The following is a 54,666-nucleotide window of genomic DNA, read 5'->3' as shown; positions in this document are numbered from 1 at the left end:
TCCTTTACCACCGTTTCCGCGGGCACCCCGATCGTACGTATTCACGACATGTCTGAGCTGCGGATCGAGGTCGACGTGCCTGAAATTCTGTTTCAACGCTCGGGCCAGCAGGAAGACATCACCATCACCGCGAAATTCCCGGTGAGCGACGAGGTCTTCCCGCTGCAAATCCGCGAGTTTGATGCTGAATCTTCAAGCGTCGGTCAAACCTTCCGCATCCAATTTGGCCTGACACCGCCTGAAGGGCTGCAAATTCTGCCTGGTTCGTCGGCTACTGTGACCGTTCGGGTCAAGGACCAGAAACGGGGAATCTTTGTTCCGCCTACAGCCATTGTAGCCGATGTCGAAGGGGCGCTGGGCGTAATGGTGTTTTCTCCGACTGGGGCTGACCAAGGGACACTGCGCCGCGTCCCCGTTACCATCGAGCCCACGGAAACCGGTGATGTCAACGTACTGGACGGCCTAAGTGACGGGGAAGAAATCGTTGTCGCCGGCGGCGACGTTTTGATTGACGGTCAGGTGGTGCGCCGCTTTACCGGTCTTGCCAACTAAGGGGCGGATTGATGAACATCGCACGCGCATCCATTGATCGCCCTATCTATACATGGCTGGTCATCCTGATCGCCTTGTTCGGCGGTATCTGGGGATTTCTGTCGCTTGGCCGTCTGGAAGATCCAGCCTTCACAATCAAAAACGCCGTCATCGCAACCCAGTATCCGGGGGCAACGGCTGAACAAGTGGCGCTGGAGGTTTCAGAGCCACTGGAATCCGCTATCCAGCAGATGGGCGAGGTCAAGACAATCACATCAGTGAACCAGCCCGGTTTTTCGCTGATCGAGGTCGAGATTAACTCAGCCTATGATGGGACCGAGCTGCCGGAGATCTGGACCAAATTGCGCGCCAAGGTCCGTGACGCCTCACGGGAACTGCCATCCGGGGTGGGTGATCCGCTGGTCAATGACGGGTTTGGCGATGTGTTTGGCTTGTTTTATGCGGTCACGGCCGAGGGCTTCTCGGACGCTGAAAAACATGAGCTTTCCACATTTCTTCGGCGCGAACTACTGACGGTTGACGGTGTCGCGGATGTCGAGGTGATGGGCCTGCCGCAAGAGGCGATCTTTATCGAACCCGACCTGTCTATTTCGGTGAACCAGAACGTGCCTCTGCAGGCACTTACCGACGCGATTACAAATGCGGACTCGGTAAACTCGTCGGGGTCATTGCGATCAGAAGATGGCCGGACCGCGATATTAACCGCCGAAGGATCCGATACGGTTTCCGCCATTGCTGGCCTTTCTGTTGGATCGCAGGGCCAGGTTATCAACCTGTTCGATATGTCGAATGTACATCGTGGTCGCCTAACCGATCCTAATGTCATCATCCGGTTCAACGGGACCGAAGCTTTCACTCTGGGTATCGCTGGGCTTTCGACTGATAATATCGTTGAGGTCGGCAAGCGTGCTGACGCGAAATTTGCCGAGTTGGATTCTCAGATCCCCTATGGTGTCGAGATCCTGCCGATTTACCAGCAGCACGTCGTTGTTGAGCAGGCATCGAACGACTTTCTGGTGAACCTCGCGCTGTCGGTCTCTATTGTTGTTGCGGTTTTGGCCCTGTTCATGGGTTGGCGCGCGGCTGTGGTTGTGGGAACAACTCTGTTGCTGACCGTGGTTGGCACGTTGTTGTTCATGGCATTGTTCTCGATCGAGATGGAACGAATTTCGTTGGGCGCTTTGATCATCGCGATGGGTATGTTGGTGGACAACGCCATTGTGGTGGCCGAAGGAATGCAGATTGCAATGCTGCGCGGCAAGAATTCGCGTGATGCGGCGGATGAGGCTGCGGCCAAAACGCAAATTCCGCTGTTGGGAGCAACGGTGATTGGCATCATGGCTTTTGCCGGGATTGGTCTTAGCCCTGATGCGACGGGCGAGTTCTTGTTTTCGCTATTTGCTGTTATCGGGATATCGCTGCTGCTGAGCTGGACCCTGGCGCTGACGGTGACTCCGATGCTTGGGCACTATTTCTTCAAGCAGGGCAAAGAAGGTGAAATTGATGCCTATGGCGGGATCATGTTCCGTGTTTATGGCGCGATCCTAAACTGGGCGCTGCGGTTCCGTTGGATGGTGATTGCAATGCTGGTGGGCATTACCGTGGTCTGTTTCGCAGGATTTGGTTTGGTCAAACAACAGTTCTTTCCAGACTCGAATACACCGCTGTTTTTCGTGCATTACAACCTGCCGCAGGGCACACCCATTGCGCGCACCGCCGAGGATATGGCTGTTTTCGAAAACTGGCTGGCGGATCGGGACGATGTGGTATCTGTCACGACATTTGTTGGGCAAGGAGCAACTCGTTTTTTGTTGACCTACTCTTCGGAAAAACCGAACCCCAGCTACGGTCACATGATCATCCGGACGGAAACATTGGATGACATTCCGGCTTTGCGGGCGGATCTCGAGGCGTTTGGCTCGGCGCAGTTCCCCGAAGGCAAGTTCCGCACCAAGCGGCTGGTCTTTGGTCCTGGCGGCGGTGATCCAATTCAGGCCCGTTTCTCGGGAAGCGATCCGGCGGTGCTTCGGCAACTTGCGAATGAGGCTGTGCAGACGATGCGCGCGGCCTCGCCCAATGCGCTGAACGTCTATCACGACTGGCGCGAACAAGGGCTGGCTGTCCAGCCAATTTATGCGACCGAACGGGCGCAGACCGCAGGGGTGTCGCGCGAAGATATCGCGGCGACTCTGCAATTCTCGACCGATGGGATCACTGGTGGTGTGTTCCGCGAACGCGACCGCCTGATTCCGATCATCTTGCGCCGCCCAGTGGACGGGGATTATTCGATCGTGGATCAGGTTGTATTCTCGGACCAGTCGCAGAAATTCGTGCCGATCGAGCAGATGGTCGACAGGTTCGAATATAAGGCACTCAATACGCTGGTTCACCGCCGGGATCGTGTGCTGACCATTACGGTAGGGGCCGACATCCCGCCGGATTTGACAGCTGCGCAGGTTCATTCCGAAGTCCGCACAGCCATCGAAAGCATGGAGCTGCCAGCGGGCTATCGACTGGAATGGGGTGGAGAGTTCGAGAATGCTGGCGATGCAAATAAAAGCCTGGGTCGTCAGTTGCCGTTGAGCCTGTTGATCATGGTTCTGATTTCGGTGCTGATATTCAACGCCATTCGTCAGCCGATCATTATCTGGCTGTTGGTACCGATGTCGGTAAACGGAGTGGTGATCGGTCTGCTGGGCACGGGTCTGCCGTTCACATTTACGGCGCTACTGGGACTGCTTAGCCTATCGGGGATGCTGATCAAGAATGGCATCGTTTTGGTCGAAGAGATCGACTTGGTACGTGCAACCGGTCAGGGGCTGCGTGAATCGATCATCGAGGCTTCGGTCTCGCGTTTGCGCCCGGTGATGCTGGCCGCAATCACGACGATTTTGGGTATGGCTCCGTTGTTGACGGATGCGTTCTTCAGGTCGATGGCGGTGACTATCATGGGAGGTCTGGCCTTTGCCACGGTCCTTACCATGGTGGCGGCCCCCGTGTTTTACATGGTATTCTTCCTGCCGGAGGAACGGCGCAAGAAACCACCGCAGCCGGTTGTCTAAATGAAAAACCCCCGGTCATGGACCGGGGGTTTTGCTTTATTCTGGTGTAGTGGGGGAAGGTCAGCCTTGCAGGGACCTGACCTCGACATCACCTTCGGCCTGCGCCTTTATCGCCAACGCGGCAGCGTGGCTGGCGGCGGCGGTGGTGAAATATGGGATCTTGTCATAAAGCGCGATGGACCGGATGGCCTTGCTGTCCTCGACCGCCTGTGCACCTTCGGTGGTATTCATCACCAACTGTACCTGACCATCTTTAAGCATGTCAGCCACGTCAGGACGGCCCTCATAGACCTTGTTGACCAGATCACAGGCAATACCGTGCTCGGCCAGCCAGCTTTGCGTTCCGCGGGTGGCGACAAGGGCAAAGCCCTGCGCGGCCAGAACCTGTGCAGCCTCAAGCATGGCAGGCGTCTTGTCGGCATCCTTGATCGAAATAAACGCACGTCCCGAGGATGGCAGCACCATTCCCGCACCCATCTGTGCTTTGAGGAAGGCGCGGGGGAAGTCGCGGTCCCAGCCCATGACTTCTCCGGTCGAGCGCATCTCAGGCCCCAGAATAGTGTCGACGCCGGGGAACCGGGCGAAGGGCAGCACCGCCTCTTTCACCGAGAACCACGGCATATCCGGGTCTGCCAGTGTCATCTGGTCGGCGATCTTGGTGTCGTCCACGGTCTTGTAAGCCGGGCGCAACGGGAAATCCGCCAGCTTCTCGCCCGCCATCACACGCGCGGCGATGGAGGCAATGGCGCTGTCCGTGGCTTTGGCCACGAATGGGACGGTGCGTGAGGCGCGCGGGTTGACTTCGATCAGGTAGATATCATCATCCTTGATCGCGAACTGAATGTTCATCAGGCCGACAACGTTCAGCGCCTTGGCCAGCTTGAAGGTCTGTTCCTTGATCCGGCCAATCACCTCTTTCGACAGCGAGTAGGGCGGCAGCGAACAGGCGCTATCGCCCGAATGCACGCCAGCCTCTTCGATATGCTGCATGATGCCTGCGACATGTACGTCCGTGCCGTCGCACAGGGCGTCGACATCCAGTTCAACCGCGCCCGCCAGATAGCTGTCTAGCAGCACAGGGCTGTCGCCCGAGACCACCACGGCCTCGTTGATATAGCGCCGCAGCTGGTCCATATCGCGCACGATTTCCATCGCGCGGCCACCCAGAACATAGGAGGGACGGATCACCAGCGGAAAGCCGATATCCTCGGCGATTTTCAGCGCCTGCTCGTCGGTCGATGCGATGCCGTTATTGGGCTGTTTCAGGTCCAGTTCATTGACCAGCGCCTGAAACCTTTCGCGGTCTTCGGCGAGGTCGATGGCGTCGGGTGTAGTGCCGAGGATCGGAATGCCTTCTTCTTCCAGCGCGTTGGCCAGTTTTAGCGGGGTCTGACCACCGAACTGAACGATAACACCGTGCAGCGTGCCGTTTTCCTGTTCTTTCGTCAGGATTTCCATCACGTGTTCAAAAGTTAGCGGTTCGAAATACAACCGGTCTGAAGTGTCATAGTCGGTCGAAACCGTTTCGGGGTTACAGTTGATCATGATGGTCTCATAGCCCGCATCGGTCAGTGCGAAGCAGGCGTGACAACAGCAATAGTCGAATTCGATCCCCTGACCGATCCGGTTGGGTCCGCCGCCCAGGATAACAACCTTCTTGCGGTCACTCGGGCGCGCCTCGCACTCAACATCACCCATCATAGGGGCTTCGTAGGTCGAGTACATATAGGGCGTCTGCGCCTCAAACTCGGCAGCGCAAGTGTCGATGCGCTTGAATACTGCGTTAACACCCAGATTGCGGCGGGCGCGGCGTACATTGCCTTCGTCACGGCCTGTCAGGTTGCCCAGGCGCGCATCGGTAAAGCCAAGCATTTTCAGCCTGCGGATGCCTTCTTCGGTCACCGGCAGGCCGTCTTTGCGCAACTGACGCTCGGCCTCGATGATCTCGCGGATGCGGGCCAGGAACCAAGGGTCAAATTTGGTGACCCCAAATATCTCATCATCGGTCAATCCGTGACGCATGGCCTGCGCGATGGTGCGCAGACGGTCGGGGGTTTGCTTGCTGATCGCTTTGATCACCGCGACTTTGTCACTGACCTCGTCCCAGACACCAACGTTCAGGCCGGGGATTTCTACTTCATCAAAGCCAGTCAGGCCGGATTCCATCGAAGCCAGCGCCTTTTGCATCGATTCGTGGATCGTGCGGCCAATGGACATGGCCTCACCCACCGATTTCATCGCCGTGGTCAGGTAAGGTTCAGAGCCGGGGAACTTTTCGAACGCAAATTTCGGAATTTTTGTCACGACATAGTCGATGGTTGGCTCGAAGGAGGCGGGCGTGACCTTGGTGATGTCATTGTCCAGCTCGTCCAGCGTATAGCCAACAGCCAGCTTGGCCGCGATCTTCGCAATCGGGAACCCGGTCGCCTTGGACGCCAGCGCGGACGAACGCGACACGCGGGGGTTCATCTCGATCACGACCATTCGGCCGTCTTCGGGGTTGATCGCCCATTGTACGTTCGAACCGCCAGTCTCGACCCCAATCTCGCGCAGAACGGCGATGGAGCCGTTGCGCATGATCTGGTATTCTTTGTCGGTCAGTGTCAGGGCAGGGGCCACAGTGATCGAGTCGCCGGTATGCACACCCATCGGGTCGATATTCTCAATGGAACAGACGATGATGGCGTTGTCGGCCGTGTCGCGTACCACCTCCATCTCATACTCTTTCCAACCCAGCAGGCTCTCATCGACGAGGATTTGGTTTACCGGCGAGGCATCCATGCCCGAGCGGCAGAAGTGAATATAATCCTCGCGGTTATAAGCCACACCGCCGCCGGTGCCGCCCATGGTAAAGGCGGGGCGAATGATGGCAGGCAGGCCGATGTCTTCCAGATCGCCCAAGGCAATCTGGACGCCAGCATCAAGATCGGTGGAGCCGTCGTCGCGCTTGGGGGCGGTAACGATGGTGGCCTTGGGGTTTTCGATGCCCAGCCGATCCATCGCTTCGCGGAATAGTTTGCGGTCTTCGGCCATTTCGATGGCGTCGCGGGTCGCACCGATCATCTCGACACCGAACTCGTCCAGTACGCCCATCTCTTCCAGTGCAAGTGAGGTGTTCAGTCCGGTCTGCCCACCCATTGTGGGCAACAAGGCGTCGGGGCGTTCTTTCTCGATGATCTTGGCGACAACTTCGGGCGTGATCGGCTCGATATAAGTGGCATCGGCCAGACCGGGATCGGTCATGATTGTAGCTGGGTTTGAGTTTACCAGAATGACCCGGTATCCTTCTTCGCGCAGGGCTTTACAGGCCTGTGCGCCTGAATAGTCGAATTCGCAGGCCTGACCGATGACAATGGGGCCCGCCCCGATGATCATGATCGACTGGATGTCGGTTCTTCTCGGCATAGCCTGTTTCCTTCGGTTAACTGCGAGTCAGGGCACCGCCCGCGTGCCCAAATTGTTCTGCGTTATAGGGACCGCGCCAAAAGGTTCAAGAGGTATCGGAAACAGGGGCGAAATTGCCGCTTTCCCCTCTTTCCCTTACCGCCGTATTGTCTATACCGCGCAGCACGACAAATGAGGATGCACGTGCGTATTCGTTTTGATCAGGGGCCGGCCGGATCGGGAACTTATTTCGAACGGCCAGACCGGGTGATCCGCGCAGACAAAGCGGAAGACGTGCCACAGGCTTTGGCGGCGCTGGATGAGGCACGCGCGGATGGGGCCTGGCTGGCCGGTTATGCAAGCTATGAGCTTGGATATGCGTTGGAACCCCGCCTGTTGGACCGGATGCCTACTGACCGCCGCCTGCCACTGCTGTGTTTCGGTGCCTATGATGCGCCAGGCCAGTGCGATCTGCCCGCACCCCTAGGCGGTGTCGCCGAATTCACACCGCGCTGGGACGAGGCAAGATATGCAAGCGCCTTTCAGCTGGTCCACGATGCGATCGGGGCAGGGGATATCTATCAGGCCAACCTGACGTTCCCCATTGACCTGACATTGCAAGGGGATAGCGCCGCGCTTTATGCGGCGTTGGCTGTGGGCCAGCCGGTCGGTCACGGAGCGCTGGTTCAGCAGGATGATTTGCCCGATTTGCTCAGCCGCTCGCCAGAGTTGTTCTTTCGCACCGGTGCAGATCGGACGATCGAAACCCGCCCGATGAAGGGCACACAACCCCGCAGCGAAGACATGGCCGAGGACGCGCGCCGCCGCGATTTCTTGTCGAGAGACGAGAAGAACCGCGCTGAAAACCTCATGATCGTTGACCTTCTGCGCAATGACATCAGCCGGGTTGCGCTGCCGGGGTCCGTAAAGGTACCCGAGCTATTCAAGGTCGAAACATATGCAACCGTGCATCAGATGATCTCGCTGGTGCAGGCACAGCTGCATCTTGGGGCAGAACTTTCCGATATCCTAAACGCGTTGTTTCCCTGCGGCTCGATCACAGGCGCGCCCAAAATTCGCGCGATGGAGATTTTGACCGATCTCGAACCCTGGCCACGCGATATCTATTGTGGTGCTATCGGTTGGGCCGCGCCAGACGGGCGATCCGAGTTCAACGTGGCTATTCGCACGCTGATGGTCGAGGGCAACAAGGCCACGCTGAATGTGGGTGGGGGCGTTGTCTGGGACAGCACAGCCCCATCCGAATATGAGGAAGCGCTATGGAAGGCACGTTTCGCCCACCAGCTGACCCTGACTTCCGTCTGATCGAAACGCTGGCATTCCGGCCAGAGAGCGGGTTTGTGCGTGTTGGAAAACACCTGGCCCGGATGGAACGTTCGGCACGGGCATTGGGGCTTCCTTTTGATGCAGGGCGCGCGATTGCAACGCTCGACCAAGTTGCGGGTTCAAACTCGTTGCGCTGTCGATTGACGATGGACATCAGTGGCGGGTTTGGCGTGACAACTGGTGCACTGGCGGATAACCCGTCCGTCTGGCGGGTCGCAGTTCCCAATACGAGGCTTGCCGCCTCTGATATCTGGTTGCAGCACAAGACGACGCAGCGCGATGTTTATGACCGGGCCCGGGCGGCACTGCCCGAGGGCGTAGATGAGTGGCTGTTTCTGAATGAGCGTGACGAAGTGTGCGAGGGCACCATCACTAACATCTTTCTAGACATGCCCGATGGTCGTTGCCTGACGCCGCCTTTGTCCTCCGGCTTGCTTCCAGGAATTTTGCGCGAAGAATTGCTGGAAAATAATAAAGTCAGCGAGGCGGTGCTGACCATGACCGACCTGCAAAGCGCGGAAAGCTTCTGGATGGGCAATTCCTTGCGAGGCCTGATCTGGGCGGAACTGGCGGTACTGTGAACAGGCAAACCGATTGGACTGAAGCCGCAGCACCTTCCCGTTGGTTGCGACTGGAATTCGGTTTGTTCTTCGTCGCCATACCTGTGCTGATCGCCGTACTTTTCCGACCCAACTGGATGTTTCCATCGCTGTTTACCTTTACGGCCATCGGGATCGTGTTGTTGCATTTCACGCACGGATTTGCCTGGGCGGAATTGAGATATAACTGGCGCAACTGGTCCTGGCCGGAAGTCGCCGGCTTTGCTGTGGGAATGACCCTGTTTTGTGTTGCGCTAGTACGACTGACCCGTCCCGAAGCTGCCTTTTTCCTGTTGCACAACCAACCCGAGCTGCTGGCGATGATTTGGGTGTTTTACCCATTCGTTTCCGCCCTGCCGCAAGAGCTGCTGTTCCGGTCGCTGTTCTTTCGTCGCTACCACGCAATCCTGCCCAATGGACGCACAGCTTATCTGCTGAATGCATCGCTCTTCTCGCTTGCGCATTTGATGTATTGGAGCTGGATCGTAGCTCTGATGACATTTGCCGGAGGGTTGCTGTTTACCTGGGCCTATCGCAAACGCGGATCGTTTTTCTATGCGGTTCTGCTGCATGCCATCGCGGGGAACATCATCTTTGCGGTGGGTCTGGGCATCTATTTCTACTCAGGCAACGTGCAAAGGCCGTTTTGACGGTGCGACTTGCCTTGACTTTCCCAGTCTGACGCGGTGTATCGGCCCGACCAATTCTGCGCCCGAAGGGATATGATCCATGCACGCCTATCGCAGCCACACCTGCGCCGCTCTGACCGCCGCCAATGTCGGTGAAACCGTTCGCCTGTCTGGCTGGGTGCATCGGGTCCGAGATCACGGCGGCGTTCTATTCATCGACCTTCGCGATCATTTCGGCGTCACACAGATCTTGTGCGACGGCGACAGCGCGGCATTCGCCGAACTGGAAAAAGTCCGCTCGGAATGGTGTATCCGTATCGATGGCACAGTCAAAGCGCGCGCCGCCGATCTGGTGAACGCGAAATTGCCCACGGGCGAGATCGAAGTTTACGTGCGCGAGTTGGAAGTACTGGGCGCCGCTGACGAGCTGCCGCTGATGGTGTTCGGCGATCAGGAATACCCTGAGGAAACGCGCCTGCGCTATCGCTATCTGGACCTGCGCCGCGAAGTGATGCAGCAGAATATGACCTTGCGCTCGGACGTTGTTGCTTCGATGCGCCGCCGGATGTGGGATCAGGGCTTCCGCGAGTATCAGACGCCAATCATCACGGCGTCTTCGCCCGAAGGCGCGCGCGATTTCCTCGTTCCGTCACGTCTTCACCCGGGTAAGTTTTATGCCCTACCGCAGGCTCCTCAACAGTTCAAACAGCTGATCATGGTGTCGGGCTTTGACAAGTATTTCCAGATTGCGCCCTGTTTCCGCGACGAAGATCCGCGTGCCGACCGCTCCCCCACCGATTTCTACCAGCTTGACCTTGAGATGTCGTTTGTTGAGCAGCAGGACGTATTCGACACGATTCAGCCCGTTCTGACCGGCGTGTTTGAAGAGTTCGGCGGCGGCCGTAAAGTCGATCAGGACTGGCCGCAGATTTCCTACAAGGACGCGGCACTGTGGTATGGCAGCGATAAGCCCGACCTGCGGAATCCTATTAAAATGCAAGTGGTCTCCGACCACTTCCGCGGGTCTGGGTTCGCGATTTTCGCGAAGCTGTTGGAGCAGGATGGCACCCAAATCCGCGCTATCCCTGCGCCGACGGGTGGCAGCCGCAAGTTCTGCGACCGCATGAACGCCTTTGCCCAGAAAGAGGGTCTGCCCGGTATGGGCTATATCTTCTGGCGCGATCAGGGCGAAGGGATGGAGGCCGCCGGTCCACTGGCCAAAAACATTGGCCCTGAACGGACCGAGGCGATCCGCCAGCAGTTGGGTCTGGGCGTCGGAGACGCGGCGTTCTTCCTGGGTGGCAAACCGAAAGCCTTTGAAAAGGTGGCCGGCAGGGCGCGCGATGTGATCGGTGATGAACTGAACCTGACCGAGAAAGACCGCTTTGCCTTTGCCTGGATCGTCGATTTCCCGATCTATGAGCAAGACGAAGAAACCGGTGCGATCGACTTTGAACACAACCCCTTCTCGATGCCGCAGGGCGGGATGGAGGCGCTGAACGGCAATCCTCTGGACGTGCGCGGTTATCAATATGACTTGGCCTGTAACGGATACGAGCTGGTCTCGGGCGCGATCCGGAACCACAAGCCCGAGATCATGCTGAAGGCCTTTGAGCTGGCTGGCTATGGCGCGGATGAGGTGAAATCCCGCTTTGGCGCGCTGTTCAACGCCTTCCACTATGGCGCCCCGCCGCACGGTGGCTGTGCAGCTGGTATCGACCGGATCGTGATGCTTTTGGCCGATGAAGCCAATATCCGCGAGGTCATGATGTTCCCGATGAACCAGCGCGCCGAGGATCTGATGATGCAGGCACCGTCCGACCCGGCCTCGGACCAGCTGATGGAGTTGGGCCTGCGGATTATCCCTCAGGACTGATAGAAAACCCGCCACAGTCGCCTGTGGCGGTTTTTTTTTCTGTTTTCAACCCATTCCCAATTCGCTGTTAGCGGGTTTACAGGAAATGGTCCTTTTTCCTCTCGCGGCTGTTCCGAATGTCACGCGCGCTGACGCGTGTCTGTCTGTATGCCCACAGACAAAGGAGCGATGCGGTAATTAGATATGCGGTTGTCACTTCAGATAGCCTCGCGCTGTTCCAGACGGGCCTGCACTATTCCCGCAACCTGGGCTGTCAGAGCGGTGATGGGCATACCTGCGGCGAGTGAGGCTGCCAACTGCTGGGCGGCTTCGGCCAGAACCGTATCTTCCGCATCACGGGCAACTCCGCGCAGGAATTGGGCAGCATAGTCCAGTGACCGATGGTCATTCGGTCCGGCCAGAACATCGGCAATATGTGCCATGTCGTCCTGATAGGCCATAGGATCGGGGCATATCACCTCATCCCGAACGGCGTGGAGCGTGCAGGGGCGGCGGTCTTCAGGTAGGCAATTCAGAATAGACGATTGGAAATAGGACAGTGAGTTAAGCGGTTTGGCAAGAAACCCGTCCGCACCAACCTCTGTCGCAAGGGTTTTTGAATTGTCGTCGCCTGACATGCCCAGAATCGCTCCGATCCGGGGCGTAGTCATGGCCAGCTCGGCAATCAGATCAGCGCCAGAGCCATCGGGTAGTCCCATATCCACCAAGATCACCGAAGGTCGATAGATCTGAAGATGGCGCCGGGCGGACTTCAGGCAATCGGCCCGCCTGATCCGCGCCCCCGAATGCAAACACATTAACCGGATAGCGTCGCAGGCATAGCGGCTGTCCTCAACAACCAAAATGGTTTGTCCCAGCAGCGGCCGCGTGGCCGTTGGCTGTGCGGGTGCGGTGAAGGGGCTCGAATCGTCCATGGCAGAACTCCTATTCAGCAGATGCTTCACGCTAGGAACTTCTGGCTAACACGGGGTTAACGGCAATTTGGCGCACTTGTCCTTTGCCTGATCTGTCCCCATAACCGCTGCAACGCAGAAGGTAGGAGAGTTCCATGATTGGCCGCTTAAACCACGTTGCCATTGCCGTCCCTGATCTTGTGGCGGCGTCTGAACAGTACCGCAGCGCTTTAGGTGCCAAGGTTGGCGCGCCGCAGGATGAACCTGATCACGGCGTTACTGTGGTGTTCATTGAATTGCCCAACACCAAGATCGAGTTGCTTTATCCTCTGGGCGATGACAGCCCGATCAACGGTTTTCTAGAGAAGAACCCCGCCGGCGGAATCCATCATGTCTGCTATGAGGTGGAAGATATCATTGCCGCGCGTGATCACCTGAAAGAAACCGGCGCCCGGGTGCTGGGTAGCGGTGAACCCAAGATCGGCGCGCACGGGAAACCGGTTCTTTTCCTGCATCCCAAAGATTTCAACGGCTGTCTGGTCGAGTTGGAACAAGTATAAACACCGGAGGTGTACACATGACGATCACTGCAGGACTGGTTCTGTTTGCCGTCATCTGGTTCATGACGCTTCTGGTGATTCTGCCGATCCGCATCAAGACCCAGGGTGATTTGGGCGAGGTCGTTCCCGGCACCCATTCAGGGGCCCCGGAAGTGCATCACATGAAGAAAAAGTTATGGATCACCACCGGGGTGTCGGTCGTGCTCTGGGTTATCATTGCAGGGATCATTATTTCGGGCGTGATTTCGGTACGGGATTTCGATTGGCTAAATCAAATGGAACCGCGAAACTAAGCTTCAGGGCGTTGGCCCTGACAGCTTATGAAAGATATGCGTGAATGTAGCAGCTCCAATAATCGGGATCACAAGGTTCACCAGCGGAATAGACAGTGGGATGGCCATCAACGTGCCCGCAAGCCAAATTGTTGACGAATGTTGTGCTCGCAGTTTTCGCGCGCCCTCACGCCCGATACGGCGCATGGCTGCCAGCGTAAAATACTCACGCCCCAGCAGAAATCCGTTCATCGCCCAAAAGATAAACGGGGCCAGTGGCGTGAAGATCGCATAAAGGATCAGCGCCAGAAGGTTGGCCAGGATCAACACGCCCATAAAGCCAAGCGCGTCAGTGATCGCATCGCCTATCGGGATGCGTGGAACCGTGGGCAGGCTCGGATAATGCCTGTCCTCTACAGCTTGCGCGACATCGTCCAGAAACACAGACGTGATGGCTGAGGCGACGGGAATCATCAGAAACACTGGCAGGATCAGCACCAGGAAAATGCCGGAATAGCTGAGGACGTCATTCAGCCAGGGAACTGCACCAATGAATGGCAGCGATATCTCGTCCCCTGACAGCCGGTTGATCAGCCAAATTGCACCGGCGCAGGCTGCGATCAGCATAAGAATGGTCAGACCAATGCCCCGAAGCAGGACCCCGCGGAATTTCGGGTCTCCGATCTGGCCAAGCGCTGAAAAAAAGGCGTTGAGGATGATCATTCTGTGACCCATTCGGTCAGGGCATCAACATCCGGGCGAGGGCGGTCGGGAGGGGTCGAGCCCTCGGTCGCGATATGGATCAATCCGGCAACACTCTCGTTATCCCGCAATCCAAACGCCTTGCGACAGAATTCTGGATCGTGGGTTTGCCAGCCAGACAACCAATTCGCGCCCCATCCTGCGGTCAAAGCAGCGTTCAGCAAAGCAAGGCAAACAGCCCCAGCTGAATAGGTCTGCTCGATGGCTGGAATCTTTTCCGAAGGCTTCTGAACCTCGATCACAGCGACGGCGAGATGGCCTAAATCAAACTGTCCGCGCGCTTTTTCAATGTCTTGAGGGGATTTGCCAAGCGCCTCACCGCATTCCTGCGTCAGCCCCGACAGGCGCCCCATTGCGCCTTTTTCAAGCACGATGAACCGCCAAGGTTCCAGTTTTCCGTGATCCGGGCTGCGGGCTGCTGCGGTCAGCAGGGGCATCAGCTGCACACGGTCGGGGGCCGGTTCAATCAACGTTTTGGCTGGGCGCGACCGACGGGTCTGCAGGAACTCAAAAGCGGCCGGATTCTTCAAGGACATATGTTAACTTCCTTTACATAGGCTGTCTGTATCTGGTTGAACGTCTGGCGAGTTTCAAGTGCAATCGGCTGGACCAGTTGGATCAATTTCATTCCCCGCCCAACCGTGCAAGGGTCTTTGTTAACAGAAGGTGCCAATGGGAAAACCGAAACTAAGAAATCTTCCAGACCTGAGCGACCGTGTAGCACCGAATGCTGAGATTGCGGTCAGGGTTACCCCGAAAGCCGCAGCAGACAGGATTTTGGTTCAGGACGGAACGATCAGAATATATATCACTGCACCGCCCGAAAACGGCAGGGCAAATGAAGCCACACGGGAGATTCTGGCGGTGGCGCTGGGGGTTGCTCCGTCCGCACTCATCCTGAAGCGCGGCCAGACATCGCGCGAGAAAGTCTTTGTGTGTCAGGCCTGACCGGGGGTTTCGCGAATTTGGTAAACACCTTCGGGCAGATCCAGTGCCGCAGCCAGATCACGAACCTGTTCGGGCGAAAGCGTAATCTTCTGAACCTGGTCAGTGCGCGGATCCAGTTGTTCCAGCGTTACGCATTCTGCAAAATTGTTAATAACCACATCCTCGTTCAGAGGCTTCTCGCCTTCGTCCACCAGGGTTATGACCGTCGAGTCGAATTCATGCTCAATCGAAAACATGTTTCCAGCTTGCCGGGCGGAACATTGCAATGCAACCCGTTCTTGGGAAATCGTCCGGTGGCGAACCGCCTTGTGTCGGGCTATGTTCGACGAAAAGGCATGACCGGACCAAAGGAAATAGTATGCGTCGCCTGATCTTGATGATATTTGGTCTGGTTCTGTCGGCCTGTGACACCGGTTCGTTACGCGTTCAGCCGGTAGAGGAATGGCAACAACCTTCAACTGATTTTCAGGTCGATGTGCTGACCTTTCGCGAAATCAGTCAAAGGGTCGGGGATGTGGCGCGCGCAGAGTGCAAGCGGCGCAGTAATGTCAGCAACTGCGATTTTTCGATCGTGGTTGATCTGAACCCTCGCGCACCAGCAAATGCTTTTCAAACCTTGGATGACGACAATCAACCAGTCATAATCTTCACCCGTGCGATGATTCAATCGGTGGAAAACGCCGATGAACTGGCCTTTGTGATGGGGCATGAATCTGCTCATCACATCCTGCGCCATATTCCCCGCCAGTCCGAAAACTCACGAGAAAGTGCCGCGATTTTTGGCGAGCTTGCACGCATAGCGGGGGCAAATGACGCCGATCTTGAACAGGCGCAGAAGCTGGGCGCGCAGGTGGGTGCCCAGATATATGTCAAGGACTTTGAACTGGAAGCGGACCGGTTGGGAACGATCATCACGCACCGGGCAGGTTATAATCCCTTGTTAGGAGCCCGCTATTTTGCCCGAATTCCTGACCCGGGCGATCGTTTTCTAGGCACCCATCCACCGAATGCTCAGCGCGTCGAAATTGTTTTGGAAACCTCGCGGCAGCTTGGGCTGACACAATGACGGGACTGAAACGGTTGGGGGTTGTCTTGACGGACCGCGGATCGAAATATGCCGTGTCCGGCGCTTTGGTCAGTTCCCGTGACGAGGTGGCTGCTGTCCTGCAGGACCTGAAATCTAACAAAAGCTATGCCAAGGCCACGCACAATACCTGGGCCGCAATCCTGCCTACTGGTGCGCTCAAGGCGGATGACGGGGAAAGCGGTGCCGGAATGGTGATTCTGCGCATGCTGGAAAGGGCCGAACTGAGCGGTCATATCGTCATTGTCACTCGATGGTATGGCGGAAAAAAGCTGGGCGGTGATCGATTCCGACGGGTGCAGGATGCAACACGGGCTTATCTGGACGAACTGGAATTGGGACTTTGACCTGCGTCAAGGCTTGGGCTGTTTCGTATTGCTAGTCTGATCGGACAAAGCGAAACGGAAAGGAATGCCAATGCCCGATCGCGAAACGCTTAGGCATCATGCTGGTCTTGTTGACCGTATGGCTGGCAAGCTGGGGGTGGATCTGCAGGAATCTGCAATCGCTGGACATATATCGGTGGATCAGATTACCGATGCGGTTCTGCGATGCACCGATTGCCCGAACCCGGGCCATTGCCAATCTTTTTTGAATCAACCGGTTCTGGCAGCGCAGACCCCCGAATATTGCCGGAACCAGGATTTGTTAAGCAAGTTGATCCCTTAGGGGGGCCGCAATGCCGCGCCTTGGACACCTCATGACTCATTTGCGCCTTGTGTTGAGGATGGGGCAAACTACGGGTACGGATATTGTGCGGGCCCACAATAAAGGTCGGCTAAGTCAGGAAGACTGGGCTGAAATGATCCGCCTGTGTCAGGGATGTGGCTGGGCGGCTGCCTGTCCGGATTGGATGGAAAGACATCCAGATGTTGCAGGAGCACCACAAACCTGCCCGAACAAACATCAATTCGCCGCGTTGAAAGTAATACAAATGCAGGAATTGGGATGAAACACGCTGTACTGGGCGACGTGGAAAAGCACTTTTGGCTGACTCGATCTGTTGCCCGATGCCTTAAGATCTCGTTGACCGAAGCCATGTCCGACGGGCGGTTGAGTCCGGATGAATACGCCGAGATGGTAACGCGTTGCCGGGCCTCGGACTGTCACGAGAAATGCACGATATGGCTGGCCGCACAGCAATCTGATCCTCGTTCAGCGCCCGGGTTCTGCGTAAATAGCCAGGTTTTCAACCGGCTGAAGTGATCAGATCTTGGAATGTGTCCCGTCGCAAAACGGTGGGTTAGCGCAGTTTTTACAGCCGCAGAAGAACAGTTTCTTGCTGGTATCAGCCGTGAACTTGACCGGTTCAAAGCCGGTTCCTTTGTGAGATCCATCACAAAATGGCTGCCGATTGGACCGGCCGCACGAGCACCAGAAATAGCTTTTTCCTTCGGTTACTTCGATTGGATAGGGCGCTTTTTGCGCAATGACAGGACCTTCTGGCATCTGATTTCTCCGTTCGCTGACTTTCCCCAGTCTATCGCCTGAACAGATGTGCCGAAAGCAGTAGCTGCCACGCGGCACCCATTCCATGGGCAATCCCCCCGGCATGGTTTTGCCTGCTTTCGCAAACGCGCTGTTGATTTTATTGCAAAATTACCAACCACACCGTATTGTGAAGTCGGCCCCATGTTCAGGGCAATAACAGAAATTAATTAGAGGAATGACGGACATGAAACTCAAATTTGCTGCCGTTAGTGCGTTTGCCCTGGTTCTGGCTGCTTGCTCGCAACAGGAAGAGCCGACACCGGTATACATTACCCCAGATTATGACAAATACGGCACGCCGAGCTGCCCGGCAGGGACAGATCTGGCGACGACCGAAGCAGGTCAGACCGTATGTAATCCGACTGCTCAATAAGATTTTCGCGGGCGGATTCCGACATAGCCGCCCGCACAATCGAACAAAAAAGCCGCCCTATGGGTGGCTTTTTTATTGCCTGTCATACGGTGTTAGGGTTTCTGTTTGACCTATTGAATTACCGAGGTCGCATGAGAAAACTTGTCACCCATCTAAAGGACCGCATCCGCTGGAGCTGGCAGGGATTGGCTGCCACTTGGCACAGTGAATACTCGTTCCGCGCTTGGGTCTGCACCAATCTTGTTTCTGCGGGTCTGGCCCTGTGGCTGCCCCTGAGCGACGGCGTTCGGGCTCTGATACTGGTGATCGGTCTGTTGGTTCTGGTGGCTGAACTGTTCAACACGGCGATCGAACGGGCGGTGGATCATACTTCGACCGAACACAATCTATTGGCCGGGCAAGCCAAAGACGCCGCCAGCGCTGCGGTGGCACTGACTGCTTTGGCTGGCGGATTGGCCTGGGTTATCGGGCTGTTGAGCCTTTTTTGACTGCCGCTGGGTCGGTCAATTCAGGTAGGTGTGGTTAGCGAAGCTTGCCCCATAGATCATATTCCCCGGCCTCGTCCACCTCGACCGAGACAATGTCGCCCGGCTTCAGGGCCTCAAACCCCTCGTCGATGAACAGATTGCCGTCAATCTCGGGCGCATCTGCGGTGGTGCGACAGGTCGCGGCCTCATCGTCGATATCATCCACGATGACTTGCAGGGTATGGCCGACCTTGGCGGCCAGTTTGGCCTCGGAAATCGCCTGAGCCTTTTCCATGAACCTTTCCCATCGGTCTTGTTTGACATCGGCGGGCACATGGTCAGGAAGGTCGTTGGATCGGGCTCCTTCGACGTTCTCGTACTGAAAGCAGCCGACGCGATCCAGTTGCGCCTCGTCCATCCAGTCCAGAAGGGTCTGGAACTCAGCCTCGGTCTCGCCGGGATAGCCCACGATAAAGGTGGATCGCAGAGTGATGTCAGGACAGGTCGCGCGCCAGGCAGCGATCTCGTCCAATGTTCTGGCAGCTGCAGCGGGGCGGGCCATTCGTTTCAAAACATCCGGATGTGCGTGTTGAAAAGGGATATCCAGATAGGGCAGCACGTTGCTGCCCGCATCCGCCATCAGCGGGATCAGTTCACGTACATGCGGGTAGGGATAGACATAGTGCAGACGAATCCAGGCATCCAACTGACCCAATTCACGCGCCAGATCGGTGATATGGCTGCGGACCTCACGGTCTTTCCAGGGATTCACATCGTATTTCCGGTCCAACCCATAGGCCGAGGTGTCCTGAGAGATCACCAGCAATTCGCGCACACCGTTATCGACCAGCTTTTCCGCCTCGCGCAGAACAGCATGCGCCGGACGGCTGGCCAGTTTGCCGCGCATGTCCGGGATGATGCAAAACTTGCATTTGTGGTTACAGCCCTCGGATATCTTGAGATAGCTGTAGTGGCGCGGCGTCAGTTGAACGTTGGCCGCAGGCAGCAGATCCACGAAGGGGTCGGGATCAGGCGGCACGGCCTTGTGTACCGCGTCCAGCACCTGTTCGTATTGATGTGGTCCCGTGACGGCCATGATACGCGGGTGATGCTCGCGGATGTAATCGGGTTCGGCCCCCAGGCATCCGGTTACGATAACCTTGCCGTTTTCTACCAAAGCCTCGCCGATGGCATCCAGAGACTCCGCCTTGGCGCTGTCCAGAAATCCGCAGGTATTCACAATCACGGCATCTGCGCCTGAATAGTCCGGCGAGATGCCGTATCCTTCGGCCCTCAGGCGCGTCAGAATCCGCTCGCTGTCGACCAAAGCCTTGGGGCAACCCAGCGATACCATGCCGATGGTCGGCTGGTTCGGACGTGGTGTATCAGTGATCCGGGCAGCAGGTGCCAGGTCGGGGCGGAGGTTTGGCGGGTTTGTGGTCATGGCGCGGCATATAGTGGGGAAAGCTTCCCCTTGCAAATGCGCTGCCGTCTTTGAATGATCTTTTTATAGCGTGCCAAATAAGTCGGAGAGCAGAAAATGAAATGGCTAATGCGCATCCTGTTCCTTTTGGTGGCTGTGGTCGGTCTTGTCATCGGCGCGTTGCTGCTGATGCCGGGCGACAAGTTGGCGACCATTCTGGCCGAGCAGGTCAAGGCACAAACCGGGCGTGATCTGAAACTGTCGGGGGGCGTTAAGCTGTCCTTCTGGCCTGTGCTGGGCATGGAAACCGGGGCGGTTTCCTTCGGAAATGCCTCGTGGGCGGGGTCTGAGCCGATGCTGAGCGCCGAAAGCCTGGCGGTTGGGGTCGATACCTTGGCCATTTTGTCCGGCGATGTGCTGATCAAACGGATTATTGCCGAGAATCCGACCCTCAGACTTGAACTGTCAGACGGGCGCGGAAACTGGGAGTTTGACACGGCCGTCGCCCCGACAGCCAGCGGCTCGGGTGGATCAAAACCGGCCGATGCATCGCGTGCGGTGACACTGGAGCATCTGAAACTGACTCAGGCGCGTCTGATCTTTGTTGAAAATGGATCGGCCCGATTTGATGTCGCAGATGTGGATTTGTCTGCTAGTTGGCCAGCAGTCTCGGCCCCCATGGTTCTGGATGCACAAATGCCGGTTCCGGGTGGTGAGGCCCGCGTGGATATCAAGATACCCGACTTGCCGGCTTATGCCACGGGCGCGGCATCCGAGATTGAACTTGCACTTGCGGCCCCTGGTGGTGACATCGGATTTGACGGGCGCGTCAACCTTGCCGGAGAGATGGACGGCAAGCTGCAGTTGAAAACCAAAGACACGGAAAAAATGCTGGCCGCGTTCGGTCAGGAGGGCGTTGGAGTGCCGCACGGGTTGGGCCGCGCTGCGAACGTGTCGGGGCAGATGACTTATACCAGAGATGGTCGCATATCTGTGCGCGATCTGGTGGCTTCACTCGACAGTAACCGTTTTACAGGCGAAGTTGATATTGTCATTTCCAACCCGCCACAGATCACTGCTCGGTTGGATGCCAGTGATCTTGATCTTTCTCGCTATAATCAAAGTGGTCAGACGGTCTCGTCCAGTTCCGGCGGTTCCGGCTCGGGTGCTGCCTCGGAGGGGTGGTCAAGGGAACCGATCGACGCCTCGGCGCTGGCTTTGGCCAATGGTGAAATTCGACTGACAGCCAAATCTATCGCGCTGCCCGAGCTGACGCTTGGCCCCAGCGACCTGACAATGCGGCTGGACCGGTCTCGGGCTGCATTGGAGATGAACCCGGCAACCTTGTTTTCCGGAACGCTGAACGGGCAGGTGGTGGCCAATAATCGGAATGGGTTGTCCGTTGGCGGCAAGATAAAGGCCAAGGGCATTGACCTCAAACAAGCTCTGACAGCCTTGGTCGGGGTCGAGCGGCTGTCCGGGACCGGGTCGGGATCATTCGAGTTTCTGGGCGTTGGCCAGAACGAGAATCAGATCATGCGCTCGCTCAGCGGTAAGGGCCGCTTGGATGTAGGAAAGGGGCTGATATCGGGTTTTGACCTTGATCGTCTGATGGGACGAGGCAAAGGATCGGGTGGCACCACCGTGTTCAACAGCCTGACGGCTAGCTTCACCATTGATAAGGGCGTTTTGCAGAACAACGATCTGTTGATGTCGCTGGACAATTTCCGCGCGGATGGCAAAGGAAAAGTCGGGATCGGAGCGCGCAATATCGACTATCTGTTCACGCCGGTCGCTCTGCGTGCGAATTCGGGAGAGGGCCTGTCGGTTCCGGTGCGTATCGTTGGACCATGGAGCAATCCGTCGATCAAGCCGGACCTGACCAAGGTGATCGAAGCGGCCGCCGGAGGAAAAGTCAAAGAGCTTGAGGATGATGTCAAAAAGAAAGTCATCGACAAGATAGGTGGCGATACCGGTGCGGCCGGGACTGACGGTGACAGCGTCGAGGATGCGCTGAAGAACAAGCTTGAGGACGAGGCCAAGAAAGGACTGCTTAAGCTGTTTGGCGGCAATTGAAGTGTCGGGGCCAGCGCCCCGACATCAACGCTCAGATGGTCTGGTCGTAATCTCCGACACCCGGTTCGGTTCGGATGACCGCGTCGATATCCGCAAAAATGGCACGCATCTCTTCTTCGCTTTCGCTGCTTTCGCAGACGACCACCAGATTGGGCGTATTCGACGAGGCGCGCACCAAACCCCAGCTGCCATTGTCCAGAATGACTCGGGCACCGTTGACAGTGACCACTTCCTTGATCGGGCGGCCTGCAAGCGTCTCTCCGGCTTCGGATTTGGCGACCAGCTTTGCGACCAAACGGTCGAGTATGTCGTATTTTTCGGTATCCGCTGCATAGGGGGACATGGTCGGTGTCGACCATGTTTTCGGTAGCGCCTTTCGCAGGTCGGACATGCTTTGGTCCGGGTTGCGGTCCATCAGTTTACAGATCTCAACCGCGACGCGCATGCCGCAATCATAGCCACGGCCAATCGGTTCGGCCAAAAAGTAATGCCCCGACTTTTCGAACCCGGCCAGCGCGTTGATCTCTTTGACTCGCCGCTTCATGTGGCTGTGGCCGGTTTTCCAGTAATCTGCCTTGACCCCGCGGGCCTTCAACTCGGGGTCGCTGGCAAAAAGGCCGGTTGATTTCACGTCGGCGACAAAGGTGGCATTGGGGTAAATCTTGGCCAGATCTCGGGCCATGATCACGCCGACCTTATCAGCAAAAATCTCCTCCCCCTCGTCATCCACAACGCCACAGCGGTCACCGTCACCATCGAACCCCAGCGCCATGTCGGCACCGCTGGCTTTCACGGTATCGGACATGTCGTGCAGCATTTCCATCGCTTCTGGGTTCGGGTTGTAATGTGGGAAAGTATAGTCCAGCTGGTTATGGCTGGGCACGACTTCTACCCCCATGCGTTCAAAGATTTCCGGGGCAAAGGCGGATGCGGTGCCGTTCCCTGTGGCACAGACCACTTTGAGAGGTCGGGATATTCTGAAATCGCCGACCAGATCGTCGATATAGGCCTCTTTCACGCCATCAACGAATTCGTAGGACCCGCCAGCGTGGGTCTGCCCTTCGCCATTCAGAACAATGTCTCGCAGCTCTGACATCTCGTCCGGGCCATGGGTCAGGGGACGTTCGAACCCCATCTTGACCCCGGTCCAGCCATTTGGATTGTGGCTGGCCGTGACCATGGCCACGGCTGGAACGTCCAGATGGAACTGAGCGAAATAGGCCATCGGGCTAAGCGCCGGACCGATATCCTTTACCTGAATTCCCGCCTGCATCAGGCCAAGGATCAGGGCATTTTTAATGGCCAGAGAATAATCACGATAATCATTGGCTACAGCAATCACGGGTTCAATCCCACGCTTGCGCATCTGTGTGCCCAGACCCAACCCCAGTGCGGTCATGCCCGGCAGGTTGATCTCTTCTGGATATTTCCAGCGGGCATCATATTCGCGAAAGCCGGTTGGCTTGATCATTGCGTCGCGCAGAAAGCTCCAGGTGTTCGGAGTCACCTCGGGGTTGGGTTTGGTCATGGGAATACTCTTGTTCAGATCTGGATAGGGTTGGCCTTGGCCAACGCATCAAAGCGCATCAATGTGTCGATCAATCGGGGCATCTGATCCAGATAGATCATGTTGGGTCCGTCGCATGGCGCATTGTCCGGATCCTGATGCGTTTCCATAAAGACTGCCCCGGTACCGACGGCGACGGCAGCTCGCGCCATAACCGGTGCGAATTCACGTTGTCCTCCAGATGAGCCACCATGCCCTCCTGGCTGCTGAACGGAATGGGTGGCGTCCATCACAACCGGATAGCCCGTTTGCGCCATTTGGGGCAGTGAACGCATGTCTGCGACCAAGGCGTTATAGCCAAAAGACGTGCCACGCTCGGTCAGCAGGATGTTTGTGTTCCCGGTGCTTTCGATCTTGGCCACGATGTTGGGCATTTCCCAAGGGGCGAGAAATTGGCCTTTTTTTACATTGATCACAGCGCCGGTGTTGCCAGCGGCCATCAACATATCGGTCTGACGGCACAAGAACGCGGGAATCTGCAGCACGTCCACAGCCTCGGCCGCAATCGCGCACTGGGCTTCGGTATGTACGTCTGTCAGCACTGGAATACCCAAGGTTTTGCGGATGTCATCCAGAACCTTGAGCCCTGTGTCTATTCCCATACCACGCGCACCCGACAGAGAAGTCCGGTTCGCCTTGTCGTATGAGGCTTTAAAGACGTACTGCGCCCCGGCCGCGTCGCAGGCCTCTTTCATTTTTCCTGCGATCATTTGGGCATGATCGGCAGTTTCCAGTTGGCAGGGACCGGCGATGATCGTCAGGGGAAGATCATTGCCGACCGTGAGATCGGAGATTTTTACATGTTTCATGTGTCTTACGAGGATACCTGTTCACGAAGGACCGACGCGGTAAGCGAGATCATCAGGTAGATACCAGCAAACAACAGGAAAGCCAAAATCGTATTTTCGAACTTGCGCGGATAGCTGGGTTCCTGACTGGGAACAGGATTGACGGAAACCGTCAGATACCGAACCTGACGATTGGCTTCGGTCCTGGTTGTCTCCATATGCTGCATAGCTGATTGCAGGATCATATCCCGAGCGGCCAGATCGGCCTGTGCCATCTGAATCCGAACACTCAGCCTAGCCAGCGAATTCTCGCCCGCAGAGACATCCAGCATTTCGGCGTTCAATTCCTCCAGCACAACCGTAAGCCGTGCGATATCGGCCTGCGCGCCATCCACCTTGGCTTTGTTTGGGCGGCGATTGTCCAACAAGGCTGCAAGCTGCAGTTCTTTGTCCTGAATAAGCGTCTCGATTTCGTTTATGCGGCCCCGCAACCCAGCAATGACGCTTTCAGGGTCAAGGATTGCGCCTTGCAGCTGAAGCTCGATCAGGTCTTCCTGAGCTTTCTTACGTTCTTCCTGAGCGCTTACAAACCCTTCCCGGGCATCTTTCATCTGGTCTTCGCGTTTCTTTTCGGTCAGCGCGTTTACCCGTTGCTCGGCATAGGAAATCAGTTCTCGGGAAAACGCGGCCGAAGTCTGGGGGTCAGGTGTCGCCACCTCCATCCGGATCAGGCCATCGGTCGGGTCATATCCGACCGTGATCATGCGTTTGTACAGCTTGTAAGCCTCTTCGAGACTGGCGTCCGGGGACAATCGCTGAATGGGGTCGATCCAGTCCTGTTTGAACACATCAGCGAAACCGGCCTCTGTGTCCAAAAGTTCAAGCGCATCTTTCGATTCCAGAAACTCCTGGGTGGCAACCGAATCCTGCGTGGTCGCAAATTGGGTCCCTGCCAGAAGCCCTCCAATAGAGCCCGCGCCCCCGTCCGCCTGAAGGATCAGAAAGGCAGAGTTGCTGGCGTACATTGGGGTCGCGATCCGATAGAAATAGAGACCCACGACAAAGGTAGGTAGCAGGACAAAGGCCGCAAGCCGCGCAAACAGAGCGAACAGTTTGCGACGGCGGCGGCGGGCGATGTCCCTCTGAATCTGTCCGATTTCACGTTCACGCCGCTCGGCCGGGCTCATCTCCGGTCCGGGCAAGTTCTCCGGTGCATCTTTCACGGTCTGGGGCAGGTGGATCGTGATGCGATCATTCGTCTGCTCGTCCGAAGTTTTCTTTTCCGAGGCAAGGTTCAGCAGACTGGAGCGTTCAAACGGATCAATTCCCTTTTTGCGCAACAACCGAACTGCATCATAGTCCGAAGTCGCCGCAAGACCGTTTTTCTGGGCAAGACGACGTGCCACCCGCAGTTGGCGGCCGGTCAGTCCTTCGCGTTTGATAGCGTCGATCTCGGTCCCTACTGGCGGTTCATTTTCTGGGCCGGGCGCCTGTGTGGCCTGGCGAATGCGCGAGATCGCGTCTTCGCGCGTTTCGGCATTTCCCGCAGACCGCCGTTTGCGGCGCCAGTTGTATTTATCAGCCCTGGGTTTGGTAGTCATATAACTGCTTTGCCTCTTCCAAGGTTTCGAACAAGTGAAGCTGACCATCCACTAATACCGCCGCCTGACGCGCGAATTTTTCAAGCAGGGCCGGGTTGTGAGAGACGATGACCAGTGTTGTCGTGCGCAGCCGTTCCTGCAGAATGTCGCCTGCCTTTTTGTTGAATTCAACATCCGTTGTGGCCGGCATCCCTTCGTCGATGAGGTACATGTCGAAATCCAGAGCCAGCATCAACGCAAATGTGAACCGCGACCGCATACCGGATGAATAGGTCGCCAGCGGTTGATTGAAATATTCACCCAGGCCACACAGCCAACTGCAATATGCCTCGACATAGTCCGGGTCCATACCATAGATCTTGGCGATATAGCGCGAGTTCTCCAGAGCCGACAGCTTGTTTGAAACTCCGCCGGTAAATCCCATCGGAAAAGAGACGCGGCAGGATTTGCGGATGACCCCTTCGTCGGGTTTCTCTAGTCCGGCCATCATGTTGATCAGGGTGGTTTTTCCGGTACCGTTCGGGGCCAGAATGCCGATGGATGTGCCAAGTTCGACGCGAAAAGACACCCTGTCCAGAATCACCTTTCGGCGCGTCCCGGTCCAAAAGGACTTGCTGACATTTTCAAACTCAAGCATCCAAGGCCTGCGGGTTTATCTTGTTGTTGCGCCGTTCGGATCGGCGAAAGAACGGTATCTCTACGGCGCCATATAGGCCACATTATGTCGAATTATGAAACAAATGATCAATGCGTTCCGGGGGTCGTTTTTGGTGATGTGACTTTTGCATCTGTTGGCGTCTGGATGTGTGTTACCTATCTTGCTTTCAGAACACCAACCACCTGATGCGGCACTGATTGCGATCTCATGAACCCACTCGAAAAAGAAATAGAGGCCTGCCGTATTTGTGCCGACCGATTTGCGGCAACCGAAACCGCGCATGAACCAAGACCCATTGTCTGGTTCCGCAAAGACACGCCCATTTTGGTCTGTGGTCAGGCTCCGGGGGCACGAGTGCATGCGTCGGGTCGCCCTTTTACCGACCCTTCCGGTGATCGGCTTCGGGCGTGGTTGGGTGTTGATGAGGAGCTGTTTTATGACCGTTCACGTGTCTCGATCGTTCCAATGGCGTTTTGCTTTCCCGGCTATGATGCGCGCAAGGCGGATTTGCCTCCTCCGCCAGTATGCGGTCAGACTTGGCATGATCGGGTCATGGCGGATCTTGGGCCTGTGCCGTTGACCATTCTTGTCGGGGGGCACGCCCATAGATATCACCTGAAGTCACGTGGGTCAGTCACCGAAACCGTGCGCAACTGGCGGGACTATGCGCCGCGGGTCTTTGCCTTGCCTCATCCGTCCTGGCGGAATACGGCATGGATGAAGAAAAATCCGTGGTTCGAAGCCGATCTGTTGCCGGTTTTGCGTGCACGGGTGCAAGAGGTTCTGAATGACTGAGATTTCGGCTCTGGACGCCGCCCATGCCGCGGCTGAGGCCGCTCCGCAGGATGATGCGGCCCGTCTGCGTTTCTTTGAACGGCTGGCTGACAGTGAGCTGTTCCTGATGCTGACGGAAGAGGCAAAGAACGAGAATATTTCGCCCGAATTGTTCGATGTGGCAGACGGGCGTTTTGTGCTGGCATTCGATCGCGAAGACCGGCTGGCCCGCTTCGCAGACCGCCCGGTGCCCTATGTTGCGCTGTCGGGGCGGGTTTTATCGTCTATGTTGTCGGGGCAGGGGATCGGGCTGGGGTTGAACCTTGAGGTTGCCCCGTCCTCGATGTTGATCCCGCCCGAGGCATTGGGCTGGTTGGTGGAAACTTTGCAGCATGGTCCCGAAGAGGTGCAACAGCACCTGTCCGAGTTCCTGGCTCCATCGGGGTTGCCCGACGAACTGCTGACAGCTTTGGACGCCAAGCTGGCTACGGCCATTGGGTTGGCGCAAGCCGCCTATCTGGTCAGCACCAAAACGGCTGAAGGTGGGTTCGGGCATTTGCTGGGTTTTGTCGATGCCGTCGAAGGGGCAGAGGCAGCTCTGGCCAAGGCCGCATCCGAAGCGCTTACCTTTTCCGGGGTCGAAGCTGGGGCAATGGACGTAGGTTTTTTCAAATCAAGTGACACGGCCGCAGCGTCTTTGGCGCGGGTGGGTTTGCGGTACGATCTGCCGCAGCCTGAGGCGCGTGTGAATGCGCATATCGCTCCTGGGCGCGATCCGGACAAACCGCCTTTGCTTAAGTAATGGCAGAATGGGGCTTCGCAGATTGATCCGCGAAGCCCGGTTTGTTTACTCGGCTGCCGGCTCCAGCTTGTCCTGTGTACGCGTTTCAAAGTCGCCGGCCTCGTGGCGTTCGTGAAGCTGTGTATGCTTTTCGCCGAAGGCACGATTGACCATGCGACCGCGTTTCACGGCGGGACGGGCGTCAATCTCCTTGGCCCAGCGCATAACGTTCTTGTAGGATTCGACGTCCAGGAACTCGGCTGCGCTGTATAGGCGCCCAAGAACCAGTTGTCCGTACCAGGGCCAGATCGCGATATCGGCGATAGAGTAATCCTCGCCTGCGATATAGGTTTTCTCGGACAACTCCCGATCCAGAACATCCAGCTGCCGCTTGGTTTCCATGGCAAAGCGGTTGATGGGATATTCCCATTTCTCGGGCGCATAGGCGTAGAAATGGCCAAACCCGCCACCCAGATATGGTGCACTGCCCATTTGCCAGAAAACCCAGTTCATCACCTCTGTCCGTTCTGGCCCGGATTCGGGTAGGAATGCGTTGAACCTTTCAGCTAGGTGAAACAGAATCGAGGCACTTTCGAACACGCGCACTGGTTTTTCACCGGACCGATCCCACAGGGCAGGGATCTTCGAGTTCGGGTTGGCCTCTACAAAGCCCGAACTAAACTGATCTCCCTCGCCGATGTTGATCAGCCAAGCGTTATACTCGGCCTCTTCATGGCCTAGCGCCAGAAGCTCTTCCAGCATGACGGTTACTTTTACCCCGTTCGGAGTGGCAAGCGAATAGAGCTGCAGAGGATGGCGTCCAGCAGGCAAATCCTTGTCATGAGTTGCCCCCGCAATCGGGCGGTTGATATTAGCGAATTGTCCGCCGTTTTGGCTGTCCCATGTCCAGACCATCGGGGGCGTATAGGTCGATTGCTCGCTCATTTCTTGCCTTTCTCAGCAAAGTTCGGGTGAATTATCCGTTCGCTGCAACAGCTAATATTGCAAAGGGCAAAGTCCAACCCTGCCCGTTGGGAAGATTTTGTAACATTCAGTGCAAAAGACTTCACGTTTTCTCATTCGATGTCACAGCGACGCGAGCGGGACTGCGTTCGATCGAGGAATCACCTATTCTCTGCACAGCCCCGTATTCCGGGCCGATCACCCATCCAATAAAAAAGGACCGCCCTTATGAAACGACTTGCCTGGACCTTAGCTGCGACCTTGGCATTTGCCATGCCTGCCCTTGCAGGTGATCAGTATGTGGACGGCACCGGCTATGCGGTGTCAGGATATGACGTGGTTGCCTATCGCAGTCTGGATCAGGTTGCTGTCGGTCAATCACAGCCCGAAGCCGTCCGCGGAAGGTCAGATATTACGGCCGAATACAACGGCGTTACCTGGGCATTCTCGACCGAAGAGAACCGGGACAAGTTCTTGGAAAACCCTGCTTATTATGCGCCGCAATATGACGGTCACTGCGCCTATGGCGTGTCACGCGGCGGCAAGGTGCCTGCGAACCCGAACCTGTGGCGGATTGTTGATGACAAGCTGTATCTGAACATTACTGATGTGGTTGTCGGGTTCTTTGAAGAAGATATTCCCGGCAATATCAATCTGGCTGAAGGAAACTGGCCGGGCATCGAGGCCGACGGGGCCTCCAGCAGCGTGATCCCGAAGTTTACCTCCGAAGGCCCGGTCGCAAACTGAGATTTCTGCAACGGATGCAAAGCCCGGCATTGATTTGCCGGGCTTTTGTTTGTCATCCGGTCAACCAGTACTCATCCTGCGTTTGCTGGTCGGCGTTGAATCTGATCCGGACGCTGCGGGCGCCCGGAAATTTCTTGGTCGCAAGCGCAACGGGTACGACAACTTCGCCCGTGCCCGCATCTTTGGACTGAAAGCTCAGAATCTCTGTCTTGACGCGCTTGGTGCCAGCAAGAACACTCGTCGGCAATGCGACGCGGTTAGCACCTTCGCAGACAGGTGCGGAAATGAAATAAGTCAGGTTGCGGCCATGCAAGCCGACAGCGTCCGGAATGTGGTCAGCATCTTGCAGGCGATCCGCATCTTGACTGTCCACTGGGGTGTCCGGGGAGTCCTGCAAGTGGGGCAGCGCCGTATTCAACATTGCACGACAGGCATCAATATCTTGGGTTTCCAGCTGAATAACGCGTTTGCGCAACCGGGGGCGGCGTGGTTTCCCCGCCGCCGAGCCCGCCAGACCTTTCCCGGCCAGCCCCTCGCTGCGCAGCAAATCATAGGCCGCCTTGGCGTTGGCCAAGGCCGCACCGTCTCCGCCATTCTTATCGGGGTGGGCTTCGAATGCGATGTCGCGCCACGCTTCTCGAATGTCATCTGAACTGGCGCTTTGAGCCAGACCAAGTGTGCCGAATGCATTGGCGCGGGCACTAACCTTGTCAAAAGGTTCCATACTAAATTCACTCATAAACAAACTATACGGCCCCACAATGAATGGGCGGCTGCTAAAGTCAAATTTGTAACAGAATTGAACGGTTTACCGCGACAATGAATAAGGCTTCAGTTGGATTGTTCAAGTGGCCCCTGTTAGGCAGGGCAATCCCAACTTGTTCCACAAAAACACCCGGGGTTTTGGCCCCGGGTGCACAGTCTGAAACAAGCGGATATCAAGCGACGTTCTGAAGCTCGGCCTTTGGTGTGACTCCAAGGGCAAAGCACACATCCCGGGTCAGTTCCGGCCGGTTCAGGGTGTAAAAGTGGAGCTTGTCTACTCCGCCCTCGATCAGGTCTGAACAAAGTTCTGTGCACAACGCGGTGGCCAGCAGGTCTTCGCGGTCGTCACGAATGGCCTTCTCAAAGGCATTCTCGATCCAATCCGGAATATGTGTCCCGCATCTGCGTGCAAAGTTGCGCGCCCCTTTCCAGTTTTCGATTGGCAGGATGCCCGGAACGATGGGCTTGTCGATCCCTGCCTTTTCACAGGCATCGCGGAAGCGGAAAAAGGTCTCGGCCTCAAAGAAGAACTGTGTCAGCGCTTCGTCGGCACCCGCGTCCAGCTTGGCCTTTAGCCAGTCGATATCAGCGGCAAAATCCTGTGCTTCCGGGTGTTTGTCCGGATAGGCGCCAACACGGATGCTGAACATCTCGGTTTCTGCCAGCGCTTCGATCAATTCGACCGAGTCCGCGAACCCTTCCGGGTGCGGCGCGAACCGATCCTGACCCTTGGGTGGATCGCCGCGCAAAGCGACGATGTTCTCCACGCCCGCCCGAGCAAAGGTATCTGCGATTTCCAGTGTTTCCTGACGTGACGCATCCACACAAGTCAGATGTGCAGCAACAGGCAGGCCAGAGGACTTGTGCAATGTGGCCACCGCATCGCGCGTCAGCTCGCGCGTGGTGCCCCCCGCGCCATACGTGACAGAAACAAAGCGCGGTTCAAGCGGTGCCAGTGTTTGCACCGTATCCCAAAGGCGGAATGAAGCCTCAAGTGTCTGTGGCGGGAAAAATTCAAATGAAACTTCTGGTCTTGTCATCTCGGCCTCACGGGTGAAATCTCTGACCCTTGTGCCAGCTTACGCATTGTGAGACAAACTCATATTATTCAAGAACAACATGAGTTCCACGCAATGCATATCGAATTCCGCCACCTGCGTACGATCAAGGCGATCCATGAATGTGGCGGGCTTGCCCGTGCCGCAGATCAACTGAACATCACTCAATCCGCGTTGAGCCATCAAATCAAAGGCCTAGAGGATCAGGCCGGGGTCGAATTGTTCTTGCGCCGGTCCAAACCGATGAAACTTTCGGCGGCCGGTTTGCGGCTGTTACGCCTGGCCGAGCAGATCCTGCCGCAGGTCGAGGCGACACAGCAGGAGTTCTCTTCTTTGCGCGACGGGCGCACGGGCCGTATGCATATCGCCATTGAATGCCACGCCTGTTTTGAGTGGCTGTTCCCGGTGCTGGAATCCTTTCGTAAATCCTGGGGCGATGTGGATGTCGATATCCGGCCCGGCCTGGCCTTTGATGCCTTGCCGGCTTTGCAAAAAGAAGAGGTCGATCTGGTCGTTTCCTCGGACCCAGAAGATCTGCCCGGTGTCGAATTCATCGAACTCTTTGACTATGACGCGGTGTTTGTCGCGGCTTCGACACACCCGCTTGCCCAGAAAGAGTTCATTGAGGCCGAAGATTTTCGGGGCCAGACCCTGATTACCTATCCGGTCGAACGTACACGGTTGGATGTATTCAGCCAGCTGCTGATCCCTGCGCGGGTTGAACCGGCCGCAATCCGGCAGGTTGAGCTGACCGCTGTGATCCTATTGCTGGTCGCGTCGAACCGGGGGATATCTGTGCTGCCGGACTGGGTCGTGCGTGAGGTGAAGTATAATTCTGACTATGTTACCCGCCCGCTGACCAAAGACGGAATTACGCGCAGGCTGTACGCCGCAGTGCGCACCGAGGACCTTGAGAAACCCTTTGTACAAGAGCTGATCAAGCTGGCCAAAACCGAGGCGCGTAAGCTGCAGGAGCAATAGGCACAAAACGCGGGTCTGCTATGCGTATCATTCCTCTTGGCAAGGGCGCATTGCCCCAGTATACGCGCGGTTTGACCGGACAGGAGCCTTTGGACAATGGTTGGCAGTGCAAACCTCAACATCATGATCAAAGCCGCGCGCAAAGCGGGGCGTTCACTGGTCAAGGATTTTCGTGAAGTCGAGAACCTTCAGGTGTCGATGAAAGGCGCCGGGGATTTTGTGTCCAAGGCAGACATTGCAGCCGAGGCGATCCTGAAAGAGGAACTGCTTGGCGCGCGCCCGACCTATGGCTGGCTGGCCGAAGAGGGCGGCGAGATTGCCGGCGAAGATCCCACCCGCCGCTGGATTGTGGATCCGCTGGATGGCACCACAAATTTTCTGCACGGCCTGCCGCACTGGGCGATCTCGATCGCGTTGGAACATAAAGGCAAAATTGTTGCCGGTGTGATCTATGACGCCGCCAAGGACGAGATGTTCTTTGCAGAAAATGGCGAAGGCGCATGGATGAACGACACCCGTATCCGCGTTTCGGGTCGTCACCGCATGATCGAGTCGATCTTTTCGACCGGGCTGCCTTTTGGCGGACGGTCTGACTTGCCTGCGACCCTGCAGGATCTGGCACGTCTGATGCCAGTCTGCGCCGGTGTACGTCGGTGGGGCGCAGCAGCGCTGGACATGGCTTATGTTGCTGCTGGCCGGTATGAAGGCTTTTGGGAACGCCGTCTGAATGCCTGGGATGTTGCCGCCGGGATCATCATCGTGAAAGAGGCTGGTGGCTTTGTGCAGGCTTTGAACCCGGAAGGTAACGTGCTGGAGGACGGCGAGGTCATCTGTTCCAACGAGCCCATCTTTGATCAGTTTTCCAAGGTCATCCGGAGCTGAGCCACCAACAGACAGGTCAAGCAAGCGCGCCCGATTGAGGCGCGCTTTTTCGTTTCAGAGGGTCGCGCGCTGGGCTAGATCGGCCTCTTCAGCCAATCGTGCAGCGACTGAGGCGACTGCAAGATCCTGCAACCCGACCCCGGTTCCATCAAACAGAGTGATCTGATCGTCGCTTGTCCGACCGGGGTGGTCGCCATTGATGACGGCGCCGATGGGCGCGATTGCATCCTCGGTCAAGGCGCCAAGGCTGATGGCATGTTGGGCCTCGCCGATTGTCACGGACTGGGCGACCTCGTCGGTAAAGACAGTCGCCGCAGCGACGAGATCCGCGTCAACCTCCTGTTTGCCTTTGGTGTCGGTGCCCATGCAAGCTAGATGCGTGCCGGGCTTGATCCAGTCTTTCATCAAGAGCGGCTCAAAAGCCGAGGTGATGGTGATGATCACATCCGCCTGTGCGCCCAGCTCCTGTTGGCTGACGGCCTCGAATTCCAACCCAACCTCAGTGGCCACAGCTGCAAGGCGGGGCAGCATGTCGGGATGCGGGTTCCAGGCAATGACCTTTTCGAAGTCGCGCTGTTCCGCCGCCGCCCGCAGCTGGAAAGTTGACTGATGTCCGGCCCCGACCATGCCAAGTACTCTTGCGTCTTGCCGCGCCAGATGCGCGATCGAAACCGCCGAAGAGGCCGCTGTGCGCACCGCTGTCAGGTAATTGCCCCCGACAAGCGCGGACAATCGCCCGGTATCGGGGTCGAACAGAAACACCGTGGATTGGTGGTTGGTCAGGCCCTTCGCCGCATTGCCCGGCCAGTATCCACCGGATTTGAGGCCCAGCACCTGACCGTCGCGGTCAAATCCCGATTTGAACCCATAGAGTGCGTCGGCATGGCCCAAAGCCTCGCGGATAACGGGAAAGTTCCACGCGCCACCTTTAGCCATCGCACCGAACACAGCTTGTACAGCGTCAAAGGCCTGCTGGCGTCCTACCAGTTTCTCACACAGATCTTCGCCTACAATCAGCAGGCCGTCGCTTTTCATAACATCCCTCATCTCAATAGGCTTTCCCGCGGGCCGAGACCGGCCACAGGGCTTCGACTTTGCCGCCCCGTACGCCCACATACCAATCATGGACATTGCATGTGGGGTCACAGTGGCCCGGCACCAACCGCAGCTTGTCATTGACCTTCAGTACGCCGTCTGGATCCCCGATAACCCCATGCTCGTCCGAGCACTTGAGGTATTCGACATCATCACGCCCGAACACAAAGGGCAGGCCGCTATCGACCGACTGCGCCTTGAGGCCGGCGTCGCAGATGGCCTTGTCTGCTTTGGCGTGGCTCATGATGCTGGTCAGGATGAACAGCGCATTTTCCCATTCTCCCTGATCAATCCGCTGGCCGTTCTGATCCAGAATCCGCCCATAATCCGCGTCCATGAAGGCGTAAGAGCCGCATTGCAATTCGTTGTAAACGCCCGAGTTACTTTCGAAATAATAGGAACCGGTGCCGCCGCCCGAAACCAGTTCGCACTCGATCCCTTCTGCTTTCAACCCGGCGACAGCGTCTTTGACCATTGCAATGGCAACATCCAGCTTCTCTTTACGGGCCTCATAGGTGTCGAGATGTTGCATCGCACCCTGATAGGCCTGAATGCCGGTGAATTTCAGATTTGGCGCTGCTTGCACAGCTTTGGCAATCTCGATGACCGCCGGTGTCGTGGTTACACCACAGCGCCCTGCGCCGCAGTCGATCTCGATGAACACTTCCAGTTCTGTGCCGTGACGCGAAGCGGCAGCCGACAGGTCGGAGATATTGTCGATATCGTCCACGCAGACAATGATACGCGCGCCGAAATTGGGCAGCCGTGCCAGTCGGTCAATCTTGGCCGGGTCGCGCACCTGGTTGGATACAAGGATGTCCGTAATGCCGCCACGGGCAAATACCTCGGCTTCCGACACTTTCTGACAGCAGACGCCGACCGAACCGCCCAACCGTTCCTGCAGCTTGGCCACATCGACCGATTTGTGCATCTTGCCATGAACACGATGGCGCATCCCATGGGTCTTTGCGAAATCGCCCATCTTTCGGATGTTGCTCTCTAGCGCGTCCAGATCAAGGATCAGGCAAGGCGTCTGTATCTCGCTTTCGTCCATGCCGATCGCGGCAGGGATGTCGAAGCCGACCTCGAGGTCTTCAAAATTTACGGTCTTGTTCATGTTGTTTCTCCTTACCCTTTCAGCCAGGGCAGTTTGTCCAAGTCTACATTGCCACCGGTCACGATGACGCCAATGCGCTTGCCTCGGAAAACCTCTGGGTTCTTCAAAATGGTTGCCAAAGGAACCGCCGAAGACGGCTCCATCACCACGCGCAGGTGCTTCCAGGTCAGTTTCATAGCTTCGATGATTTCCTCTTCCGAGGCGGTAAAAATATCGGTCACGTGGTTGGATACGAAATGCCAGGTGTTTTCTTTCAGGGGCACCAGCAGCCCATCCGCGACTGTCTTGGGGGCGTCATCTGCGATGATATGACCGGCCTTGAAGGACCGGTAAGCGTCATCCGCCTGTTCCGGTTCCGCTGCATAAATTGCGGTCTCGGGCGCAAGGTTCGAAACCGTCAGACAGGTGCCTGAAATCATGCCGCCACCGCCGATGGGCGCGATAACGGCGTCCATACCACCAGTCTGTTCCAGCAGTTCGGCGGAGCAGGTGGCCTGACCGGTAATCACACGCGGGTCGTTATAGGGGTGAACAAATTCGCCACCGGTTCGGGCCTGAACCTCGGCAAATGTTGCTTCGCGCGAGCTTGTCGAAGGGTCACATTCGGTGATTGTACCGCCATATCGGCGAACTGCATCCTTCTTGGCCTGCGGGGCTGTGCGCGGCATGACCACGTTGCACGGAATACCGCGGCGGCCGGCCGCATAAGACAAAGACAAGGCGTGGTTGCCGCTGGAATGCGTGCAGACACCCTTGGGCATCAAATGGTCTGCAAGGCCGAATACAGCGTTGCAGGCCCCACGCACCTTAAAGGCCCCGGCTTCTTGGAAATTTTCGCACTTGAAGAACAGCTGCGCGCCGGTCAGGTCATTCAGGTGGTCCGAAACCATGACCGGAGTTCGGCGGATATGCGGTTTGATCCGATCATGCGCGACACGCATGTCCTCGATCGTCAGATCCGCGGCAGAGGGGTGATCCAACATTGTCATTCTCCTTACGCCGCGGCCTCGGTTCGGTTGCCGGGTGTGGCGCGAAAGTGTTCCTGGGCTGCGGCGACGCCAGAGCCCAACGTGATCGGATAGCGTAGATCGGCCATTGCCATCTCGATCGTACAGAGCCCGGACAGGACCATCGCATCTGTCAGACTGCCCAGATGCCCAATACGGAACGCCTTGCCGTGCAACTGGCCCAAGCCAACACCAAAGGACATCCCGTAGGTGTTAAAGGCATGGTCGGTCAGAATGTTGCTGTCGAACCCTTCGGGCACGTAGATTGCGCTGACCGTGTCCGAGTAAAGGTCTGGCGATTGAGCAACCAGTTCCAGCCCCCAAGCATCGACGGCGCGCCGGACGCCCTCGGCAAGCCGATGATGACGGGCGTAAACATTCGGTAAGCCTTCTTCAAACAGCATCTTCAGGCTTTCACGCAGCCCGTAGATCAGTTGCAGAGGTGGTGTATAGGGAAACCCTCCGGTCGCATTGGCCGCCATCATATCCCGGAAATCGAAAAAGGTCCGGTGCAGCTCTGCGGTTTCCATCGCGTCCAGCGCTTTCTGGCTGACGCAAAGGATGGCCATGCCAGTGGCCAGCATGAATCCCTTCTGCGATCCCGAAACCGCGATGTCGACGCCCCAGCGGTCGAACTCGAACGGTACAGAGGCCAAAGAGCTGACGCAGTCCACCATCAAAAGCGCCGGATGATTGGCGGCATCCATCGCCCGCCTTACAGCCCCGATATCCGAAAGCACCCCTGTCGCCGTCTCATTATGAGTGACCAGGACGGCGCGAATTTCATGCGCTTTGTCCCCAGTCAGAACCGTCTGAAATTGGTCAGCGGGAGCGCCGCTGCCCCAAGGGCAGTCGATGACCTGAACGTCAAGCCCGTGACGTGTGCACAGATCAATCCAGCGGTGGCTGAAAACGCCATAGCGCGCAATCAGGACCTTATCACCGGGGCTGAGCGTGTTGGTGATTGCAGCCTCCCATCCACCTGTGCCGCTGGCGGGAAAGGTAACGATCTGGGCCGCAACGGTATCAAAGACCTTCTTGGTGTCTTCCAGTACGGGTGCAAATGTCTGGACAAAGTCCGGCGCGCGATGATCCTGCGTCTGGACCTGCATGGCCAGGCGCAATCTATCAGGTATGTTGGTCGGGCCGGGAATGAAAACCGGGTTTTGGTTCGACATGGCTTGTTCCTCTGCTTTGGAGATAAGTGTCCGGGAAAAAGCTGCATTACGCAATTTTCTTGAAAAATATTTTCATTTATTGAAGATAAATATTAAGCTACTGATATATTAAACTTTTCCGTTTTTCATTTTTACATGCAAGAAATCCGGACGCGAGAAACTTTGGACAGATGAAAGGAAATGCCTGGGATGGAAACGCAGAAAAGGCCACGCGGCAGACCAAAATCGCTGTTCAAGGAAAGCTCGGCCGGGACCATGCAATCGCTGGATCGGGCGCTTAGCGTTTTGACCACAGTGGCCCGTCTGGAACGCGCAGCACTCAGCGATTTGGCGCGCGAAGTTGATGTGCCCACGGCCACAACACACCGAATTCTGGTGACGCTGCAGAAGCACGGTTTCGTCGCCTTTGATGAAGAGCGTCAAGAATGGATGATCGGGATCGAGACTTATCGCACCGGAGCGTCCTTTCTACGCCGTAATGGTGTTATCGAAATCGGAAGGCCCATTTTACGCCGGCTGATGCAGGATAGCGGCGAAACGGCGAATCTGGCCGTTCCGGACGGGGCCGAAGTGGTGTTTGTGGGGCAGGTCGAAACGGCCAATCCGATCCGGGCCTTTTTTCCACCGGGCGCGCGAACACCGATGTATGCCTCGGGCACCGGTAAGGCGATCTTGGCCGCGTTGAACGAGGCTGCATTGATCAAAGCGCTGGGCACGTTGGACACAAAGGTCTTCACGCCTCAAACACTGGTGCCCGGCGATGCACTGCAAAGCGATCTGGATCAGACCCGGGCCCGCGGGTGGTCGCATGATCGGGAGGAACGATACGAGGGGATGTCATGCATCGGTGCTGCCATCTTCAACGACCGGGGGGAACCCTGTGCGGGCATTTCCGTATCTGGCCCTACCGCCCGGTTCAGCACTGAACGCGCGCCGGAATTGGGCCGATTGGTACAAGCCGCCGCGCAAGAGGTTACCTTGCTCAGCGGTGGGCGCTTACCGGCGCGGGATGCGGGGGATGCGGGAATGTGACAGCTTGTATTCGTGCTCTGGATGGGGCGGATGCCCATGGGTGCGGTTCCAATAGTCACTCGCGCCGCGCCGCAACCAAAGGGGTATGCACAAGAGCAAACCAACAAGGAAGCCCCCGGTATGGGCCCAATAGGCGACGCCGCCCTCGTCGGGGTTGCTGGACAGGCTCCCAATGAACTGCATACCCAGCCACACGCCTAGCATGACAAACGCCGGGATCGAGAAGACACGGAAATAGATCACCAGAACAAGCAGGATGTCCACGCGCGCTTTGGGGAACATCAACAAATAGCCACCCATGACGCCAGCTATTGCGCCAGACGCACCAATCGTAGGAACCAGAGATTGTGGCGCTGTGACGACGTGGATCAGACCGGCCCCGATACCCGCGGCAAGATAGAACAGCAGAAAGGGCAGGTGGCCCATTTCGTCTTCGAGGTTGTCGCCGAAGATCCACAGGAACAGCATGTTTCCTGCCAGATGCATCCAGCCGCCATGCAGGAACATCGAGGTCACAAGGGTCTCAAGCGTATAGCCGTCCGTAATCCGGGCGGGCACCACCGCATAGTCGGTATACAGCTGGGTGATCAGTCGCTGGTTCTCCATGCTTCCCGCATAGCTGAGGAAAATCAGGATATTTGCAGCCATCAACAGATAGATGACATACGGTGTGCGTCCCGAAGGGTTATGGTCACGAATTGGAAACATAGTGCGACGCTGGGCGGTTGGCTGCCCAGCGTCAAGGCCTGTTTAGGCCGCACCCCCCAGCAATGCGGCATTCCCACCCGCAGCAGTGGTATCGACACAGACATGTCGTTCTCCCAGAACGCGGGTGCGATCTGGCAGGCCGGGGATCAGAGGGATGATTGGGCCTGCACGCCGGGACAGATGACGCTCGATTTCCTGACCAGTAGCATCGTCGCCCCACCACAATACGCCCGAGAGGCCAGTCAGGTTTTCAAGCCGGTGCAGGTCTAACGCGCCGATAGCAGTGATAGCCCGCCCGCCCAGTGCTTTGACCGCGTTGGCCTGCGCTTGTGCGGCTTCAACTCCGGGGCCCATACACAATAGCGGTGCGCGTGAGAATTCACTCAGGCGGTTCGATTCACCCGTCGGACCGGGCAGCAACCGCGCTTTGATCTCAGCAGATTTTCCTTCTGGCAATGGTAGATCGGTCATATCGGTGGACCATTGCTCGGGACTGACCTTCCGGTCCGGGGCGCAGAAACGGGTCAGGTAGTTCGGCCCGCCCGCCTTTGGGCCGGTCCCCGACAGGCCCTCGCCGCCAAAGGGTTGCGATCCAACTATGGCGCCGATCTGGTTGCGATTGACGTAGATGTTTCCGGCATGAACAGCTTCGGTGATGTGCTGAACGCGGTCGTCGATCCGTGTGTGTAGGCCAAAGGTCAGCCCGTATCCTGTGGCGTTGATATCGGCGATGATCTGATCCAACTCCGAGGAATTGAACCGCACTACATGCAGGACGGGGCCAAACACCTCGCGCTCCAACTCGGCAATGCCGGGGATTTCGATAAGGGTTGGGGCGATGAACGTGCCGTCACCAGGGACGGACATCTCTTTCAGGACACGCCCTTCGGACCGTGCCAATGCGATGTGATCAGCGATTCCAAGGCGGGCATCTTCGTCGATCACGGGGCCGCAATCGGTTGAAATCAACCAGGGATCGCCAACCAGCAGCGCGTCCATGGCCCCTGTCAGCATGGTCAGAAGATCATCGGCAATGTCTTCTTGGACATAAAGACAGCGCAACGCCGAGCACCTTTGTCCCGCTGATTGGAATGCGCTTTCGATGATCGACTGAACCGCCTGTTCGGGCAGGGCGGTGCTGTCCACGATCATCGCATTCAAGCCACCAGTTTCCGCGATCAGAGGCGTTCCCGGCCGCAAGTTTCCGGCCATGGCCGCACGGATTTTCAGGGCGGTCCCGGTCGAGCCGGTAAAGGCCACTCCCGACACCCTCGGGTCCGAGGTCAGGGCTGCGCCCACCGATGGACCGCCCGGCAGCAACTGTAGCGCGCTGCGTGGCACTCCGGCCTCGTGCAGCAATTCAACGGCGCGATGCGCGATCAATGGTGTCTGCGGTGCGGGCTTTGCCAACACCGCATTCCCAGTGGCCAAAGCGGCGGATATTTGACCGGTGAAAATGGCCAGCGGAAAGTTCCACGGGCTGATACAGGTGAACACACCCGCTGGTTCTGCGTCGGGTATATTCGCCGCATAATAGCGCAGGAAATCTACCGCCTCGCGCAGTTCGGCGACTGCATCGGGCAGGGACTTACCAGCCTCACGGGCCAGCAGGGCGAAAAGCTCACCGAAATGGGTCTCGTAAAGGTCGGCGGCGGCATTCAGAACCTGCGAGCGTTGATCTGCCACTACCTGCCAGGGGGTGGCTGCAGTCAAAGCAAGCTCGACATCCTGTGCGCTGGCCGGGGCAACGGCACCGGGGCGATCCCGCGACTGTGCGGGGTTGACGATGGGCTGATCGTCATCGGGCCGCGCATCGCCGGACAACAACGGGCGCGCATACCAGTGATGCGTTCGAAACGCGTCCCGCGCGGCATTGACCCGGTCCAAAGTGGGAATGTGCCGCAGGTCAAACCCCTGCGAATTGGGCCGCTCGGGTTGATACAGTTCGGGTCCGGTTGGGATGGCGCGCGCCGGTTCGAGGAGAGTCAGAAACGGATCGGCCGCAACCTCCTCCGGGGGAACAGTATCATCCACGATTTGGTTCACGAATGAAGAGTTCGCACCATTTTCAAGCAGTCGCCGCACCAGATAGGCCAGCAAGTCACGATGGGCCCCGACAGGCGCATATATGCGGCAGCGTGTCTTGTTTGCGTCCTTAACCAGATGGTGCAGGGTTTCCCCCATCCCGTGCAGCCGCTGGAATTCGAAAGGCTGATCAGTTGCCATCTGCAGAATTGCACTGACCGTATGAGCGTTATGGGTGGCAAACTGCGGATAAATCCGGTCGGTCATGCCCAGCAATTTTCGCGCATTAGCAATATAGGAAACATCGGTCACGGCCTTGCTGGTAAACACCGGAAAACCCTCGACGCCTTCTACCTGAGCGCGCTTGATCTCGGTATCCCAATAGGCGCCTTTGACCAGCCGCACCATCAGTTTGCGGTCATAGCGCTCGGCCATTCCATAGAGCGCGTCCAGAGCGATTCCGGCACGCGGACCATAGGCCTGAACCACAATTCCGAACCCGTCCCATCCTGCCAGCGCAGGTTCAGCCATCACCGCTTCGATGACCTGCAGGGACAGCGACAGGCGGTCGGCCTCTTCGGCGTCGATATTCAGGCCCATGCCAGCGGCTTTGGCCAAAAGGCACAGGGCGCGCAGGCGGGGAACAAGCTCGGCCATCACACGCTGTTCCTGTGCTAACTCATACCGAGGGTGCAGCGCTGACAGCTTTACCGAGATGCCTGGATTGGCGCGAATGTCATCATGGGTGCAGGCCTCTGCAATGGCGGTGATGGCACGGGAATAAGACAAATGATATCGGGCCGCGTCGGCCTCGGTCCGTGCGGCTTCACCCAGCATATCGTAGGAATAGGTATAGCCCTTGGCCTCCATCCCGCTGGCACGTTCCATGGCCGACTGGATGGTCTCGCCCAGCACGAACTGACGACCCATTTCCTTCATCGCGCGCCCGACGGCCGTGCGGATAACCGGTTCACCCAGTCTTTTGATCGCGCCACGCAGGGCACTGACAGGCGAGGGCTTGCCGTCGTCGAGAACTTTACCGGTCAGCATCAGCGCCCAGGTCGAGGCATTCACCAGCGGCGAGGAGGATTGCCCAAGATGCTTGCCCCAGTCGGACGGCGCGATCTTGTCTTCGATCAGAGCATCGATCGTGTCGGCATCCGGCACGCGCAGCAGCGCTTCGGCCAGACACATCAGCGCCACGCCCTCATCGGTGGACAGGCCATATTCGGCCAGAAACACCTCCATCATGCCCGGCGATGTACTGGATCGAATATCACGCACAAGCTGGGCGGCTGCCGCACAGATTTGGGCTCGATCAGTTTCAGACAGCGCGGCATGATCGATAAGATTGTCGAGAACGGCGGTTTGATCAGCGTAGGTTTGGCTGTCGATATGGGTGCTCAGGCTGTGTGACATGAATCCTCCAGGCTTTTGTTGAATATAATGTCGATTTCTCAGGACGATTGCCGTATTTTTTAATTCATCTGGTCGGATGGACTGTATTTAGGGGATAATGCCGTGCAAATGAACTTTCCGGATTTGGATCGGTTTGATCGAGCGATCTTGGCGATTCTCTCAGAGGATGGGCGCATATCAGTTGCCGACCTAGCGCGGCGGATCGGGCTGTCGAAATCCCCAACCCAGGCGCGTCTAAAGCGACTTGAGGCTAGCGGGGTGATCACCGGGTATCGCGCCCTACTGGACCCGATCCGACTGGGGCTGGACCATGTGGCTTTTGTCGAGGTGCGCCTGACCGACACGAGAGAGAAGGCACTGGCCGAGTTTAACGCCGCAGTCCGCAAGGTGCCCGAAATCGAGCAAGCTCATATGATCGCGTCGAATTTCGACTATCTGCTGAAAATCCGCACTGGTTCAATGTCGGAATACCGCGCCGTTTTGGCTGAGAAGATATCCTCGCTTCCGCATGTGGCGAATACCTCGACCTTTGTGGCGATGGAGGCAGTTAAGGAAACCGTTGTTTCAGGCGCTTTGGACAGGGTGGGTTGACGAATTGCGCAAGCGCGTCACCATACGCGTATGAAGCGTTTTGTGTTCCCTCTGCTAGTGTTGGCGGCCCCTCCGGGTGTCGCCTGGTCTGAAGAATGCCCGTCCTCGCCGGATCATACCGAAAGCATCTCGGCCGTAATCGCGCAAATTCAGGATGTTGGAAACGAGGCCGAAGCCCAGACATTTTCCAATCAGTTATGGGAGTTCTGGACCGATGCGCCCGACGCTGTTGCGCAGGCCGTGCTGGACCGGGGCATGACCCGCCGCAGTGGCTGGGACCTTCGGGGCGCCATCGAGGAGTTTGACAAGCTCATCGAATACTGCCCGCACTATGCCGAGGGGTACAATCAGCGCGCCTTTGCATATTATCTTAGCCAGGATTTCGCATCTGCGTTGCCGGATCTGGACAAGGCGATCGAGCTGTCTCCGAACCATGTCGCGGCGATCAGCGGGCGCGCCCTGACGCTGCTTGGCTTGCATCGGATAGATGAAGCCCGTGCGGCACTGTCACATGCTTTGGAGCTTAATCCCTGGCTGTCCGAGCGCCACTTGATGGCTCCAGGCGGACCGTTGGAGCCGCCCGGTGAGGATATCTGAGGAATAGACGTCCCCGACCCATAGGACCGGGGACAATCTGGAACAGCTTAACCGACCAGCCCGTTATCGGTGCGCTTGATCGTGATCACCGACGAGCGCGGTGTGCCACCATCCGGCCATTCGCTGCCGGGATGCTGGATGCCGACAAACATGGTGCGCAGATCGCTGGACCAGGCCAGACCCGTGACCTCACACCCGTTTGGACCGGTCATGAAACGGGCGATTTCGCCTGTGACCGGATCGCCGACCAGCATCTGGTTGTTGCCGTGGCCTGCGAAGTCTTCTTCATTGTCGTCATTGCCGTCGGTCTGGATCCAGACCAGACCGGTCGAGTCGATGGTCATCCCGTCGGGTGAGTTGAACAGGTTGCCCTCGTTCACATTGGCCGACCCGGCGCGGGCGTCAGAATGCACTGTCGGATTGCCCGCCATGACATAGAGATCCCAAACGAACGCGTCGACTGCGTGGTCGTCGTTGTCCGGCTTCCAGCGAACGATCTGGCCATATTTATTGGCCTCACGCGGGTTGGGTCCGTTGGTCGACGTGTCGTCGCCCCCGGCATTTGGTTTCACGCCGCGGTTCTTGTTGTTGGTCAGACAGCAATAGGCTTCAACCGCTACCGGGCTGGAGGCCACCCATTCAGGACGGTCCATTGTGGTGCCACCTACTTTGGACGCCGCCATTCGGGTAAAGATCGCAATATCCGCCGCATCCATGCCTGTTGCATCCGGCGTCAGCGGCAGCCAGGTGCCTGTCATGTCGTCATCGAATTTCGCCACATAAAGCGTGCCGTCGTTCAACAGGCTCTGGGTTTCGCCGCCGGGCTGATAGGTTCCGTTCGAGACGAATTTGTACAGATACTCGCCCCGCTCATCATCGCCCATATAGACAACCACGCGGCCATCAGCGGCCAGAGTCACCTCGGCATTCTCATGCTTGAAGCGACCCAGACCAGTGTGTTTGACCGGGGTGCTGTCCGGTTTGGTCGGGTCGATTTCGACGATCCAGCCCACCCGGTGCGGCTCATTGGGGTTTTTGGAGGTATCGAACCGTGGGTCGAACAGCTCGTAGCCGTTCCAGCTTTCGGCTTTGACACCATAGCGCTTGAAGCCGTCCGCAACCTTCTGATCGTAGCTGGCGTTTTCGTCGCTGGAGCCGAAATAGCCGTTAAAGTTCTCTTCACAGGTCAGATACGTGCCCCAAGGCGTCTTGCCTGCACCGCAGTTGTTCATGGTGCCCAGCGAGGTTGTGCCGGTCGGGTCGGCCTCGGTCTTCAGCAGATCGTGGCCAGCGGCGGGGCCGACGATGTTCATCTCAGTGTTGTGGTGAATGCGCCGGTTGAACGGGCTGTCTTTAACCACGGACCAGCCTTCGGGGCCTTCGGTGATTTCCATCACGGTCACACCCTGCAGGTTTTGCAGTTTGCGCACGTCGTCAGCACTGGCTGGAACGCCTTCCTGCGCGGCGGGCAGGTTGATCTTACCGTTCGGATATTCGTGATTGATCGCAATCAGCTCATGACCCTGGAAGATAAAGGTCTCCATTCCGTCGGTATTCTCGCCAAAGATGCGGTCCGAGTTCTCGACTGGGCCGCCCTCGGCTAGGTCATAGCCATCGGCATCCGAAAACAGCGGGTCGCCCCAGCGCATCAGGATCTGCCAGTCGTACCCTTCGGGCACATGGACGGTGCCGTCGGTCTGTGCGGCGATTGGCGTGAAGGCAAAGCGGGATGCAGCCTGTGCCTGCGCCGAGGTCGAGCCAAACAGGCCGGTTCCCAACGCAGCCGCGCCAGAGCCGAAAGCCACGACACCGGACAGAAATCCGCGGCGGGAAATGGCGCTTTCGACGACACGGTCAAAGTCGTTTTCTTCGGGGCGGGGGAAATGCAGCTCGTCCCAGTCGTCGGCGGAAAGTGTGGTAGGGTCAACGTCTTTCATGGATTGCTCCTGGCTGTCTGTGAAAAGTCGATGAAACGGATTTAGGGGGCATTTGTGACAGGGTGATAACAGCGCCAATAACGATGGCGCCGGGATACTCAGGAAACAGATAAACTTAGGATGCGTTAGGATACGCCGATTGGATTAGCCCGTCAAAACGGGCTGATCACATCTTGTTATTATTGGCTTTTTGACAGGAAAAGCGGTCAGGTAAGGCGCTGACCGTCCGCATTGAACCGATAGGCCTTGTCCGGAGAATAGGCGAAACGCAATTCCTGCCCTTCGGATATCGCATGCTGGCCAAACAGCCGGGCGGTTATGGCGTGTTCGTTGATCTGCGCGATGACATTTGTGTCTCCGCCCAGCTTCTCAACATGGCTGACGCGTGCAGTGAGCGGGCCGTCATCTGCAAGGAACAGATCCTCGGGCCGAATGCCGATCGTGTTCTGACCGCTTTCGTTGAGCAATCCTTGAGGCAGAAAATTCATTGACGGCGAGCCGAGGAACCCTGCCACGAACTGGTTGGCGGGGTTGTTATACAGCTCCATCGGGCTGCCGATCTGTTCTACCTGGCCGTCACGCAGAACGACGATCTTGTCGGCCAATGTCATGGCCTCGGTCTGGTCATGGGTGACATAGATCATCGAGGCGTCCAGCGCGCGGTGCAGGTTGGCGATCTCGATCCGTGTGTTCATCCGCAAAGCCGCGTCCAGGTTGGACAGAGGCTCATCAAACAGGAACAGTTTGGGTTCGCGCACGATGGCGCGGCCAATGGCAACCCGCTGACGCTGACCGCCTGAGAGTTCGGACGGGAAGCGGTCCAGATAGGGTTCCAGGTTCAGCATTCGACTGGCAATGGCGACTCGGTCTTCGATCACTGACTTGGATTGTTTTTCCTGTTTCAGCGCCAGGGTCATGTTGCCCCGCACGCTGAGATGCGGATAGAGCGCATAGCTTTGGAACACCATCGCGATCCCACGCTTGGACGGCGGCACCAGATTGACTTGCTGACCTCCAATGTTGATCTCACCGGACGATGCATCCTCGAGCCCCGCAATCACCCGCAGCAGGGTGGACTTGCCACAGCCCGAAGGGCCGACAAAGACGACAAACTCGCCGTCTTCGACTTCAAGCGTGATGTCTTTTAGGACATGCACATTGCCGAAGGATTTATTGATTTTGTTCAGCGTCAGGGCGGTCATGTCGCTTGCTCCTCAAAGGAAACGGGCTGGCCAGTGCGGATGCTTTCATCTGCGGCCAGGCAAATGGCAAGGGATTGGACAGCGTCATTCATATGACGCGTCAGGTCTATGTCTTCGGCGATGGCGCGCAGCATATAGCCCTGTTCGGCATCGCAGAGTTCCTGGTGACCGGGTTCACCGGGCATGTCGATTGTGTGGTCGCCTTGCGGTGTGTGGACTAGCAGACCGCCAACCTTTGTGTGGCCGTCAATATCCGCCGAGGCGCCCTTGTTCCCGTCGGTGATCGAGACCGAACCGTTGGGCGACACTATATCTTTCACGAAGAACGCGGTTTCCGACATCATCGGGCCCCAGCCGGCCTCATACCAGCCGACCGAGCCGTCATTGAAAACCACCTGAAACTGCCCGTAATTGTACATGTCGGGCGCGATCTCATCTGACAGGCGCAGACCCATTCCGTGGACACGGACGGGCCGGGCATCGGTGATCTGACACATCACATCGACATAGTGAACGCCGCAATCCACGATGGGCGAGGTGGTCTGCATCAACGCTTTATGCGTCTCCCATTCCGCGCCGCTGGATTGCTGGTTCAGGTTCAGGCGGAATACATAAGGCCCACCCAGGTTGCGGGCCTCGGCAATCAGCCGCACCCACGAGGGGTGGTGGCGCAGGATGTAGCCAACAACCAATTTGCGGTTCAGTCGGGTGGCGGTTTCGACCACGCGCCGCGCATCAGCGACATTGGTGGCCAGCGGTTTCTCTACAAAGACATGCGCCCCGGCTTCCATCGCCGCACAGGCATAATCCGCATGGCTGTCGGAATAGGTGGCGATCACGACCAGATCCGGGTTTGTTTCGGCCAGCGCGGTTTCGAAATCCGAATAGGCAGGATAATCCGCCAGATCGGGGTCATCCACGCGCCCGGATCGGTTCACCAGCCCAGCAATTTGCACGTCCGGGTGATGGTGATGGGCCAGCGCGTGGCTGAACCCCATATTGCCAAGACCTGCGATCAGAACACGTGTCATTTGACAGCCCCTGACGTGATGCCGCGGATCAGCTGGCGTGAGAATATGACATAGAGAACCAGGACCGGCAGGATTGCCATCGACAAGGCTGACAGGACCGCGTTCCAGTCGGTGACAAATTGACCGATAAAGACCTGGCTGCCCAGCGTCAGGGTCTTGGTCTCTTCGGCGGGGGCCAGGATCAGCGGGAACCAAAGGTCGTTCCAGATCGGGATCATGTTGAACACCGCCACCGTCGCCATGGCGGGCCGCACCAGTGGCAGCACCAGGCGGAAGAAGATCGTATATTCCGACAGCCCATCAATGCGCCCGGCATTCTTAAGATCATCACTGACCTGTCGCATGAATTCGGACAGGATGAACACAGCCAGCGGCAAACCCTGTGCCGTATAGACCAGGATCAGCGCCCAAAGTGAGTTCACCAACCCGGTCGCCACCATCATCTCAAGGATTGCGACAGTGCCGATGCGGATCGGAATCATGATCCCCAGTGCCAGATACAGGCCCATCAGCAGGTTGCCTTTGAACTGGTATTCGGACAGCGCATAGGCCGCCATGGCACCGAACAGCAGGATAAAGAACAACGACGCCACGGTGACGATCATCGAGTTCTGAAAGTAGAGGAAGAAATCTCCCTGCTTCATCACCGTCTCATAGCCGATCAGCGAAAAACTGTCTGCGTTGGGCAGGGCCAGCGGTTCGCGAAAGATCGACCGGCGGGTTTTGAAGCTGTTGATCAGGATCACAAAGACCGGGAACAGCGCGATCAGCGTGTACAGGATCAACCCGGCATGCATTGCTGCGGTGTTGAGGGGGTTTTGGCGTGCTTTGTTCATCACTTGGCCCTCACAGTTGATACCGGCGCATCCGGGTCTGGATGCCGAACAGATAGATGCAGACGCCCACCAGGATGATTGCGAACATGGCCCCGGCGATGGCGGACCCCATATGCGGGTCGCCTAGTTGCAACTGGAAGCCGAAGAATGTGCGATACATGAAAGTACCTAGAATATCGGTTGAGAAATCCGGCCCCGCCAGCGCGCCTTGTGAGGCATAGATCAGGTCGAATGCGTTGAAATTTCCTACAAAGGTCAGGATCGAGATGATCCCGATCGAGGGCAGGATCAGCGGTAGTTTGATCTTCCAGAAGGCCGAGGCCCCGGTGATGCCGTCGATCTCTCCGGCCTCAAGGATTTCTTCGGGGATGGTCAGCAGGGCGGCATAGATCAGCATCATCGGGATGCCTACGAACTGCCAGACCGAGATCAGCGCCAGCGTGGTCAGCGCGTATTCCTCTTTGCCCAACCATGGCGCAAAGAGCGACTTTAGCCCAACCGCGTCCAGCATCGAGGGCGCTATGCCCCAGATCGGTGACAGGATCAGTTTCCAGGCAAAGCCCACGATCACAAAGCTGAGGATCGTTGGAATGAAGATGGCCGAGCGATAGAGGGCCGCAAACCGTAGGCGGGGGTGGCTGAGAAGGGCGGCCAGCGCGATGCCGATCGGGTTCTGAACCAACATATGGATCAGGAAGAACCAAAAATTATTACCCAGAGCATTCCAGAACTGATCCGACCAGTTGGGATCGAAAAACAGCGTCTGGAAATTCTGCAATCCGACAAACACGCGAGCCTGATCAACCTCTGTATACAGTGCAAGGCGCAGTGTGTTGAACAGCGGGAAAATCATCACAGCGGTATAGACGAGTACGGCAGGTGCCAGAAATACAACGATATGCCAGCGGATGCGGGGGCGGGTCATGGGATTGCTTTCAAAGGGGTGTCGGAGTTACCCGGGCGGTCGGCACCGCCCGGGTATGGATCAGCTTACTGATGCGGAGCGTACCAGGAGGCCAGGCCTTCCTGCAGTTCGGCACCCAGTTCCTCGGGGGATTTTGCGCCTTTGATGGCGGCAACCGAAGCGCCCCAGGTATCGTTTTCAAGGTTCGGTGTGCCACGCGACAGGATTTGATAGGTCGAGCGGATGGTCGATTCACACTCTTCGCGCCAGCCTACGATTTCCTTGGCCAGCGGGTCCTGCAGCTCGACCGGAGTGTTCGAGAGCGGGAAGAAGCCAGGCAGGGCGTTGCCGAAGATTTCGGCGAATTCCGGGCTTGCGACCCATGCCAGGAACGTCTCGGCAGCTTCGGGATTCGCGGTGGCCGCATTCATACCAATGCCAATGTCGGTGTGGTCCGAGATATAGCAGGTATCGCCCGCATTCTGGACTGGCGGCTTAAAGGCGCCCATTTCGAAATCGGCCTGCGCATTGAAGCCCGAAATTTCCCAGGATCCCGCAGGGTAGACGGCTGCGCGACCCAAGGTAAAGATGTTCTGGCTGTCGGGATAGGTCTGCGCCTCATATCCATCACCCAGATAAGCGCCCCAACGGGCCAGGGTGGCATAGGGGGCGGTCCAGGCTTCATCGGTCAGCTTTTGCTCGCCCGCGATCAGCGCCTGGCGGCCCTCTTCGCCTTTCCAATAGTTCGGGCCGATGTTGTTATAACCCATAGTGGCGGCTTCCCACTGGTCGTTGGTGCCCATCGCCATCGGGATATAAGTGCCGTCTTCCTTGATCTTGTCGAGGGCGGCAAAGAACTCGTCCTCGGTTGTGGGAACTTCGATACCCAGTTCGGCAAACGCGTCCTTGTTATAGATGAACCCGTGGATCACCGACGCCATCGGAACGCAGAAACTGGCCGAGCCGTCATCCGTTTGCCAGGCCGACTTGGCGACATCCGAGAAGTTGTTCATCGCTTCGACACCCGACAGGTCGCTCAGGTGGCCGGCCTCATAGAGGGCCAGTGATGCATCGAAAGGACGGCAGGTGATCAGATCGCCAGCCGAGCCCGCATCCAGTTTCGAGTTCAGGACAGCGTTGTATTCTGCCGGGGCCGAGGGTGTAAATTGCACTTTGATGCCGGGGTGTTTGGCCTCAAACGCAGGGATGATCTGGTCCTGCCATAGGGTCAGGTCGTCATTTCGCCAGCTCTCGATGGTCAGGGTCACATCATCCGCATAGGCAGCCGACGCCATCAGCGTCGTGCCTAGCAGAGCAAGTTTCAAGCTATTCTTAGTCATCCATATTCTCCCGATTGATGGTTATTATTCTATGGCCAGTGCGGCCGTTAGGATTCCGTCTGATGTTCGTAGGCGTTCGGTGGCTTCGGATGCCGAAACACCTTTTGCGGCGACAAGCACGGCGGGCTTCACATCACCGCGCGTTGCTTCCAGTGCGCGCTTTGCTGCGTCTGTGTCCACCTCGGCAATGCGGGTGACGATTCCGGCCGCGCGGGCGCGCAGTTTGTCATTGTCTGCGCGCAGGTTGACCATCATGCCGCCATGTACGTGGCCAAGGTCCAGCGCCATCAGCGACGACAGCATATTCAAAGCGATCTTTTGCGCCGTTCCCGCGCCCATCCGCGTTGATCCCGAAATCAGTTCGGGCGGGGTGGCTAGCAGGATCGGGATGTTGGTCTGTGTCAGCAGGGGACTGTTGGCGTTATTGGCGATGCCGATCAAGGTCGCGCCTTTTGCACGGGCGATGCCTGCGGCTGTCATCGTGTAGGGGGTCGACCCGCTTGCGGATACGGCGATCACCGTGTCCCGGGCTGACAAACTGTTCAGCGCTTCACGCAGGTCACCGTCGGCGTCTTCGGAATCACCCGGCATCTCGACACCCGTCGGAAGACCACCAGCCATGTGAATCCGCAACTGATCCGGCGTGATCGAGAAGGTCCCGCCCAGCTCTTGCGCGTCAGCCGCCGCCATCAAACCGGACGAGCCCGCCGCAACATAGTGCAGCATGCCGCCCGACCGGAGTGTCTCGGCCATCGCAGCGGCGCCCAATGCAATAGCCTGCGTGGCCGAACGCACCGCCGCTGCAGCAGCGATCTGCCCCTCGGCCAGCAACAGCGCCGACCCTGTCAGGTCTTCGCGGCTCAGGCTGGCGGCGTCGCGGTGCAGTTGTTCGGTTGACGGCAGCGTCAAGAGAATCCCCTCCCAGGTTTCCCGATTACAATACCTATTTAATACCACCTGTCCAACATTTTCTTTTCGATATTATTTAAGTGCTGATTTTAAAGGAAAAATCAAGATATTGGCGAAAATAGTATAAAACGAGGCTTTTCTAATCGAAATAGGTATTGTATTGGTATTGTCATGACTGAGTCCCTGAATAATGCTGTGCTGGCCATTGATGGCGGTGGAACGCGGTGTCGCGTTGCCTGCGAGGTTGCCGGAGTTTTTCACGGTGTTGAGGTCGGTGCTGCGAATGTCTCGACTGATTTTGAGGCCGGTGTTTCACAGATAAAACTTGGGTTAGACCAGCTGTCTGGCAAGCTTGGCATCGGGGTTGAGGGCTTGTTGGCAAGTCCTGCCTTTGTTGGTTTGGCTGGGGTCACGGATCAGACAATCGCAACCCGCCTGAGGGATGCGCTTGGTCTAAAGCACGCCCGGATAGAGGATGATCGTCCCGCAGCCTTGCGCGGGGCGCTGGGTGCGCAGGACGGGCTGATTGCCCATTGTGGTACAGGCTCATTTCTGGCCAGACAAACTGGTAGAGACATGCGCTTTGCCGGTGGCTGGGGCTCGGTCTTGGGGGATGAAGCCTCGGCCCAGTGGGTTGGAAGGATGGCATTGTCCTTGGCATTGCGTGCGTTTGATGGAACGCAGACCCGTTCGGACCTTTTGACCACTTTGCTGTCCGAGCATGACGGACCTGCCGGGATCGTTCGCTTTGCGGGGGCTGCAGACCCTGCGCAGTTTGGTGCCATTGCACCAAAAGTGACCTTGGCGGCTCAGAATGAAGACGAGGCCGCGCAACACATCATGCAGGCAGGTGCTGCTTACCTGGCCGATACAGCCGCGCGTCTGGGGTGGAGCCCGGGCACCGCGCTGTGCCTGACGGGCGGTATTGGTGGTCAATACGCGTCGTATCTGCCCGAAAACATGCAATCCGACCTGCGCGCGCCGTTAGGAGAACCGCTCGACGGGGCGCTTGCCCTGGCGAAGGAGGTAGAACATGAGCATCGCTGATTTTCTGCGCTCGGAATCCTGGCTGACCGCTGACAACGGCCCGCGATATGTGCAGCTGCGGCGCAGGCTGCAGGAGGGCATTGATACCGGCGTTCTGCCCCCCAATTCGTCGCTGCCGTCCGAGAGGGAACTTGTCGAGATCACCGACCTGTCGCGCGTCACTGTGCGCAAGGCGATTCAAGAGCTTGTCCAAGAGGGCGTGATCGAACAGCGTCAGGGCTCGGGCTCGTTCATCCGCGAGCGTATGGCGCGGGTCGAACAATCGCTGACGCATCTGACATCCTTCACCGAAGACATGACCAGCCGCGGAATGAAGACCGCCTCGAAATGGCTGGAGCGGGGGGTTTTTGCCCCGACACAGGAAGAGATTGCCGCCTTGAGCTTGTCCGAGGGTGAGCAAATTTCTCGTATCTACCGATTGCGCGAAGCCGATGGCCGTCCACTGGCGCTGGAAAAAGCGGCGCTACCTTTGGATATCCTGCCGAACCCGATCGAAGTGACCACCTCTCTGTACGAGGTCTTGGAGCAGTTGGGCCGCCGTCCTGTTCGGGCGGTTCAGAAGATCTCGGCCCTGAATTTGGCCGCGCGTGAGGCTGAACTGCTTGATGTTCCCGAGGGAGCCGCTGGGCTGAATATTGAACGTGTTTCTTTTCTCAGAAACGGACGCGTCGCCGAACTGACACGCTCACTTTATCGCGGCGATGCGTATGATTTTGTCGCTGAATTGCGGTTGTAACCTGAAAGGACGGAACTAGATGTCCGTAGAAATCTCGAAGATGCGTCAGGAAATTCTGGAAATTCCTGATGCCGTAGACCGATTGCTCAGCAATGGGGCTGACAATATCCGCCACGCCGCGCAGTTGGCGCGCGATGCTGATCCGCGTTTTCTGGTCACGGTGGCGCGAGGATCTTCGGATCACGCCTGCACCTATCTGAAATATGCATGCGAACTGTTGCTGAACCTTCCTGTTGCCTCGGTCGGGCCCTCGGTCAACTCGATCTATGGTGCCGAGCTTCGGGCGCAGGGTTCGTTGAGCATATCGGTGTCGCAATCTGGTCAAAGCCCGGACATCGTTGGCATGACGCGCGCGCTGAAACGATCTGGTGCCGTGACGGTCGCCATTACGAACAATACGGAATCCCACCTTGCAAATGCCACGGATGCCGTCCTGCATCTTCATGCCGGACCGGAATTGAGTGTGGCAGCAACCAAGACCTTTGTGACGTCTCTGGTGGCGGGGCTGTGGTTGCTGGCGGAAATCGCGGATGAGGCTGAGCTGAAGCAGGCCATATGGTCATTGCCCGGGTATCTTGGGAAGGCTGCACGA

The 54,666-nt window shown here is 57.4% G+C and carries 55 protein-coding genes (2 of these 55 running past the window's edge); 28 read left to right on the top strand and 27 right to left on the bottom strand.

The features are described from left to right. Positions 1 to 552, top strand: the 3' portion of a protein-coding gene (locus AC2FJ5_RS10615; protein WP_496793322.1) for an efflux RND transporter periplasmic adaptor subunit. The gene continues 486 nt to the left of window position 1, outside the view; the window shows 552 of its 1,038 coding nt (coding positions 487-1,038); its start codon lies beyond the left edge, outside the window; it ends in the stop codon at positions 550 to 552. An 11-nt stretch (positions 553 to 563) separates the two neighbouring features. Further along, entirely contained in the window at positions 564 to 3,614 is a 3,051-nt protein-coding gene (locus AC2FJ5_RS10610; protein ID WP_496793320.1) for an efflux RND transporter permease subunit, read from the top strand. A gap of 60 nt (positions 3,615 to 3,674) precedes the next feature. On the opposite strand, the gene carB is transcribed toward AC2FJ5_RS10610, so the two are convergent. Beyond that, positions 3,675 to 7,019, bottom strand: coding sequence for a carbamoyl-phosphate synthase large subunit (gene carB / locus AC2FJ5_RS10605; RefSeq protein ID WP_496793319.1), 3,345 nt, complete (start codon positions 7,017 to 7,019; stop codon positions 3,675 to 3,677). 177 nt (positions 7,020 to 7,196) lie between these two features. Between carB and AC2FJ5_RS10600 the strand changes: the two genes are divergently transcribed. From AC2FJ5_RS10600 to aspS, 4 genes are all read left to right on the top strand, one after another. Beyond that, positions 7,197 to 8,324: an aminodeoxychorismate synthase component I gene (locus AC2FJ5_RS10600; RefSeq protein ID WP_142636586.1), complete on the top strand. Its 1,128-nt coding sequence runs from the start codon at positions 7,197 to 7,199 to the stop codon at positions 8,322 to 8,324. Then, the gene (locus tag AC2FJ5_RS10595) at positions 8,279 to 8,926 is read left to right on the top strand and encodes an aminotransferase class IV family protein (protein ID WP_496793317.1); all 648 of its coding nucleotides are present in this window, start codon (positions 8,279 to 8,281) and stop codon (positions 8,924 to 8,926) included. Before AC2FJ5_RS10600 ends, AC2FJ5_RS10595 begins: the two co-directional genes overlap by 46 nt. Then, positions 8,923 to 9,594 carry a CPBP family intramembrane glutamic endopeptidase gene (locus tag AC2FJ5_RS10590; protein WP_496793316.1) on the top strand — a complete coding sequence of 224 codons (672 nt, stop codon included), beginning with the start codon at positions 8,923 to 8,925 and terminating at the stop codon, positions 9,592 to 9,594. Before AC2FJ5_RS10595 ends, AC2FJ5_RS10590 begins: the two co-directional genes overlap by 4 nt. A gap of 79 nt (positions 9,595 to 9,673) precedes the next feature. Next, complete coding sequence (aspS, locus tag AC2FJ5_RS10585; protein WP_496793315.1) at positions 9,674 to 11,449, top strand: aspartate--tRNA ligase; 1,776 nt, start codon at positions 9,674 to 9,676, stop codon at positions 11,447 to 11,449. A gap of 197 nt (positions 11,450 to 11,646) precedes the next feature. Here the strand turns inward: aspS and AC2FJ5_RS10580 are convergent, their stop codons facing one another. Beyond that, a complete protein-coding gene (locus AC2FJ5_RS10580) occupies positions 11,647 to 12,363 on the bottom strand; it encodes a response regulator (protein ID WP_496793314.1) in 717 nt (238 codons plus the stop codon). A 134-nt stretch (positions 12,364 to 12,497) separates the two neighbouring features. On the opposite strand from AC2FJ5_RS10580, the gene mce reads away from it, so the two are divergent. Next, on the top strand, positions 12,498 to 12,902 hold the full coding sequence (gene mce / locus AC2FJ5_RS10575) for a methylmalonyl-CoA epimerase (RefSeq protein ID WP_271949260.1): 405 nt from the start codon (positions 12,498 to 12,500) through the stop codon (positions 12,900 to 12,902). Between the two features lie 17 nt (positions 12,903 to 12,919). Further along, positions 12,920 to 13,195, top strand: coding sequence for a DUF1467 family protein (locus AC2FJ5_RS10570; RefSeq protein WP_496793313.1), 276 nt, complete (start codon positions 12,920 to 12,922; stop codon positions 13,193 to 13,195). Positions 13,196 to 13,198: 3 nt separating this feature from the next. Here the strand turns inward: AC2FJ5_RS10570 and AC2FJ5_RS10565 are convergent, their stop codons facing one another. Then, positions 13,199 to 13,897, bottom strand: coding sequence for an EI24 domain-containing protein (locus tag AC2FJ5_RS10565; protein ID WP_496690998.1), 699 nt, complete (start codon positions 13,895 to 13,897; stop codon positions 13,199 to 13,201). Beyond that, positions 13,894 to 14,472: a nitroreductase family protein gene (locus AC2FJ5_RS10560; RefSeq protein WP_496793311.1), complete on the bottom strand. Its 579-nt coding sequence runs from the start codon at positions 14,470 to 14,472 to the stop codon at positions 13,894 to 13,896. Before AC2FJ5_RS10560 ends, AC2FJ5_RS10565 begins: the two co-directional genes overlap by 4 nt. A 136-nt stretch (positions 14,473 to 14,608) precedes the next feature. Here AC2FJ5_RS10560 and AC2FJ5_RS10555 point away from each other — a divergent pair, with 136 nt between their 5' ends. After that, positions 14,609 to 14,884: a DUF167 domain-containing protein gene (locus AC2FJ5_RS10555; RefSeq protein ID WP_496706668.1), complete on the top strand. Its 276-nt coding sequence runs from the start codon at positions 14,609 to 14,611 to the stop codon at positions 14,882 to 14,884. Here the strand turns inward: AC2FJ5_RS10555 and AC2FJ5_RS10550 are convergent. Next, positions 14,875 to 15,120: a DUF8831 family protein gene (locus tag AC2FJ5_RS10550; RefSeq protein WP_142636604.1), complete on the bottom strand. Its 246-nt coding sequence runs from the start codon at positions 15,118 to 15,120 to the stop codon at positions 14,875 to 14,877. The two genes, AC2FJ5_RS10555 and AC2FJ5_RS10550, sit on opposite strands and share 10 nt — an antisense overlap. A 122-nt stretch (positions 15,121 to 15,242) precedes the next feature. Here AC2FJ5_RS10550 and AC2FJ5_RS10545 point away from each other — a divergent pair, with 122 nt between their 5' ends. The 5 genes from AC2FJ5_RS10545 to AC2FJ5_RS10525 all read left to right on the top strand — a co-directional run bounded on the left by AC2FJ5_RS10545 (position 15,243) and on the right by AC2FJ5_RS10525 (position 17,174). Further along, positions 15,243 to 15,950 (top strand): M48 family metallopeptidase, encoded by a 708-nt coding sequence (locus AC2FJ5_RS10545; RefSeq protein WP_271949271.1) that lies wholly within the window; start codon positions 15,243 to 15,245, stop codon positions 15,948 to 15,950. Beyond that, the gene (locus AC2FJ5_RS10540) at positions 15,947 to 16,315 is read left to right on the top strand and encodes a YigZ family protein (RefSeq protein WP_496793310.1); all 369 of its coding nucleotides are present in this window, start codon (positions 15,947 to 15,949) and stop codon (positions 16,313 to 16,315) included. The genes AC2FJ5_RS10545 and AC2FJ5_RS10540 overlap by 4 nt, the downstream gene beginning before the upstream one ends. A 70-nt stretch (positions 16,316 to 16,385) precedes the next feature. Next, on the top strand, positions 16,386 to 16,637 hold the full coding sequence (locus tag AC2FJ5_RS10535) for a DUF6455 family protein (protein ID WP_496690996.1): 252 nt from the start codon (positions 16,386 to 16,388) through the stop codon (positions 16,635 to 16,637). Positions 16,638 to 16,647: 10 nt separating this feature from the next. Then, positions 16,648 to 16,920, top strand: coding sequence for a DUF6455 family protein (locus AC2FJ5_RS10530; RefSeq protein ID WP_496701528.1), 273 nt, complete (start codon positions 16,648 to 16,650; stop codon positions 16,918 to 16,920). Beyond that, complete coding sequence (locus AC2FJ5_RS10525; RefSeq protein WP_271949278.1) at positions 16,917 to 17,174, top strand: DUF6455 family protein; 258 nt, start codon at positions 16,917 to 16,919, stop codon at positions 17,172 to 17,174. Before AC2FJ5_RS10530 ends, AC2FJ5_RS10525 begins: the two co-directional genes overlap by 4 nt. Here AC2FJ5_RS10525 and AC2FJ5_RS10520 read toward each other — a convergent pair whose 3' ends face one another. Continuing rightward, positions 17,175 to 17,417 carry a CDGSH iron-sulfur domain-containing protein gene (locus AC2FJ5_RS10520; protein ID WP_142636614.1) on the bottom strand — a complete coding sequence of 81 codons (243 nt, stop codon included), beginning with the start codon at positions 17,415 to 17,417 and terminating at the stop codon, positions 17,175 to 17,177. A 226-nt stretch (positions 17,418 to 17,643) separates the two neighbouring features. On the opposite strand from AC2FJ5_RS10520, the gene AC2FJ5_RS10515 reads away from it, so the two are divergent. Both AC2FJ5_RS10515 and AC2FJ5_RS10510 read left to right on the top strand, forming a co-directional pair. Next, on the top strand, positions 17,644 to 17,832 hold the full coding sequence (locus AC2FJ5_RS10515; protein WP_142636616.1) for a hypothetical protein: 189 nt from the start codon (positions 17,644 to 17,646) through the stop codon (positions 17,830 to 17,832). A 131-nt stretch (positions 17,833 to 17,963) separates the two neighbouring features. Further along, positions 17,964 to 18,320 (top strand): diacylglycerol kinase, encoded by a 357-nt coding sequence (locus tag AC2FJ5_RS10510; RefSeq protein WP_496690995.1) that lies wholly within the window; start codon positions 17,964 to 17,966, stop codon positions 18,318 to 18,320. A 34-nt stretch (positions 18,321 to 18,354) separates the two neighbouring features. Here AC2FJ5_RS10510 and rimO read toward each other — a convergent pair whose 3' ends face one another. Beyond that, the gene (gene rimO / locus AC2FJ5_RS10505; RefSeq protein WP_142636620.1) at positions 18,355 to 19,743 is read right to left on the bottom strand and encodes a 30S ribosomal protein S12 methylthiotransferase RimO; all 1,389 of its coding nucleotides are present in this window, start codon (positions 19,741 to 19,743) and stop codon (positions 18,355 to 18,357) included. Between the two features lie 96 nt (positions 19,744 to 19,839). On the opposite strand from rimO, the gene AC2FJ5_RS10500 reads away from it, so the two are divergent. After that, positions 19,840 to 21,798 (top strand): AsmA family protein, encoded by a 1,959-nt coding sequence (locus AC2FJ5_RS10500; RefSeq protein ID WP_496793309.1) that lies wholly within the window; start codon positions 19,840 to 19,842, stop codon positions 21,796 to 21,798. Positions 21,799 to 21,829: 31 nt separating this feature from the next. Here the strand turns inward: AC2FJ5_RS10500 and AC2FJ5_RS10495 are convergent, their stop codons facing one another. The 4 genes from AC2FJ5_RS10495 to AC2FJ5_RS10480 are packed head-to-tail and all read right to left on the bottom strand — an operon-like array spanning position 21,830 to position 26,391. Continuing rightward, on the bottom strand, positions 21,830 to 23,326 hold the full coding sequence (locus AC2FJ5_RS10495; RefSeq protein WP_496793307.1) for a phosphomannomutase/phosphoglucomutase: 1,497 nt from the start codon (positions 23,324 to 23,326) through the stop codon (positions 21,830 to 21,832). A gap of 14 nt (positions 23,327 to 23,340) precedes the next feature. After that, positions 23,341 to 24,174 carry a 3-deoxy-8-phosphooctulonate synthase gene (kdsA, locus tag AC2FJ5_RS10490; RefSeq protein WP_496793306.1) on the bottom strand — a complete coding sequence of 278 codons (834 nt, stop codon included), beginning with the start codon at positions 24,172 to 24,174 and terminating at the stop codon, positions 23,341 to 23,343. A 5-nt stretch (positions 24,175 to 24,179) separates the two neighbouring features. Then, positions 24,180 to 25,754 (bottom strand): KpsE/RkpR family capsule polysaccharide export protein, encoded by a 1,575-nt coding sequence (locus AC2FJ5_RS10485; protein WP_496793305.1) that lies wholly within the window; start codon positions 25,752 to 25,754, stop codon positions 24,180 to 24,182. Next, the gene (locus tag AC2FJ5_RS10480) at positions 25,732 to 26,391 is read right to left on the bottom strand and encodes an ABC transporter ATP-binding protein (RefSeq protein WP_142636630.1); all 660 of its coding nucleotides are present in this window, start codon (positions 26,389 to 26,391) and stop codon (positions 25,732 to 25,734) included. The genes AC2FJ5_RS10485 and AC2FJ5_RS10480 overlap by 23 nt, the downstream gene beginning before the upstream one ends. A 228-nt stretch (positions 26,392 to 26,619) precedes the next feature. Between AC2FJ5_RS10480 and AC2FJ5_RS10475 the strand changes: the two genes are divergently transcribed. Both AC2FJ5_RS10475 and AC2FJ5_RS10470 read left to right on the top strand, forming a co-directional pair. Further along, entirely contained in the window at positions 26,620 to 27,207 is a 588-nt protein-coding gene (locus AC2FJ5_RS10475) for a uracil-DNA glycosylase family protein (RefSeq protein ID WP_282027571.1), read from the top strand. Further along, entirely contained in the window at positions 27,200 to 27,988 is a 789-nt protein-coding gene (locus AC2FJ5_RS10470) for an SseB family protein (RefSeq protein WP_281972684.1), read from the top strand. Before AC2FJ5_RS10475 ends, AC2FJ5_RS10470 begins: the two co-directional genes overlap by 8 nt. Positions 27,989 to 28,033: 45 nt before the next feature. Here AC2FJ5_RS10470 and yghU read toward each other — a convergent pair whose 3' ends face one another. Then, on the bottom strand, positions 28,034 to 28,912 hold the full coding sequence (gene yghU, locus AC2FJ5_RS10465; RefSeq protein ID WP_271949300.1) for a glutathione-dependent disulfide-bond oxidoreductase: 879 nt from the start codon (positions 28,910 to 28,912) through the stop codon (positions 28,034 to 28,036). A 246-nt stretch (positions 28,913 to 29,158) separates the two neighbouring features. On the opposite strand from yghU, the gene AC2FJ5_RS10460 reads away from it, so the two are divergent. Next, positions 29,159 to 29,677, top strand: coding sequence for a YHS domain-containing (seleno)protein (locus tag AC2FJ5_RS10460; RefSeq protein WP_496689615.1), 519 nt, complete (start codon positions 29,159 to 29,161; stop codon positions 29,675 to 29,677). Between the two features lie 52 nt (positions 29,678 to 29,729). On the opposite strand, the gene AC2FJ5_RS10455 is transcribed toward AC2FJ5_RS10460, so the two are convergent. Together AC2FJ5_RS10455 and metF are read right to left on the bottom strand one after the other, a co-directional pair. Further along, the gene (locus tag AC2FJ5_RS10455; protein ID WP_496690989.1) at positions 29,730 to 30,416 is read right to left on the bottom strand and encodes a J domain-containing protein; all 687 of its coding nucleotides are present in this window, start codon (positions 30,414 to 30,416) and stop codon (positions 29,730 to 29,732) included. Positions 30,417 to 30,615: 199 nt separating this feature from the next. Further along, a complete protein-coding gene (gene metF, locus AC2FJ5_RS10450; RefSeq protein ID WP_271949306.1) occupies positions 30,616 to 31,482 on the bottom strand; it encodes a methylenetetrahydrofolate reductase [NAD(P)H] in 867 nt (288 codons plus the stop codon). A gap of 93 nt (positions 31,483 to 31,575) precedes the next feature. On the opposite strand from metF, the gene AC2FJ5_RS10445 reads away from it, so the two are divergent. After that, positions 31,576 to 32,481, top strand: coding sequence for a LysR family transcriptional regulator (locus AC2FJ5_RS10445; RefSeq protein ID WP_271949308.1), 906 nt, complete (start codon positions 31,576 to 31,578; stop codon positions 32,479 to 32,481). Positions 32,482 to 32,577: 96 nt separating this feature from the next. Continuing rightward, complete coding sequence (locus AC2FJ5_RS10440) at positions 32,578 to 33,363, top strand: inositol monophosphatase family protein (protein WP_496793304.1); 786 nt, start codon at positions 32,578 to 32,580, stop codon at positions 33,361 to 33,363. A gap of 54 nt (positions 33,364 to 33,417) precedes the next feature. Here AC2FJ5_RS10440 and bhcD read toward each other — a convergent pair whose 3' ends face one another. The 4 genes from bhcD to bhcA are packed head-to-tail and all read right to left on the bottom strand — an operon-like array spanning position 33,418 to position 37,760. Next, entirely contained in the window at positions 33,418 to 34,398 is a 981-nt protein-coding gene (gene bhcD / locus AC2FJ5_RS10435; protein ID WP_496690987.1) for an iminosuccinate reductase BhcD, read from the bottom strand. Between the two features lie 13 nt (positions 34,399 to 34,411). Beyond that, positions 34,412 to 35,575: a 3-hydroxy-D-aspartate aldolase BhcC gene (gene bhcC / locus AC2FJ5_RS10430; RefSeq protein WP_496793303.1), complete on the bottom strand. Its 1,164-nt coding sequence runs from the start codon at positions 35,573 to 35,575 to the stop codon at positions 34,412 to 34,414. 11 nt (positions 35,576 to 35,586) lie between these two features. Further along, positions 35,587 to 36,558 carry a beta-hydroxyaspartate dehydratase BhcB gene (gene bhcB / locus AC2FJ5_RS10425; RefSeq protein ID WP_496694737.1) on the bottom strand — a complete coding sequence of 324 codons (972 nt, stop codon included), beginning with the start codon at positions 36,556 to 36,558 and terminating at the stop codon, positions 35,587 to 35,589. A gap of 11 nt (positions 36,559 to 36,569) precedes the next feature. After that, positions 36,570 to 37,760, bottom strand: a complete 1,191-nt coding sequence (gene bhcA / locus AC2FJ5_RS10420) for an L-aspartate--glyoxylate aminotransferase BhcA (protein ID WP_496793301.1) — start codon at positions 37,758 to 37,760, stop codon at positions 36,570 to 36,572. Between the two features lie 189 nt (positions 37,761 to 37,949). Here bhcA and AC2FJ5_RS10415 point away from each other — a divergent pair, with 189 nt between their 5' ends. Then, positions 37,950 to 38,792 (top strand): IclR family transcriptional regulator, encoded by an 843-nt coding sequence (locus tag AC2FJ5_RS10415; protein ID WP_496793300.1) that lies wholly within the window; start codon positions 37,950 to 37,952, stop codon positions 38,790 to 38,792. Here AC2FJ5_RS10415 and AC2FJ5_RS10410 read toward each other — a convergent pair. Together AC2FJ5_RS10410 and putA are read right to left on the bottom strand one after the other, a co-directional pair. Then, positions 38,757 to 39,500, bottom strand: a complete 744-nt coding sequence (locus tag AC2FJ5_RS10410) for a rhomboid family intramembrane serine protease (RefSeq protein WP_496708719.1) — start codon at positions 39,498 to 39,500, stop codon at positions 38,757 to 38,759. The two genes, AC2FJ5_RS10415 and AC2FJ5_RS10410, sit on opposite strands and share 36 nt — an antisense overlap. A 42-nt stretch (positions 39,501 to 39,542) precedes the next feature. Continuing rightward, on the bottom strand, positions 39,543 to 42,944 hold the full coding sequence (putA, locus tag AC2FJ5_RS10405) for a bifunctional proline dehydrogenase/L-glutamate gamma-semialdehyde dehydrogenase PutA (protein WP_496793299.1): 3,402 nt from the start codon (positions 42,942 to 42,944) through the stop codon (positions 39,543 to 39,545). A 108-nt stretch (positions 42,945 to 43,052) separates the two neighbouring features. On the opposite strand from putA, the gene AC2FJ5_RS10400 reads away from it, so the two are divergent. Next, a complete protein-coding gene (locus AC2FJ5_RS10400; RefSeq protein ID WP_425595921.1) occupies positions 43,053 to 43,535 on the top strand; it encodes an Lrp/AsnC family transcriptional regulator in 483 nt (160 codons plus the stop codon). Positions 43,536 to 43,565: 30 nt separating this feature from the next. Continuing rightward, positions 43,566 to 44,132: a tetratricopeptide repeat protein gene (locus AC2FJ5_RS10395; protein WP_496701955.1), complete on the top strand. Its 567-nt coding sequence runs from the start codon at positions 43,566 to 43,568 to the stop codon at positions 44,130 to 44,132. A gap of 47 nt (positions 44,133 to 44,179) precedes the next feature. Here the strand turns inward: AC2FJ5_RS10395 and AC2FJ5_RS10390 are convergent, their stop codons facing one another. From AC2FJ5_RS10390 to AC2FJ5_RS10360, 7 genes are all read right to left on the bottom strand, one after another. Further along, positions 44,180 to 46,069, bottom strand: coding sequence for a PhoX family protein (locus tag AC2FJ5_RS10390; RefSeq protein WP_496793298.1), 1,890 nt, complete (start codon positions 46,067 to 46,069; stop codon positions 44,180 to 44,182). Positions 46,070 to 46,275: 206 nt separating this feature from the next. Then, the gene (locus AC2FJ5_RS10385; protein ID WP_496793296.1) at positions 46,276 to 47,271 is read right to left on the bottom strand and encodes an ABC transporter ATP-binding protein; all 996 of its coding nucleotides are present in this window, start codon (positions 47,269 to 47,271) and stop codon (positions 46,276 to 46,278) included. Next, positions 47,268 to 48,302, bottom strand: coding sequence for a Gfo/Idh/MocA family protein (locus AC2FJ5_RS10380; protein WP_496701961.1), 1,035 nt, complete (start codon positions 48,300 to 48,302; stop codon positions 47,268 to 47,270). The genes AC2FJ5_RS10385 and AC2FJ5_RS10380 overlap by 4 nt, the downstream gene beginning before the upstream one ends. Next, positions 48,299 to 49,138, bottom strand: coding sequence for a carbohydrate ABC transporter permease (locus AC2FJ5_RS10375; protein ID WP_142636672.1), 840 nt, complete (start codon positions 49,136 to 49,138; stop codon positions 48,299 to 48,301). The genes AC2FJ5_RS10380 and AC2FJ5_RS10375 overlap by 4 nt, the downstream gene beginning before the upstream one ends. 10 nt (positions 49,139 to 49,148) lie before the next feature. Beyond that, on the bottom strand, positions 49,149 to 50,063 hold the full coding sequence (locus tag AC2FJ5_RS10370) for a carbohydrate ABC transporter permease (RefSeq protein ID WP_496708725.1): 915 nt from the start codon (positions 50,061 to 50,063) through the stop codon (positions 49,149 to 49,151). Between the two features lie 65 nt (positions 50,064 to 50,128). Next, entirely contained in the window at positions 50,129 to 51,382 is a 1,254-nt protein-coding gene (locus tag AC2FJ5_RS10365) for an ABC transporter substrate-binding protein (protein ID WP_282021497.1), read from the bottom strand. Between the two features lie 24 nt (positions 51,383 to 51,406). After that, complete coding sequence (locus tag AC2FJ5_RS10360; protein ID WP_496701963.1) at positions 51,407 to 52,291, bottom strand: N-acetylmuramic acid 6-phosphate etherase; 885 nt, start codon at positions 52,289 to 52,291, stop codon at positions 51,407 to 51,409. A 171-nt stretch (positions 52,292 to 52,462) separates the two neighbouring features. Between AC2FJ5_RS10360 and AC2FJ5_RS10355 the strand changes: the two genes are divergently transcribed. The 3 genes in view from AC2FJ5_RS10355 to AC2FJ5_RS10345 are tightly spaced (at most 19 nt apart) and all read left to right on the top strand, a layout consistent with a single transcriptional unit that may run on beyond the window. Continuing rightward, positions 52,463 to 53,338 carry a glucosamine kinase nucleotide-binding domain-containing protein gene (locus AC2FJ5_RS10355; protein WP_496793295.1) on the top strand — a complete coding sequence of 292 codons (876 nt, stop codon included), beginning with the start codon at positions 52,463 to 52,465 and terminating at the stop codon, positions 53,336 to 53,338. After that, a complete protein-coding gene (locus AC2FJ5_RS10350; protein WP_496708727.1) occupies positions 53,325 to 54,074 on the top strand; it encodes a GntR family transcriptional regulator in 750 nt (249 codons plus the stop codon). The genes AC2FJ5_RS10355 and AC2FJ5_RS10350 overlap by 14 nt, the downstream gene beginning before the upstream one ends. A gap of 19 nt (positions 54,075 to 54,093) precedes the next feature. Continuing rightward, a protein-coding gene (locus AC2FJ5_RS10345; RefSeq protein WP_496793294.1) for an SIS domain-containing protein crosses the window boundary here: on the top strand, positions 54,094 to 54,666 show its 5' portion. The gene runs 456 nt beyond the window's last position; only the first 573 of its 1,029 coding nucleotides appear in the window; it begins with the start codon at positions 54,094 to 54,096; the stop codon falls past the right edge of the window.

The sequence above is a fragment of the Ruegeria sp. CDSA221 genome, assembly GCF_059611825.1.
The sequence above is the reverse complement of the archived record's forward strand: the minus strand, read 5'-3'. Positions and strand labels throughout refer to the sequence as shown.

What these genes read in the sequence shown, in the direction of transcription:
- AC2FJ5_RS10610 (WP_496793320.1), top strand. Translation starts at nt 564, where the DNA reads ATGAACATCGCACGCGCATCCATTGATCGCCCTATCTATACATGGCTG.
- carB (WP_496793319.1), bottom strand. Translation starts at nt 7,019, where the DNA reads ATGCCGAGAAGAACCGACATCCAGTCGATCATGATCATCGGGGCGGGC.
- AC2FJ5_RS10600 (WP_142636586.1), top strand. Translation starts at nt 7,197, where the DNA reads ATGCACGTGCGTATTCGTTTTGATCAGGGGCCGGCCGGATCGGGAACT.
- AC2FJ5_RS10595 (WP_496793317.1), top strand. Translation starts at nt 8,279, where the DNA reads ATGGAAGGCACGTTTCGCCCACCAGCTGACCCTGACTTCCGTCTGATC.
- aspS (WP_496793315.1), top strand. Translation starts at nt 9,674, where the DNA reads ATGCACGCCTATCGCAGCCACACCTGCGCCGCTCTGACCGCCGCCAAT.
- AC2FJ5_RS10580 (WP_496793314.1), bottom strand. Translation starts at nt 12,363, where the DNA reads ATGGACGATTCGAGCCCCTTCACCGCACCCGCACAGCCAACGGCCACG.
- mce (WP_271949260.1), top strand. Translation starts at nt 12,498, where the DNA reads ATGATTGGCCGCTTAAACCACGTTGCCATTGCCGTCCCTGATCTTGTG.
- AC2FJ5_RS10570 (WP_496793313.1), top strand. Translation starts at nt 12,920, where the DNA reads ATGACGATCACTGCAGGACTGGTTCTGTTTGCCGTCATCTGGTTCATG.
- AC2FJ5_RS10565 (WP_496690998.1), bottom strand. Translation starts at nt 13,897, where the DNA reads ATGATCATCCTCAACGCCTTTTTTTCAGCGCTTGGCCAGATCGGAGAC.
- AC2FJ5_RS10560 (WP_496793311.1), bottom strand. Translation starts at nt 14,472, where the DNA reads ATGTCCTTGAAGAATCCGGCCGCTTTTGAGTTCCTGCAGACCCGTCGG.
- AC2FJ5_RS10555 (WP_496706668.1), top strand. Translation starts at nt 14,609, where the DNA reads ATGGGAAAACCGAAACTAAGAAATCTTCCAGACCTGAGCGACCGTGTA.
- AC2FJ5_RS10550 (WP_142636604.1), bottom strand. Translation starts at nt 15,120, where the DNA reads ATGTTTTCGATTGAGCATGAATTCGACTCGACGGTCATAACCCTGGTG.
- AC2FJ5_RS10545 (WP_271949271.1), top strand. Translation starts at nt 15,243, where the DNA reads ATGCGTCGCCTGATCTTGATGATATTTGGTCTGGTTCTGTCGGCCTGT.
- AC2FJ5_RS10540 (WP_496793310.1), top strand. Translation starts at nt 15,947, where the DNA reads ATGACGGGACTGAAACGGTTGGGGGTTGTCTTGACGGACCGCGGATCG.
- AC2FJ5_RS10535 (WP_496690996.1), top strand. Translation starts at nt 16,386, where the DNA reads ATGCCCGATCGCGAAACGCTTAGGCATCATGCTGGTCTTGTTGACCGT.
- AC2FJ5_RS10530 (WP_496701528.1), top strand. Translation starts at nt 16,648, where the DNA reads ATGCCGCGCCTTGGACACCTCATGACTCATTTGCGCCTTGTGTTGAGG.
- AC2FJ5_RS10525 (WP_271949278.1), top strand. Translation starts at nt 16,917, where the DNA reads ATGAAACACGCTGTACTGGGCGACGTGGAAAAGCACTTTTGGCTGACT.
- AC2FJ5_RS10520 (WP_142636614.1), bottom strand. Translation starts at nt 17,417, where the DNA reads ATGCCAGAAGGTCCTGTCATTGCGCAAAAAGCGCCCTATCCAATCGAA.
- AC2FJ5_RS10515 (WP_142636616.1), top strand. Translation starts at nt 17,644, where the DNA reads ATGAAACTCAAATTTGCTGCCGTTAGTGCGTTTGCCCTGGTTCTGGCT.
- AC2FJ5_RS10510 (WP_496690995.1), top strand. Translation starts at nt 17,964, where the DNA reads ATGAGAAAACTTGTCACCCATCTAAAGGACCGCATCCGCTGGAGCTGG.
- rimO (WP_142636620.1), bottom strand. Translation starts at nt 19,743, where the DNA reads ATGACCACAAACCCGCCAAACCTCCGCCCCGACCTGGCACCTGCTGCC.
- AC2FJ5_RS10500 (WP_496793309.1), top strand. Translation starts at nt 19,840, where the DNA reads ATGAAATGGCTAATGCGCATCCTGTTCCTTTTGGTGGCTGTGGTCGGT.
- AC2FJ5_RS10495 (WP_496793307.1), bottom strand. Translation starts at nt 23,326, where the DNA reads ATGACCAAACCCAACCCCGAGGTGACTCCGAACACCTGGAGCTTTCTG.
- kdsA (WP_496793306.1), bottom strand. Translation starts at nt 24,174, where the DNA reads ATGAAACATGTAAAAATCTCCGATCTCACGGTCGGCAATGATCTTCCC.
- AC2FJ5_RS10485 (WP_496793305.1), bottom strand. Translation starts at nt 25,754, where the DNA reads ATGACTACCAAACCCAGGGCTGATAAATACAACTGGCGCCGCAAACGG.
- AC2FJ5_RS10480 (WP_142636630.1), bottom strand. Translation starts at nt 26,391, where the DNA reads ATGCTTGAGTTTGAAAATGTCAGCAAGTCCTTTTGGACCGGGACGCGC.
- AC2FJ5_RS10475 (WP_282027571.1), top strand. Translation starts at nt 26,620, where the DNA reads ATGAACCCACTCGAAAAAGAAATAGAGGCCTGCCGTATTTGTGCCGAC.
- AC2FJ5_RS10470 (WP_281972684.1), top strand. Translation starts at nt 27,200, where the DNA reads ATGACTGAGATTTCGGCTCTGGACGCCGCCCATGCCGCGGCTGAGGCC.
- yghU (WP_271949300.1), bottom strand. Translation starts at nt 28,912, where the DNA reads ATGAGCGAGCAATCGACCTATACGCCCCCGATGGTCTGGACATGGGAC.
- AC2FJ5_RS10460 (WP_496689615.1), top strand. Translation starts at nt 29,159, where the DNA reads ATGAAACGACTTGCCTGGACCTTAGCTGCGACCTTGGCATTTGCCATG.
- AC2FJ5_RS10455 (WP_496690989.1), bottom strand. Translation starts at nt 30,416, where the DNA reads ATGAGTGAATTTAGTATGGAACCTTTTGACAAGGTTAGTGCCCGCGCC.
- metF (WP_271949306.1), bottom strand. Translation starts at nt 31,482, where the DNA reads ATGACAAGACCAGAAGTTTCATTTGAATTTTTCCCGCCACAGACACTT.
- AC2FJ5_RS10445 (WP_271949308.1), top strand. Translation starts at nt 31,576, where the DNA reads ATGCATATCGAATTCCGCCACCTGCGTACGATCAAGGCGATCCATGAA.
- AC2FJ5_RS10440 (WP_496793304.1), top strand. Translation starts at nt 32,578, where the DNA reads ATGGTTGGCAGTGCAAACCTCAACATCATGATCAAAGCCGCGCGCAAA.
- bhcD (WP_496690987.1), bottom strand. Translation starts at nt 34,398, where the DNA reads ATGAAAAGCGACGGCCTGCTGATTGTAGGCGAAGATCTGTGTGAGAAA.
- bhcC (WP_496793303.1), bottom strand. Translation starts at nt 35,575, where the DNA reads ATGAACAAGACCGTAAATTTTGAAGACCTCGAGGTCGGCTTCGACATC.
- bhcB (WP_496694737.1), bottom strand. Translation starts at nt 36,558, where the DNA reads ATGTTGGATCACCCCTCTGCCGCGGATCTGACGATCGAGGACATGCGT.
- bhcA (WP_496793301.1), bottom strand. Translation starts at nt 37,760, where the DNA reads ATGTCGAACCAAAACCCGGTTTTCATTCCCGGCCCGACCAACATACCT.
- AC2FJ5_RS10415 (WP_496793300.1), top strand. Translation starts at nt 37,950, where the DNA reads ATGGAAACGCAGAAAAGGCCACGCGGCAGACCAAAATCGCTGTTCAAG.
- AC2FJ5_RS10410 (WP_496708719.1), bottom strand. Translation starts at nt 39,500, where the DNA reads ATGTTTCCAATTCGTGACCATAACCCTTCGGGACGCACACCGTATGTC.
- putA (WP_496793299.1), bottom strand. Translation starts at nt 42,944, where the DNA reads ATGTCACACAGCCTGAGCACCCATATCGACAGCCAAACCTACGCTGAT.
- AC2FJ5_RS10400 (WP_425595921.1), top strand. Translation starts at nt 43,053, where the DNA reads ATGAACTTTCCGGATTTGGATCGGTTTGATCGAGCGATCTTGGCGATT.
- AC2FJ5_RS10395 (WP_496701955.1), top strand. Translation starts at nt 43,566, where the DNA reads ATGAAGCGTTTTGTGTTCCCTCTGCTAGTGTTGGCGGCCCCTCCGGGT.
- AC2FJ5_RS10390 (WP_496793298.1), bottom strand. Translation starts at nt 46,069, where the DNA reads ATGAAAGACGTTGACCCTACCACACTTTCCGCCGACGACTGGGACGAG.
- AC2FJ5_RS10385 (WP_496793296.1), bottom strand. Translation starts at nt 47,271, where the DNA reads ATGACCGCCCTGACGCTGAACAAAATCAATAAATCCTTCGGCAATGTG.
- AC2FJ5_RS10380 (WP_496701961.1), bottom strand. Translation starts at nt 48,302, where the DNA reads ATGACACGTGTTCTGATCGCAGGTCTTGGCAATATGGGGTTCAGCCAC.
- AC2FJ5_RS10375 (WP_142636672.1), bottom strand. Translation starts at nt 49,138, where the DNA reads ATGAACAAAGCACGCCAAAACCCCCTCAACACCGCAGCAATGCATGCC.
- AC2FJ5_RS10370 (WP_496708725.1), bottom strand. Translation starts at nt 50,063, where the DNA reads ATGACCCGCCCCCGCATCCGCTGGCATATCGTTGTATTTCTGGCACCT.
- AC2FJ5_RS10365 (WP_282021497.1), bottom strand. Translation starts at nt 51,382, where the DNA reads ATGACTAAGAATAGCTTGAAACTTGCTCTGCTAGGCACGACGCTGATG.
- AC2FJ5_RS10355 (WP_496793295.1), top strand. Translation starts at nt 52,463, where the DNA reads ATGACTGAGTCCCTGAATAATGCTGTGCTGGCCATTGATGGCGGTGGA.
- AC2FJ5_RS10350 (WP_496708727.1), top strand. Translation starts at nt 53,325, where the DNA reads ATGAGCATCGCTGATTTTCTGCGCTCGGAATCCTGGCTGACCGCTGAC.